This window comes from Bradyrhizobium sp. th-b2 (assembly GCF_000426785.1).
In the GTDB taxonomy this organism is placed as follows: domain Bacteria; phylum Pseudomonadota; class Alphaproteobacteria; order Rhizobiales; family Xanthobacteraceae; genus Bradyrhizobium; species Bradyrhizobium septentrionale.
The window spans coordinates 1-57,671 of sequence record NZ_AUGA01000014.1 but is presented as its reverse complement, the minus strand read 5'-3'; the positions used below and the strand labels follow the sequence as shown (position 1 = coordinate 57,671).

Below are 57,671 nucleotides of genomic sequence, written 5' to 3'. Positions count from 1 at the left end.
AGGACATCGCGATGATTTCGGGGCGTGTAGTCGGAATAGCTTTGCTTGGTGCCGTGATGGCGACGGCAGCAATAGGTAGCGCCCGTGCGGCCGAGCCGCCGTTGAAGATCGGCTTGCTGGAGGACGTCTCCGGCGACCTCGCATTCATGGGTATGCCCAAGCTGCACGGATCGCAGCTGGCGGTCGAGGAGATCAACAAGAGCGGCGGCATTCTCGGGCGGCAGATCGAGTTGATCCATCTCGACCCGCAGGGCGACAATGCCCGCTACCAGGAATTCGGCCGCCGCCTGCTCAATCGCGACAAGGTCGACGTCTTGATCGGCGGCATCACCTCCGCCTCGCGCGAGGCATTGCGTCCGATCGTCGATCGCACCACGACGCCGTACTTCTATACCAACCAGTATGAAGGCGGGGTCTGCGATGCCAGCATGATCAGCATGGGCGCGGTGCCGGAGCAGCAGTTCTCGACCCTGATCCCCTGGATGGTCCAGAAGTTCGGCAAGAAGGTCTACGTCATCGCCGCGGACTACAATTTCGGTCAGATCTCCGCGGAGTGGAACCGCAAGATCATGAAGGATCTCGGCGGCGAGGTCGTGGGCGAGGAATTCATCCCGCTCGGCGTGTCGCAGTTCGCGCAGACGATCCAGAACATCCAGAAGGCGAAGCCGGACTGGTTGCTGACGATCAATGTCGGCGCCGCGCAGGATTCGTTCTTCGAGCAGGCGGCTGCTGCCAACCTCAATCTGCCGATGGGGTCTTCGATCAAGGTCATGCTCGGCTTCGAGCACAAGCGGTTCAAGCCGCCGGCGCTCAACAACATGCATGCGACCGCCAACTGGTTCGAGGAGATCGACACCCCCGAAGCCAACGACTTCAAAAAACGCTGGCACGCCAAGTTCCCCGATGAGCTCTACATCAACGACATGGGCTACAACGCCTACAATGCGCTCTACATGTACAAGACGCTGGTCGAGAAGGCGAAGTCGACCAAGCTCGAGGATATGCGCAAGGTGATCGCAAGCGGAGATGCCTGCATCGATGCTCCCGAGGGCAAGGTCTGCATCGATCCGAAGAGCCAGCATACGTCGCACCGCATGCGCCTGATCTCGGTCGGGCCCAAGCATGAGGTGACCGTCGAGAAGGACTACGGGACGATCCAGCCGTACTGGTTGGGCGAGATCGGCTGCGATCTCACCAAGAAGAACGACAAGGACCAGTACACGCCGAGTCATCTTCCCAACAAATCGTGACGCGAACGGGCATGATTCTTGCTCGTGTTGTGCATCACGACTTCGAACCGAGCCGGCGCCGCAATGATGCGGCGCCGTGATCACGGAGACCGGAATGTCGGCTGAACTCTTCTCGTTATTCTATCAGTTCGCCGACGTCTTCGCGTTCCTGATCCTGTCGGCGGCGGGGCTTGCCATTGTGTTCGGCATGATGGGCGTCATCAATATGGCGCATGGCGAATTCATCATGTGCGGCGCCTATGTGACGGTGGGGCTCGTGAATCTTGGCGTGCCGCTTCCGATCGCCCAGATCCTGGCTGCGCTGACCGCTGGGATTATCGGCATGATCGTCGAGTTCCTGATCGTCCGGCGCTTCTACAAGCGTCCGCTCGATTCCCTGCTTGCCACCTGGGGTCTCAGCCTGATCGTGACGCAGTCGATGCTGCTGATCGTTGGATCCGCGGTGCGCGGCATCGGCACGCCGGAAGGAGCCTTTGCGATCGGAGGCTACACGTTCTCGACCTACCGTCTTGTGCTGTTCGGTTGTGCAGTGGCGGTGCTGGCCGGCCTCTACATCATCTTCATGAAGACCCGCTTCGGTGTGATCGCGCGCGCGACGATGCAGAACGCGGCCATGGCGAAGGCGCTCGGCGCGCGCACGGGGCGCATCTATTCCATCAGCTTCGGGATCGGCACGGCGCTCGCCGGACTCTGCGGCGCGCTTTACGCGCCCACCATGACGCTGATCCCGACCATGGGCGCGACCTTCGTGGTCGAGAGTTTTGTCACCGTCGTGATCGGCGGCGCCAATGTCCTGCTCGGAACCGCGCCGGCCGCGGTGTTCCTGGCGATAATCAGGATGGCGTTGAATGCAAGTTATGGCCAGATCATCGGGCAGATCGGCATGCTGTTTGCCGTCATCCTGATCATACGTGTCCTACCTGAGGGACTATCCAGCGTGCTGGTTCGCCGTGGCCGCTAGACGGGAATTTTGGATGTTCAAGCTGCTCGACGGTCCGCAGACTCTCGGACGAGGCAAGATCTTCTGGTCCTGTTTCCTGGCCGTGCTGGCCGGCGCGCTGATCTATCCGCTGTTTGCCGATTCCTATGATGTCGGCAACTTCGCCTACTTCCTGATCTGGATTTTCATGGCGCTCGGCCTCTGTCTGATGTGGGGGTACGGCGGCATGCTGTCGTTCGGCCAGACCTTCTTCTTCGGCATCGCCGGCTACGGCTACGGCGTACTTGCCATCAACATGGGCGGAGGAACGGCGACGATCGCCGCGCTCGTTCTCTCCGTTCTGATCGCGATGATCGCGGCCGGGATCCTCGGCTATTTCATGATCTGGGGCGGCATCAGCGGGATCTTCTTCGGCATCGTGACGCTGTCGGCGACGCTGGTGCTTGCGTTCTTCCTTGGGCAGACGGCCGGACCGGAATGGCATATCGGTCCGGCCCGGCTGAACGGCTTCAACGGCATGAAGGGAATGGACCCGCTCACCGTCCGTGACTTCACCATCGAAGGATCGGCGCTCTATTACGTCATGATCGCGCTGATCGTGGTCGTCTATATCGCACTGCGCATGCTGGTGAACTCGAGCATCGGCAACGTGATCGTGGCGACGCGGGAAAATCCGCAGCGCGCCGAGATGCTCGGTTACGACGTCCGCAAGTATCAGCTGCTGACATTCGTGATCGGCAGCGGCCTCGCAGGCCTGAGCGGCGCGCTGTACACGTCCTGGGGGCAGTTCATCACGCCGTCCAGCATCGGCCTGCCGGCGGCCGCGATGCCGATCGTGTGGGTGGCGTTCTCCGGGCGCAACGATTTGACCGCGACCCTGGTTGGTTCGTTCCTGCTGCTGTTCGGTTTCCAGACCATCACGGTCTACAGTCAGCAAGCGGCGCTGGTGCTGATGGGCGTGCTCCTGCTCGCCACCGTGATGTTGGCGCCGCAGGGATTTGTGCTCGGTATCGGTAAGCTCGTCGTCGATTGGTGGTCGCGCCGCCGGCGGCGCGACGAAGGCCCCGCGCTGGCGGACGCCGGCCGTCTGCAATCGGATGAGACCTGAATCATGGCACTGGTCGATGTGAAAGGCGTATCCAAGCGGTTCGGTGGATTGACCGCCGTCTCCGACGTCGACCTGACGGTCAATGTCGGCGAGGTCCATTGCCTGATCGGGCCCAACGGGGCCGGGAAGAGCACGCTGTTCAAGCTGATCGTCGGCCTCTACCCGCCGACCGCGGGCAGCATCTTCTTCGACTCCATCGATATCACCAATGAGCGTCCCTACGCGCGGGTGCAACGTGGCATGAGCATCAAGATGCAGGCGCCGAGCGTGTTCAAGGAGCTGCCAGTGCGACAGAACATCCAGATCGCGCTTCAGGAACGGCTGTCGGGCGCTGAACGCAGCGCCGAGGAGGAACGGCTGCTGTCGCTGCTCAATCTGGCTGATGATAGCGGCAAGCTCGCCGGCGCGCTGTCGCATGGCCAGCAGCAATGGCTCGACATCGGCATGGCGCTGGCGTTGCAGCCGCAACTCCTGCTGCTCGACGAGCCGACCGCCGGCATGTCGCCGGAGGAGACCTACAAGACGGGCGAACTGATCAAGTCGTTCAATGCCGAGGGCATGACGGTGCTGGTCGTCGAGCACGACATGGCGTTCGTGCGTCAGGTCGCGCAACGTGTCACTGTTCTGCATCTTGGCAAGATCTTTGCGCGCGGCAGTCTGGAAGCCATCCTCGAAGACGAGAAGGTCGCGGAAATCTATTTGGGTAAGACCCATGCCCACTGATCGCATTCTGGACGTGTCGGGACTTTGGGCGGGCTACGGCGCGACGCCGATCCTGCAGGGTGTCAGCATGTCGGTCTCGCGTGGCGAGATCGTTGGCGTGATCGGCCGCAACGGCGTCGGCAAGTCGACCCTGATGCGATGCCTGATCGGCCTGCTGCAGACCTGGCGTGGCACTATCACCTTCATGGATCAGGACGTGACGCAGCTCGAGGCCGACGCGCGGGCGCGCGCCGGCTTCGGCTACATCCCGCAGGGCCGCGACGTCTTTCCGCAGATGAGCGTCGAGGAGAATTTGCAGGTCGGTGAGCTGATCGGCGGACCCGACGGCAAGAAGCTGCCGGAGCTCGTCTATACGTATTTTCCGCGCCTGAAGGAGCGCCGGCGGCAGATCGCAGGCACCATGTCGGGCGGCGAGCAGCAGCAGCTTGCGATTGGCCGCGCGCTGATCGGCAATCCGTCGCTGATGATTCTCGACGAGCCCTCCGAGGGCGTCCAGCCGTCGATCGTGCAGCACATTTGCGAGGCTTTGAAGTCGTTCAGGGACGAGCTTGGGACGACGATCATCTTCGTCGAGCAGAATCTCGACACCATCCTGGCCATCGCCCAGCGCTGCTACATCATGGAAAAGGGCAAGATCACCCGATCGCTGGCCGGCGAGGAGGTCAATGCCGACAACGTTCGCGCGCAGCTGTTGCTTTGATCGGCCGGCTACGCGGCAAGAAAATGCGTTAGATAATCGATAATAAATGGAGGGAATGAACATGGATCTGGGACTCAAGGGAGCAAAGGTTCTCGTCACCGGCAGCACCAAGGGCATCGGCAGGGCGATCGCCGACACGTTCGCGGCCGAAGGCGCCAATGTTGGAATCTGCGCGCGCAACCAGGGTGACGTCGACGCCGCGGTCACTGCGATCAAGGCCAAGGGCGTTGCCGCGTTCGGCAGCGCTGTCGACGTCTCGAACGGGCCGGCGCTGAAGGCCTGGGTCGCCGACATGGCCTCCAAGCTCGGCGGCATCGATGTCGTGGTCGCCAATGTCAGCGCGCTGTCGATCGGGCAGGACGAGGAGAGCTGGGAGAAGGAATTCTCCACCGACATGATGGGGACGGTGCGGCTCGTCAACGCCGCGATGCCGTATCTTGAGAAGAGCGGCGCCGCCGCGATCGTCACGATCGCCAGCGTGTCGGGGCGCGAGGTCGATTTTGCCAGCGGTCCTTACGGGACCTTCAAGGCCGCGATCATCCACTACACGCAGGGCCTCGCCTACCAGCTTGCCGCGAAGGGCATCCGGGCCAATTCGGTGTCGCCTGGCAACACCTATTTCGAGGGCGGCGTCTGGAACATGATCAAGGACGGTAATCCCGAACTGTACAAGACCGCGCTGGCGCTCAACCCGACCGGCCGGATGGGCACGCCGCAGGAGATGGCGAACGCCGCCGTGTTCCTGGCGAGCAAGGCGGCGAGCTTCATCACCGGGACCAACCTCGTCGTGGATGGTGCCTTGACGCGCGGTGTCCAGTTCTAGCCGGGGCCACAACGACATGTCAGCGGATCCATTGTACTACAAGTCCATCACCGAGATCTCCGAGCTGTTCCGCCGCAAGGAGGCGAAGCCCTCGGAGGTCACGGAGGCGATCCTGGGCCGGATCGCGAAGCTGGATGGCCAGTTTCATGGCTTCGCGCTCGTGCTTGCGGAGCGGGCGATGGCCCAGGCCAAGCAATACGATGCGGAGGTCGCCAAGGGCATCTGGCGCGGCCCGCTGCATGGCGTTCCGATCGGTTTGAAGGACCTCTGCTACACGAAGTTTGCGCCGACGGCGGCCGGCACGACGATCCACGCCAGGTTCGTGCCGTCCTTCAATGCCACGATCGTCGACCGGCTCGAACTTGCCGGCGCGGTGACGCTCGGCAAGCTCAAGATGACGGAGGGCGCCTATACCAGCCACCATCCCGCCGACCAGGCGCCGCTCAATCCGTGGAACGTGAACTATTGGGTCGGCTCTTCGTCGACCGGATCCGGTGTCGCGACGTCGGCGGGCCTCTGCTACGGCTCGATCGGCAGCGATACCGGCGGCTCGATCAGGTTTCCGTCGGCAACCTGCGGCCTGACCGGGATCAAGCCGACCTGGGGCCGCGTCAGCCGGCACGGCATCTTCCCCTTGGCTGACTCGCTCGATCACGTCGGACCGATGTGCCGCAGCGCTGCGGATGCCGGGGCGATGCTCGGCGTCATCGCGGGGGCAGATGCGAACGATCCGACCGCCTTGCGGGCGCCGGTGCCGAACTATCTGGCCGGCGCAGGCGACGGCATCCGGGGCTTGAGGATCGGCGTCGATCGCAGGTACACCCAGGAAGGCATCGATCGGCAGGTCGTGGTCGCGTTGCTGGAAGCCGAGCGCACGCTCGCCGCTCTCGGTGCCGACATCCGTGAGGTGCATTTCCCGCCTTATCAGAGGCTCGTCAGCCAGTGGATCCCGATGTGCTCGGTGGAGACGGCTGAGGCGCATCTGGACACCTACCCGTCGCGCAAGTCGGAATACGGACCGGATCTTGCGCAAGTGATCGAGCAGGGCAGGTCGGTGAGTGGGGTCGATATTGCCGCGATCCATCACGAGCGGCTCAAATTCAGCGGCAGCCTCGCTGCGATGTTCGAGGACATCGATCTGCTGCTGATCCCAACGATGCCGGTGCCGATCCCGACGCTCACCAAGATGAGCGAATACGGCGCCGACCCGACCGTGCTGCTGAGCATTCTGCGCTTCACGGCCGTGTTCGACTTTTCGGGCAGCCCGACCATCACGCTGCCGATGGGCATGGCGTCGGACAAGATGCCGCTCAGCATGCAGCTGGTCGGCCCGCATCTCTCCGAAGATTTGCTGGTCCGCGCCGGTTGCGCGTTCCAGTCGGTGACGGATTGGCATACCCGGCGGCCGCCTATCGAATAGAGCCTCGTCAACCGGTCTTGTCGACGTTCCAGAACAACGGCACCGGCGCGCGGACGATGTCCTTCAGCGCCTTCCGCGTCGCAGCCGGCTGATTGTACTGACCGGTCGGCACGTGGGTGACCACCTCATAGGCGCGCGCCTGGATATTGTCGGCCAGCGCCTTCTGGTCCGGCGGCGCCGCGGTGCGGGCAAAGCCGTCGCGCAGCCGCTCGAGCTCGGCATCCTCGACCCAGCCGAAGAAGCCGCCGTTCTTGCCCTTGCCGTTGACGCAGGCATTGCCGATCGGATTGATCAGATCGGCGCTGGCCCAGGTCGAGTGGTAGAGCGACCAGCCGCCCTCAGCCGGCATCGACTGCTTGGCGCGCCGCGCCACCACCGAACCCCAGTCCATCGCGAGCAGGTTGACGTTCATACCGATCGCGCGCAGCGCTTCGGCGGTGACCGTGCCGAGCGCGGTGATGATCGGCGCATCGGTGGCGTGCAGGATCGTGATCGGCTCGCCCTTGTAGCCGCCTTGCTTCAGCAGCTCCTTCGCCTTGGCCGTATCGGCTTTGGTCGACCAGCCGACCGCGCTTTCGAACGGCGTGCCGGCGATGAAGATTTGCGGGCGTGATCTTGTAATAGTCGGGATTGCCGATCTGGGTGTCGAGCCAGTCCTTCTGGTTCACGGCGTGCAGCACCGCCTGGCGGATCTCCGGCCGGTCGAACGGCGGCACCAGCCAGTTCATTCGGCACATGCCTGAAAAACCAAGCGTGTTGTAATCGGTCAGCTCGACATTCGCGGCGCGCGCCAGCATCGCATGATGGTCGTGTGGCGGAACTTCGAAGTAATCGATCTCGTCGTTCATCAGCGCGTTGGTCGCGATCTGGAAGTCCGGCACGCTGATCCATTCGTAGCGGCCGATCTTCACGACCTTGCCGCCGGTCCCGTCAGATGGCTCGTCGCGCGAAATGTAGTCGGGATTCTTCTCGTAGGCGGCCTTGACGCCAGGCTGGAATTCCGCCGTCACGAAGCGGAATGGCCCGGAGCCGAGATGATCCGTGATGGCCGGGTCGGCGGGCGTTGCGGCAATCCGCGCCGGCACGATGAAGGGCACGTTGGCGGTTGGCTTGCCGAGCGCCGCCAGTACGAAGCCGCAGGGCTCCTTCAGCACCATGCGGAATGTCCGCTCGTCGGCGGCCTTCAGTTCGGCGATGAATTCGAACAGCTTTTGGCCCATCGTGTCGCGCCTCGCCCAGCGCTGCAGTGAGGGGATCACGTCGGCCGACGTCACGGCGCTGCCGTCATGGAATTTGAGGCCGGGGCGCAGACGGAACGTGTAGGTCAGATTGTCTGCCGAGACCTCCCAGGCCTCGACCATCTGCGGCTGGATCTCGAATTTCGAGTTGGTCGAGAACAGCGTGTCGTAGATCATGTAGCCGTGGTTGCGCGCCGTCCACGCGGTCGTCATGATCGGATCGGTGGCGCGCAGCGGCGCGTGCATCACCGCAGTAATGGTCTTCGAGCTGGCCCGCGCGATGCGCGGCATCGCAATGCCGAGGCTCGCGCCGGCGCCGATCTGCAAGAGGGTGCGCCGGTTGATCGATGGTCCCATGATGTCCCCCTGTCGCAAACCTGTCAGGCCTGGCCGCTGAGCCTGGCTGCGATCGCGCGGTAGCCGCGCATCCACATGTGATCGAGATCGAGAGGAGACGCGCGCGATCACGGTTTCATTGACCGGATCGATGTAGATCCACTGGCCGTGGATGCCGACTGCGGCAAACGGGGCTTCGCGCCGGTCGAGCGTGTACCACTTGTTGCGGTAGTTGCCGTTTGGAAACACCTTTGTCAGGTCGCCGCGCGACCACGCCTCGGCATTGCCGTTGTGCCTGATGTCGTCGATCCACCAGCTAGGCACGACCTGTCGGCCGTTACTGATGCCGTGATTGCGCATCATCTCGCCGAAGCGCGCAAGATCGCGCAGAGTCGCGCAGACGCCGCCGGCGACGCGCGCCGCGCCGCGGGAATCGACCGTGATGTAGGCGTCGTGCTCGGCGCCCATCGGCTGCCACAGATAGTGCGAAAGGATTTTCGCATAGGACAGGCCGCAGGCGCGCTCATAGACCCAGCCGAGCACGTCGGTGTTGGTCGAGACGTAGTGGAAGGTCTGGCCGTGCGGCGTGCCGTTCGGCCGCAGCGTGCGCAGATAGTCGCGCAGGTTGCTCGGCGGAATGGCCGGATCCGGCGGCTCCCAGCCGGTCGAGCGGCGGTAATTGATGACGTCGCCGTCGCGCGCCATGTAGTCCTCGTCGAAGCGGATGCCGACGCTCATGTCGAGCAGATGCCGCACCGTGCAGCCGTCGCCATAGACCGATCCCTCCATCTCCGGGATGTAGCGCGTCACCGGCGAGTCGGGGTCGAGCTTGCCGCGGTCGGCCAGGATGCCGCCAAGTGTGCCGGCGACCGACTTGCTGACCGAAAAGATCAAATGCGGGGTGTCGGGCGTCAGGCCGTGGGCATACCATTCGAAGGCGATCTCGCCGCGATGCGACACCACGATGCCGTCGGTGTGGCTCGCGCGCAGCGCCTGGCCGACGCCGACCGTCTCGCCGCGCGGGTTTGCGAAGCTGACGTCGTCGAGATGGCGCGGCGCAAAGGAGAGCGGCGCCAGTGCGGAGGCGCGCGCGATGTTCGCGGTCGGCAAGAGCTCGCGCACGTTGCGGAACGCCCATTCGCTGTAGGGATGCTGACGCCAATTGGCCAGCGTGACTTGTTCGTCGGCCGCCGCGGGGAAGGCGGCCATGATGCGACGTGAATTCATTCTTGATCCAGCAATGCCATTGGAAGTTTCACGAAAGTTCCGCATGCGCCGCGCCGCTCGCAATCAACCGGATGGTGGAGGTGGCCGCCGGGTTACCCCGGTGTAACCGTTTCAAGGATGTGCGTGGCGCGGGCTTGGCCCGCAAATTGCTTGACTAAGCCCTGCGTCTGTCCCAGCGTGCCGAGCACGCGACGCGCAGACGTCCGCCATCGGGAAACATCGGGAGGTAGGTCATGATCGCGCTTCTGGGCCGACCGGATCCGGCGACCACGCAGGCCATTCAGTTCGCGCGCGGCATTCTCGAGGGGTCCGCGACCGCCTTCTACGAGGTCGACGGCAACCTGACCCTCAACCGCTTCGTGCTCAGCAGCAACGTACCGCCGAGCTTTCACGACCGGTACCTTGCCGGCATGAACCGGCTCGATCCGCTGCATCCGCGTTCCGCGAGCAATCGGCCGATTGCGCGGCTGAGCACAGCCCTCGACCAATGCGCCACCCAGGAGGCGGCGACCTACCGCGCCTTCGCCGGCCAATGCGGCGTCGCCGACATGATCGAATTCTTCTTCCGCCGCAACGACCGGATCGTGGCCGGAATGAGCGTGCTCTGGGCGCCGGGCTGCGCCATTCCGGACGGCAGCATGCACATCGCGGAGAAGATCCACGACTATCTCGAGTTCAACCTGACCAGCCGGCTGTCGTCGAATGCCGACGAGCCGCCGCGCTACGGACTGACCTCGCGCGAGATGGAGGTCGTCGAGCTGTTGTGTTGCGGCCGGACCAACCGCGAGATCGGCGAGTGCCTGAGCATTGGTCTTGCGACGGTGAAGACGCACCTGATCCACATCTTCGAGAAGCTCGGCGTCGAGACGCGCTCGGCCGTCGTCGCGCTGATGTCGCGGCCGCACTGAGGCGGGCTGTGACGGTCGCGGTCGCGTTTCGAATTGGGCGCGGAGTCCGGCATGTTCAGTATGGCGGGATGAAATTCGCATCGAGCTGTTCCAGAGCAACGCTGCCTGTCGTTGACATTTGGTGGCGCCCCGTCCGCCGTCGTCCCGGCGCAGGCCGGGACCCATACGCCGCAGCGGGTGTTGTGAACGGGTCTCGTCGTTCGAGCGGTGCATAACGATCGGCATTTGTGGTTATGGGTCCCGGCCTGCGCCGGGACGACGCTGAGTTCGTGGCGCCGCTTGTGAGACAAACTTCCGCATTCTCGCGACATGATTTGTCCGAGCTTTGCTCTTCGTTCCGCCCTCTCTTGAAGAGGGCGCAGGGAAAGCCGGGTGCCGATCGCACCCATGGGCCCCGAGCAAAAGGTAGAAAGCTCGGGGGTAGGACCACAGGTGTAACCGGAGCAATCCGGCTTTCCCTGCGCGATGGCTTACGGCTTATTTCGTGCTCTCCCCGGCGAGACTTGGCTTGTTTGTCACCGCCTTCGCAAGACGCAATTGCGTCTTACAAGGGGACACCGGCCACTAGGGCGTCAGGACCACACGACTTCACCGTCCGCTTCGCGTGCTCTCGTCAGCTCCACGCTCGGCGTCCACCGCATCTCACACCGCGTTCGTGACGATCGCGAAGCGCCCCTCGATCGGGTGAGACGGGCAAATCTATACACTGCGTTGGGTCTGCCGATAAACCGAAATATTTTCGAATGCGGTGATTGACCGGTTTTGCTGAGTTGCCCGTCGTGTCGAATTGGCAACACCGGTTGCCATCATGAAGCGCGTCGTAGAATGGGTAGAGCGCAGCGAAACCCATCATCTCACCGCGCCGATAAAAGGGATGGACAAGTCGCTCCGCCCATTCGATCAGCTGACTTGTCCGTCGCAAGCGGCAAGCATGCAACGGCGGGTCGGCCTCGTCCGCGTCACCCGATCCACCGTACGGTTGATTGCTGCACCCGCCCGCGCAGGCCGAAAGTTTCCGAAGGACCGGTGTCGTTTTCGACAATGTTGGCGAGCGGCTGCCGCTCGTAGCGTCAGAGGATTCGACATGCGTGATTTCATGGCCATCGGTCGCTCGGTGGCGGTTGCCGAGCGTGGCATGGCCGCAACCTCGCACCCGCAGGCGACGCTTGCCGCGGTCGAGATGCTGAAGGCCGGCGGCAACGCCGTCGATGCCGCGGTCGCTGCGGTGGCAGTGCAGGGCGTGGTCGAGCCGCAGATGACCGGCATCGGCGGCGATTGCTTTGCGCTGTATTCGCCTGGGGATGGCGAGCCGATCGCGCTGAACGGCTCGGGCCGCACGCCTGCTGGTACCGATGCAGAGAAATTTGCCACGGGCGGTGCGCGCGACATTCCGCCGACCGCGCCGGAGGCGGTGACGATACCTGGCGCGATCGATGCATGGTGCCGGCTGGTCGCCGACCACGGCAGCAGGTCACTGGAAGAAATCTTCCGGCCGGCGATCACAGCCGCCGAGCAGGGCTTTTGCGTGACGCCGCGCGTCGCCGAGGACTGGCGCCGCTTCCGGGCCCGGATCGAGATCGACGCCAATGCGGCGGCGCAGTTTCTTCCCGGCGGTAGGGCACCGGAGGTTGGCGACATCCGTACGCAACCGGCGCTCGGCCTTACCCTGCGCCGGATCGCGCAACACGGACGCGACGCCTTCTACGCGTGCGAGGCCGCCGACGAGATGGCCGGCATCTTGCGCAGGCTCGGCGGGGCGCACAGCACTGCGGATTTTGTTGCACAGACCTCGGACTATGTGCGCCCGATCTCGGCGCGCTATCACGATCACGACGTGGTCGAGTGTCCGCCGAACGGGCAGGGGCTCGCGGCGCTGATGATCCTGCGGACGCTCGCGGGCTTCGACGTCACAGCACTGGCGCAGGCCGATTGCATCCATCTGCTCGCTGAAGCCACCAAGGCCGCCTACCGGGCGCGCGACGCCTTCTTCTGCGACCCCGCCGTCAGCAACGTCGATCCGGCTGCATTTCTTGCTGAAGATTACATCGGGGCGATCCGCAGCAAGATCGACATGCGCCATGCCTCGGCGCCGGCCACCTGGGATGACATCGAGCACCGCGACACCGTCTATGTCACGGTGGTCGACCGCGATCTCAACGCCATCTCGCTGATCAACTCGCTGTTCTATCCATTCGGCAGCGGCATCTACGCGCCGAAGTCGGGCGTCCTGCTGCACAACCGCGGCTGGAGCTTTCGCGCCAAACCCGGACACCTCAATTCGCTCGCGCCGCGCAAGCGGCCGATGCACACGATCATCCCCGGCCTGCTCCGCAAGGACGGCAAGACCGTGATGTCGTTCGGCGTGATGGGCGGGCATTACCAGGCGGCGGGCCATGCCAATCTGCTGTTGAACATTTTTGACATGAAGATGGACATCCAGGCGGCGGCCGAGGCGCCGCGCTCCTTTGCCTTCGACGGCGTGCTGTCGCTCGAGACAACGATATCGCCTGCGATCCGCGACGAGCTGCGCGCCCGCGGCCACGATGCGCGTTTCTCCGAGGAGCCGATCGGCGGCTGCCAGGCGATCCGCATCGACCATGCCAGGGGCGTTCTGTTCGGTGCCTCCGACCACCGCAAGGACGGGCTGGCGCTGGGCTATTGAGAGGCTGTGAGGCTTTTCACAGCCGTCATTGCGAGGAGCGATAGCGACGAAGCAATCCATTTCTCCGCTTGCGGAGCGATGGATTGCTTCGCTTCGCTCGCAATGACGTGGATGGAACGATGCGTCCCATGACCGTCATCCTGCGCCGGGCCGCGTGCCCGCATTGCGGCAGGCGACGGAGCATCCACCGGACGGTGGATTGTTCCAGACGCCGACATGCCGAACCTTTGGCCATCATGCCGGCGTCGTGCGCGGTTCAGCCCTCTGCACCGCGCGGCGAAAGGCTGATCGCTCCAGGCTTTCCCAACCGAGAAGTTGATCCGTATGAGCAGGACATTCGCCGACACGGTCTTCCGCAACGGCCGGATTTACACGTCGAACCGCCAGCAGCCTTGGGCGACGTGCGCGGCGGTCAGGGCTGGCCGGTTCATTGCCGTGGGCGAGGAACGCGATGTCGCGGCGCTGGTCGGCGAGGGGACCGCGACGGTCGATCTCCGCGGCCGGATGGCGATGCCGGGAATCATCGACATCCACAATCACATCATGATGGGCGGGCACGCCGATCTCTACGAGCTGCGCTTCTCCTCCGCCGACAGCATTCCAAGGATCGCCGAGACCTTGCACAAGGCGGCGTCGGCGGCGGCGCCGGGCGCCTGGATCGTCGGCGGCCAGTTCGGCAACAATCTGCTGAACGAGATGAACACCGCGGAGTCCTGCGCGCTGCTGGATGCGGCATGCCTCGGGCATCCCGTCGTGCTGCGTGACGACAGCTATCACAATCGCTGGGCGAGCTCCGCGGCGCTGCGGCTTGCCGGCGTGCAGGCCGATTCCCCCAACCCGACCGACGGCGAGATCGGCCGTGACCTCAAGAGCGGGACGCTCACCGGGATCATGATCGAGGCCGCCTCGGGCCTGGTGGAGCGGGCGCTCGCCGCCTCCGGGCACTACACCGCCGAGATGGACCGCGCGGCGGTGGCGCGCTCGATCGGGGTTCTCAACACCTATGGCGTCACCGCCTTCATCGACGCCGCCAGCATGCAGCCGATCATGGCGGCGCTGAAGGGGCTCGACGACCGCGGCGAGCTCACCGCCTGGGCGGTCTGCGCGATGCCGGTGGTCGAGCCGGGCTTCATGTTCGGCAAGGCCGGCGAGGAGCTGTTTGCGCTGCGCGAACAATATCGCGGCGCGCATGTGAAGCCGGACTACGTGAAGGTGTTCCTCGACGGCGTGCCCGGTGCCAAGACTGCCGCCTTCCACGAGCCTTATGTGGCCGATCCTGTACGCGGCTGCTGCTTCCGTGGATCGACCATGCTGACGGTGCCGGACCTGATCCGCTGGCTCGGGCGCTGCGAGAAGCTGGGGCTCGCCGCAAAGATCCACTGCGCTGGCGATGCCGCGGTGACGCAGGCGCTCGATGCCATCGACGTCGTGCGCAGCTTCAACGGGGCGACCCATCTGGTGCACCAGATCGCGCATGCGAGCTACATCGCGCCCGACGACATCCCGCGCTTCGCCGAGCTCGGCGTCGCCGCCGATCTGTCGCCGATCATCTGGTATCCGACTATCTTCCTCGAGGCGCACAAGGCCGCGATGGGCGAGGAGCGTGCGCAGCGCTTCTGGCCGAACAAGGATTTGAAGCAGGCCGGGGCGCTGATGGCCGGCGGCTCGGACTGGCCGGTGATCCCGATCCCCGATCCCTGGCAGGGCATCGAAGGCATGGTGACCCGGCAGAATCCGACTGGGGATTTTCCCGGCAAGTCGCTGTGGGCCGAGCAGGCGCTCGATCTCGCCACCGTGATCGACATCTACACCATCGACGCCGCGCGCGCGGCCGGGCTCGGCCAGTCGATCGGCTCGATCGAGGTGGGCAAATCCGCCGACCTGATCGTGCTCGACCAGATGATCTTCGACATCCCGCCGGACCAGCTCGCCGATACGCGGGTCGAGATGACCGTCTTCGAGGGCCGCAAGGTCTATGAGCGGGGTGCGTGATGATTGCTGTGGATCAAATCCCGGTCACGGTGCTGACCGGCTTCCTCGGCAGCGGCAAGACCACGGTGCTGAACCATTTGCTGCGCCAGCCGGAGCTCAATGGCGTCGTCGCCATCATCAACGAGTTCGGCGAGGTGGCGCTCGATCATCTGCTGGTCGAGAGCAGCGAGGATCGCCTGGCGCTGCTCGACAATGGCTGCATCTGCTGTTCGGTGCGCGAGGATCTGATCGAGACGCTGGCCGATCTCGCTGCCCGCCGCGCCGCCGGCACCATCCCGTCGTTCCACCGCGTGCTGGTCGAGACCACCGGGCTCGCCGATCCCGTGCCCGTGTTGCACACGCTGATGACGGCGCCAGATGTCATTGGCCACTACCGGATCGACGGGGTGGTCGCGACCATCGATGCGGTCAATGGCGCGCACACGCTCGGGTCGCACAGCGAGGCCGTCAGGCAGATCGCGGTTGCCGACCGGCTGCTGGTCACCAAGACCGATCTCGCTGCCGATGATGCGCTGGCGCGGCTCGATGCGCTGATCGCGGCGATCAACCCGGTAGCGGCGCGCCATTGCGTCCGGAACGGGATGGTCGATCCGGCAAGAGCCCTCGATGCCGGGCTGTTCGATCCGTCGGCCCGGTCGGCCGATGTCGTGCGCTGGTTCGATCTGGCCTCGCAGGCGGCGAACGCGCCGCGCGACCATGCCGATCACCTTTGCGACGGCGATGAATGCGGCCACCATAGCCACCACGCGCACGATGCAGGCGTGTCGTCCTACAGCCTTGTTATCGACGAGCCGATCCAGCGCGACGCGTTCGCGCGCTGGCTCGATTACGTCGCGGCGCTCAAAGGCGAGGACCTGCTGCGCTTCAAGGCGATCGTGCATGTCGCCGAACAGCCCGATGCGCCTGTTGTGGTGCATGGCGTGCAGCACGTCTTCCATCCGCCGATCACGCTTGCTGGCTGGCCATCAACGGACCGGCGCTCGCGGCTGGTCTTCATCGTGCACGGCATCCCGCGCCAGATCATCGAAAACACATTGTGCAAATTCGCATCCGTGAGCCGCGCGGCGATCCAGCGATCGGCGGCCTAGAGCATGATCCGGAAAAGTGTGAAGCGGTTTTTCGAAAAGATCATGCTCAAAGAAAGCCCGCTTGCTTCAGAGTTTGTTTCAGGGAGAGGGACATGACCGAGAATTCAAAGACGAACTCGTCCGGCCGGCTCAACCGGCGGACACTGTTGAAGGCGGCCGGCGCCACCGGACTTGCCTCCGCCATGAACGTGCCGCTGGTCAACATCGCGCGCGCCGCGAGCAATACGATCAAGATCGGGTGGGTCGGATGCCTGTCCGGCGTCCGCGCGCCATTTGCAGAGCCCGACACCTGGATCCACGAGCGGATCAAGGCGCGCGTCAAGGACGGCCTGAAGATCGGCGGCAAGACCTACCAGATCGAATTCGTGTTCAAGGACAACCAGTCCGATCCGAACCGCTCGTCGGTGGTCGCGAGCGAGCTGGTGCTGCGCGAAAAATGCGACCTCATCCTGGTCGAGGACGGCGACGCCCAGGCGCCGGTGCAGGAGCTGTCGGACGCCCGGTCGATCCCGTCGATCTCGACCATGGTGCCGTGGCAGGGCTGGATGTTCCCGCGCAAGTCGACGCCGGACAAGGGCTTCCCCTACAGCTTCCATTTCTTCTGGGGCGCTGACGACGTCGTCAAGAATTTCCTCGGCATGTGGCAATCGGTCGACACCAACAAGAAGGTCGGCACGCTCTATATCGACAATCCGGCCGGACAGGCGTTCTCCGATCCGAAGGTCGGATTGCCCGGCGGCATCGCGCAGGCCGGCTATCAGGAATTCTCTGCCGGCAAATTCCAGATCGCGACCGACGACTTCACCAATCAGGTCTCGGCGTTCAAGAACAACGGCGTCGATATCGTCTCCGGCTTCACCTACGGCAATCACTGGGTGACGCTGTGGAATCAGGCGGCCCAGGCCGGCTTCAAGCCGCAGATCTGCACGGTGGCGGCGGCATTTTTGTTCCCGAGCGCGGTGAATGCGCTCGGCGATCGCGGCGACGGCATGTCGACCGAAGTGTGGTGGACGCCGGCCTATCCGTTCAAGTCGTCGCTGACCGGGCAGAGCGCCGGCGATCTCGCCGCGGAGTGGGAGAAGACCACCGGCAAGCAATGGACCCAGCCGATCGGTTACGCCCACGCGCTCTGGGAGGTCGCGCTGGCGGCGCTGCAGAACAGCGATCCCAAGGACAAGAACTCGCTGCGCGATGCGATCGCCGGCCTCGACATGGAAACCGTGGTCGGCCGGGTGAAGTTCAAGGACAGCCCGATCAAGAGCGTCGCGGTGACGTCGCTGTCGGGCGGGCAATGGCGCAAGACCAAGGGCGGCAAGTCGAAATACGAGCTCCTGATCGTGCACAACGGCACGGCGCCGTTCATCCCGAAGCAGGCCGATCTCGCGCTGCTCTCCAAGCTGGCCTGAGATGGCACCGCTTCTGCGCGTCAACGGGCTCTGCAAGCGCTTTGGCGAGATCGTGGTCGCCGACGGCGTCAGCTTCGAGTTGGCGCGCGGCGAATGCCTCGGCGTGATCGGCCCGAACGGCGCCGGCAAGAGCTCGCTGCTGAACCTGATCGTCGGCCTGCTTGCGGCCGACGGCGGCTCAATCATGCTCGACGGCGCTGACATCACCGGCCTGCCGCCGCACCAGAGGGCGCGGATGGGGCTCGGGCGGGCGTTCCAGATCCCGCAGCCGTTTCCGCATCTGTCGGTCTATGAGAACGCGCTGGTGGCTGCGTCCTATGGCGCCGGCCTCACCGGCGACGCAGCCTGCGACCGGACGATGCAGGTGTTGCAGCGGACCGGGCTCGACGCCAAGGCGGACAAGCTTGCGGGCGCGCTGCCGCTGATCGACCGCAAGCGGCTGGAATTTGCCAAGGCGCTGGCCTCGAAGCCGAAGCTGATCCTGCTCGACGAGATCGCGGCCGGGCTGACCGAGCCCGAGGTCGAGCGTCTTGTCGCGATCATCCAGTCGGTCAAAACAGATCATGCCATGATCTGGATCGAGCACATTCCGCACGCGTTGCGCGCGGTCTCAGATCGCATCCTGGTGCTTGATTTCGGCCGCAAGGTGCTGGAGGGACCGCCGGCTGACGTCATGGACAGCGCGGTGGTGCGCGAGATCTACATGGGATTGAAGGCCGATGGCGTTGCTTGACGTGAACGGCCTGCAGATCTTCTACGGCGATCTCCAGGCTGTGTTCGACATGAATTTCACCGTCGCCGACGGCGAGGCGGTGGCGCTGGTCGGCGCCAACGGCGCGGGCAAATCGACGTTCCTGAAAGCGCTGGTCGGGCTCAACGAAGAGCGCAAGGGCACGGTGCATTTCGACGGCGCCGATATCTCGCAGATGCCGGCCGAGGACGTCTCGCGGCTCGGGCTCATCATGGTGCCCGAGGGCCGGCTGCTGTTCGACTCGCTGACCATCGAGGAGAACCTCCTGATGGGCACGGTGAACCGGCGCAAGGGCAGCTGGACCTTGCGGCGGGTGTTCGACCTGTTCCCGATCCTCGAGGAGCGGCGGCGGATGTTTCCCGACCAGCTCTCCGGCGGCCAGCAGCAGATGGCCGCGATCGGCCGCGCGCTGATGTCGAACCCGCGGCTGCTGTTGTGCGACGAGATTTCGCTCGGGCTCGCGCCTGTGATGGTCGAGCAGATCTATCGTTCCTTTGCCGACATTCGCCGCGAGGGCACCGCCGTGGTGCTGGTCGAGCAGGACGTCAATCGCGCGCTGGCGGCGTCGGAACGGATCTATTGCCTGTTGAAGGGGCGGGTGTCGCTGACCGGCCCGGCGCAGGGGTTGCAGCCTGAGCAGCTGACGCATGCCTATTTCGGCAACTAGAAGATTGATGCGACATGATCTGGGTTGAGACATTGATCAATGGAGCCCTGTTGGGCGGGCTCTACGCGCTGCTCGGGATCGGCCTCGCGCTGGTGTTCGGCGTCATGCGCGTCGTCAACATCGCGCATGGCGAGTTCATGGTGCTGAGCGCGTTCTGCGCCGTGCTGCTGGCCAATCTGTTTCCGCAGGTCTCGCCGCTGTTGATGCTGATCCCGGTGATCGCGCTGTCGTTCGGCGTCGGATGGCTCTACCAGGCCGTCATCGTCAACCGGGTCGTGACCTCGCCCGATCCGCTCTCGCCGTTGCTGCTGACGTTCGGCGTGTCGGTGATCCTGCGCAATGTGATGGTCGAAATGTTCGGCGCCGACGTGCGCAGCCTCCAGGTCGGCGAACTCTCCCGCGCCAGCCTCGAGATTGCGGGCCTCAATATCGGCATCATGCCGCTGCTGACGCTGGTGCTGGCCGCATTGCTGTTCATGGCGTTGCAGCTCGTGCTGCGCCATACCGAGTTCGGGCGGATCGTGCGCGCGACCGCCGACCGCCGCGACATCGTCCGGCTGTCCGGCGTGAGGCCCGACCGGGTCTATAATTATGTGATGGGGCTGTCGCTGGCGCTCGGCGCGATCGGCGGCGTGCTGCTCGCGGTGCGCTCGAGTTTCACGCCGTTCTCGGGCGCCGAGCGGCTGTTGATCGCGTTCGAGGTCGTGGTGCTCGGCGGGCTCGGCTCGTTCTGGGGCGCGCTGCTTGGCGGCATCGCGCTCGGCATGGCGCAATTGATCGGGTTGAAGATCGATCCGAATGCGGGGCTGCTATACGCGCATTTGCTGTTCTTTATCATGCTGCTGATCCGGCCGTCGGGCCTGGTGTCGAGCAGGGTGTGACGCCGATGCCGACACGGACCATTCTGCTGGCCAGCGCCGTCGTTCTGATCGCGGTGATCGTGGGTGCGCCCTTCGTGCTGAACGAGGGTTTTCTGCGGCTCGCGACCGAGTGCCTGCTGCTGCTGACCATGGCGCAGATGTGGAACCTGCTGGCGGGCTATGCCGGGCTGGTGTCGCTCGGCCACCAGGTGTTCATCGCCTTCGGCGCCTATGCGCTGTTCCTGACCTCAGGCTGGCTCGGGGTCACGCCGGTCTGGGTCCTGCCGGTGGCGCCGCTGGTGGCCGCCGCCGTCGCCGCGGTCATCGCGTTTCCGCTGTTCCGGCTGCGCGACGCCTATTTCTCGATCGCGATGTGGGTGTTCGCGGAGATCATCGGCGCCTTTACGATGAAATCGCAGGCGGTCGGCGGCACCTCGGGGCTGCCGCTCGCCACCAGCAAGCTGATCGATTTCGACTGGTTCGAGCCGACCATGTTCTGGCTCGCGGGCGGCCTGACGCTTCTGACCATCGCGGCGCTGTACAAATTGATGACCTCGAGCTTCGGGCTCGGGCTGATGAGCGTGCGCGACAATGATCTCGCCGCGATGAGCGTCGGCGTCGACGTACGCCACAACCGCTTCGTCGCCTTCGTGCTGTCGGCGGCGGGATGCGGGCTCGCCGGCGCGCTCAGCTTCATGGGCAACCTGTACATCGCGCCGCTTGCGGCGTTCGACGTCAACTGGTCGGTCTACATGATGTTCATCGTGATCATCGGCGGTATCGGAACCCTGGAAGGCCCGATCCTGGGCGTCATCATCTTCTTCGGCCTGCGCGAACTGATGACCGGGCCGCTCGGCCTGTCCGGTGGCTGGTATCTGGTTGGGCTCGGCATCATCGCCGTTGTTGTGATGATGGTGGCCCCGCGCGGCATCTGGCCGGTCCTGCGCGACCGCTTCGGCATGCGGTTGCTGGACGTGCACCGCACCTCGCCGCGCCCCGCCGGGGCCGCGATCGAGCAGGGGCCGTCGGAGCAGGTGGCCGGATAAGGCTTCACGCCGTCGCCGTTGCTTGTATTCTGACGGCTCCAGTTTTGAGGAGAGGGCGCAATGGCGCTGATATCGCGGGTTGGCGGATGGGCATTGGCCGGTCTGGTTGCGGTGACGCTGGCGGCGCCGCCGCCGTCGCGGGCCGAGCGCCGGATGTGGCCGCAGGTCGCGGCCATGCACCCGATGGACGGTCTTACAACGGACGAGATCCGCTCGATCTCCGACATCCTCCGCGGTGCCGGCAAGTTCGACGAGACCGCGCGGGTCGTCTCGATGACGATCGACGAGGATCCCAAGGACGAGGTGCGGGCGTGGCGGCCCGGACAGCCGTTCGCGCGCCGCGCCGTCGCGACGCTGCTGAGCGGGGGGCATCTCTATGAAGCGCACATCGATCTCGCCGCGCGGAGCCTGGCCGGCTGGGACGAGATCAGGGATCATGAGGCCGCGCTGACGATCGACGAGCTGATGTCGGCCGGCGATCTGCCCAAGCAGGATCCGCGCTGGATCGCCGCGATGGCCAAGCGCGGCATCACCGATTTCCGCAACGTGCTGTGCCTGCCGCTGACGGTCGGTCCGGTGACCGATCCCGCGATGAAAGGCCGCCGCCTGCTCAACGTTCCCTGCGTCGATACGTCGGGCGCCGCCAACAATCTCTGGGGCAAGCCGATCGAGAACCTGTTCGCCCAGGTCGATCTCAAGAGCAAGACCGTGCTGTCGGTGACCGATCTCGGCGTGGTGCCGCCACCGCCGCAGACGCCATCGCACACCTATGCCGAATCGGGAAAATACCGCAAACCGCCGAAGCCGATCGAAATCACCGCGCCCCAGGGCAGCAACGTGAAAGTCGAGAGCGGCCAGGTGCGCTGGGACAACTGGTCGTTCCATGTCCGGCTCGAGCCGCGCGTGGGCGCGGTGCTGTCGCTGATCCGCTACGACGACCACGGCACCTTGCGCGACATCGCGTACCAGATCTCGGCCAGCGAGATGTTCGTGCCTTACATGGATCCGGCCGAGACCTGGTCGTTCCGCGCCTATATGGATATCGGCGAATACGGTTTCGGCGTGCTCTCCAGCGAATTGCAGCCCGGTGCCGACTGCCCCGAAGGCGCGCATTTCCTCGACCTGACGATCTCGGACACCAAGGGCATGCCCGTGGTCTCCAAGGGCGCGGTCTGCATCTTCGAGCGCCCGACCGGCGATCCGATCTGGCGCCACAGCGAGTTGATCAACAACACCGCCGAGGTACGGCCGAACAACGAGCTGGTGGTGCGGATGGCGCCGGTGGTCGGGAACTACGATTATCTCGTGGATTATGTGTTCGACCGCGCCGGCAACATCGACGTGAGGCTCGGCGCCTACGGCATCGATGCGACCAAAGGCGTGGCGAGCCGGACGCTGAGCGACCCGACGGCCGCGCAGGATACCGCCTACGGAACGCTGGTTGACGAGCGCTTGCTTGCGGTCAATCACGATCATTACATGACGTTCCGGATCGACATGGATGTCGACGGCACCGGCAACCGCCTGGTGGAGGATCGCTTCAACGTCCGGCGGCTGGAGCAGGGCCAGCGCAAGAGCCTCTGGCAGGTCGAAACAAAACCGGTGGCGACCGAAGGCCCGATCACGATGCCGTTGAATGCGGCGCAGTTCAGGGTCGAGAGCACGGGCAAGACCAACAAACAGGGATATCGCACCAGCTATCAGCTGATGCCCGGGCATTCCGACGTCTCGCTGCTCGCCAAGGACGATCCGATCCAGCTGCGTGCAGGCTTCAGCGCCTACACGCTGTGGACCTCGGCCTATGCCAAGGACGAGCGCTACGCGGCGGGCATGTATCCCAACGGGAACGCCGAGGTCGATGGCCTGCCGAAATGGACGGCGGCGAAGCGGCCGATCGAGGATCGCGACCTCGTGCTGTGGTACACGGTCGGCTTCCGCCACGTGCCGCGCGCCGAGGATTGGCCCGTGATGCCCGGCCTGTGGCACGGCTTCCGGTTGCGTCCATTCAACTTCTTCGATCGCAATCCGGCGCTCGACGTGCCGCCGGCGGTCGAGGCCAAGGGAACGAAATGAGCGGGCGCGTGCATCGCATCGCTGCGGTTGCCGGCGCGCTGCTGGCGTTGCTGGCGGCACAACCGGCCGCACGCGGTGCGGCGGCCGAAAGCAGCGCTGACGATGCGTCCTTACTCTATCTGAGCAGCAGCGACTGGGAACAGCAATCCGCACCGCGCAAGGTCGCGCTCGCGGCCGACTTCATGCGGATCTTCTGCACCGACCAGAGGATGTCGGCGGCATCGCTGGCCGACTGCCTTGATCGCAACGCGGCGGATGGCGCGGTGTTCGAGCGCGCCATGGCCTGTGTCAGTGCGCGATGATACTTACCCGAAATCGGTCTGGGCTCGGGCTCTTCACCTCTCCCCAACAGGGAGGGGGATAGTGATAGCGCAAATTTAGGCCAGTTTTGACCAAGCCGCCATTGCGTGACAATTCGGATATTCGCAATTTAATCAGGTGCGCTTTCAAGGTGAAGTGGACAAGAGCTGGCAGGTGAAACCGGATGAATCGGTTGAAGATGGACCATCGCGTCCAACCTCAACGCTTGGTGTCTGCTGCTAGGGACAGACCGGACTTCCTCACGGCGTGGCCCAATCGACGCAAATGACACGGACCGGTTAGTAGTCGGTCGTAAGTCTCTCCAGGATCGACCCAACGAAATACCGTGCCAAGCGATTGGCGTAACGTTGCTCCATCGGAAATCGGATGGGACCTATTACTGCCGCGGCTTTGTCCCACTTCCAAGAATGGCAGGCATGGGGACCTGGAAGCGGTCCCCCTTTCGGAATAGCTGATCCATTCCTTCAGCGACGGCGGCGTTGATTGCCGAGAGAGCTGCGCTGTCTTGTGCAAGCAAAAGGGCCCTTATCCTTACTCCTCCCTGCAACACCAGATTGACCAATCCGGTCGCAGTTTTCAGCAGCAGCGTCTGAACCACAGTAGTTGCAGCGACATCGGAGAAGTCCGCTTGCGCAAGCGCGGCCTTCATATCCTCCGGATCGCCGAACTGGAAGAAATCGGGCCCGTGCGGCAGGGGAACGTCAACACGTCCGTGAACTTTCACCGTCCCCAAGAGAAGGCCGAAGCCATTGGCTGGTGAGGGTCGTTCCCAAACGCTGATCGCCACGCGGCCGCCGGGACGAAGAACTCGACGCATTTCCGCCAAAGCGCGGTCCGGTTCGGGCACATGGAGGATGCCGTAGCCGCAAACGACGGCATCGAATGCATTATCGGGATATGGCAGATCTTGCGCGTCCCCTTGGCGGCAATCCATCGACGGAACGTTCCGACGGGCAGCGGCAACCATGGCGTCCGAGAAGTCGACAGCGGATACCTTCGCGCCGCGCTCGGTGGCAGCCAGGGCCAAGACGCCGTGTCCCGTGCAGACATCGAGCACGTCACATCCGCCAATGACCCCAGCTGCATCGAGCGTGACATCAACCGACTGGGCGGTCAGCGGACCAAAGCCAGCTTCGTAACCCTCGGACACCGTGTTCCATCCGGTTCGCTCAAAGTCTCGAAAGGCGTCCGGCTGCTTCGATACCTGAATTGGCATATCCCGCCCCCCATCTTCGTGGCGAATGACCGTTCCTGGCCCATTTCGACGAAATCCGGCGCTCTGCATATGTCCGCTCATCGAGGGTGGCCGGAAGTGGCTGGCATACGCCCAGACCGACGCAAATGACCCTGAGTCGACATTGGTTGGCGAGGCGCGGAGTAACGCAGTGCAATCCATCTAATGGAAAGAAGGCCGCAGGCAATATGTCCGGCGGCCTCTGCGCTTAACGCGTTCGTTAGGCAGCGCCCCGACTAGAGATCGATGCCAACAGCGATGTTACGGCCCTGTAGTTCGGCAATCTTCATCCCCTCGGCCTGCACCTGCGCGAACTCCGGGTCCTTTGCCACGGCCTCCTGCACCTTGCCGTAAACTTCCCAACTGGAGTAGCGCGTCGTAACCAGTAACTCTCCCGCCCACGCGCCAGTGTGGAAACGGGACAGCCGAAGAAATTCAGCACCGTGTTTTTCGAAGATTTTCTTCGCCCGCCTAACAATCTGGGTCATCTCGTCAGGCTTGTCGGTTTTAAAACGAGTAAATTGCACGATCGGCATGGACTACCTCCATAGTAATGTAAAATGACCAAGAGGCATGTATCGAGCGACCTTTGGGGAGCAAACCTCAACGCAATCTCGATAAAGGTTTGTCTTCATCGATTGATTTTGGTTCAGGTTCGCAAGCGACAGCGACACTGCCGTATCTCGGAGGATGGGCTCGCATGCGACGGATTGAAGCTGCGGGTAATGGGTGCAGCCGTCCTTGCGGAAGCAATGCATCCCAATCGTATCACACGCGGTCTCAGCCGGCAGCCGAGAGGCCGGCGTCGATCCCTTCGGCGATCCGCCTCACGTCCGCTGTGGTGAGGATCAGGGGCGGCGACAGGATGAGGTTGTTGCCGGAGACGCGCAGCATCACGCCGGCCTCGTAGGCGCTGTCGGCGACCTTCGCCATTGTCTTCTTGTCCGCGGGCTTCTTGCTGTCGCTATCGGCCACCAGCTCGAGCGCGGCCATCAGGCCCTTGCCTCTGACGTCGCCGACCAGCGGATGTTTGGCCTTGAGCGCTGCAAGCGCCCGTGCAAGGTCCTCGCCGCGCGCGGCGGCATTCTCGTCGAGTCTGAGACGGCGGGTCTCGGCCAGTGCCGCAAGGCCCGCGGCGCAGCCGACCGGATGGCCCGAATAGGTGTAGCCATGGCCGATCGAGCCGAATGTAGTGGTGTCGGCCTCGAAGGTCTCCGCGATCTGCTCGCCGATCAAGGTCGCGCCGAGCGGGAAATAGCCTGAAGTGATCGCCTTGGCCATCGTCATCATGTCAGGCTTCACGCCCCACAGTCGCGAGCCCGACCACGCGCCGGTACGCCCGAAGCCGGTGACGACCTCGTCCGCGATCATCAGGATGCCGTGACGGTCGCAGATCTCGCGCGCCAGCTTCATGAAGCTGTCCGGCGGCACGATCACGCCGCCGGCGCCGAGCACCGGCTCCATGATGAAGGCGGCGATGGTGTCGGCGCCCTGGAATGCGATCTCCTCCTCCATCGCCGCCGCACAGAGCTGCGCGAGTTTGGCAGGATCGGTCTCGTTGAAGGGATTGCGGTAGGTCGACGGCGCGGGAATGTGGAACACGCCCGGCAGCATCGGCTCATAGTTGCGGCGGAAATTGGCATTGCCGTTGACGGAGGCGCCGCCGAAATGGGTGCCGTGATAGCCCTTCTTCAGTGCCAGGAACTTGGTGCGGTCGGCCTGGCCCTTGATCTTCCAGTACTGCCGCGCAAGCCGCAGCGCCGTCTCGACCGAGTCCGATCCACCCGAGGTGAAGAAGGCGCGGACCATGCCCTCCGGTTTGAACCATTCGGTGAGCTCGTAGGCGAGCTCGATCGCGGGACCGCTCGAGGTGCCGCGGAAGCCCGAATAATACGGCAGGGCGCTGAGTTGGTCTGATATCGCCTGCTTGATCGGATCGCAGCTGTAGCCGAGATTGACGTTCCACAGGCCGCCGACCGCATCGATCACGGTCTTGCCGTCGATATCGGTGACCTCGACGCCTTCGCCCTTCATCACGATCCGCGGCGGCTGCGTCCGCATCTCGGCGGGATGGGCCATCGGGTGCCAGATCGGCTTGGCGTTGTTCTCAACCAGGAAGTTTCTGTCGCGCATGATCGCTCTCTGTCCGGCTAGAGCCTTTTTCGTTCCGATGGAATCGGAACGGGGCTCCAGATTCTAGTCTTGACGCGTTTTCTTCACGCGAACCGGTACCCCACTTCGCTCGAAGACGCTTTACTCGAATTGCAGCCCGAAATGCCGCAGCGCCTCGCTGTAGGACGCGGCGGGGCTGCGCACGTCGAACAGCACGGTGCGCATGTTGCACGCGGCGGCGCCCGTGATGTTGCGGCGCTGGTCGTCGACGAAAACGCAATCTTCTGCCGCTAGCGCCAATTCGTCCAGCACGCTTTGGTAGGCGCGCGGGTCGGGTTTCAGGATCCCGGTATGGGTGGCGTCGACGATGGTGTCGAAGCGCTCGAGGATGGAAAGACGGCTGCGAAAATCCTCGCCGTAGAACAGGTCGAGCTCGTTCGAGAGGATGGCGAGCCGGAATCCGGCGCCGGCGGCGATGTCGATCGCACGCGCCGCCTCGGTGCGGATCACGGTGTCGGGATCGGCGCCGCGCGCACGTTTCACGAAGGTTTCCATGTCGCGCCAGTCTTCACCGAGCATGCGGCCGACCTCGCGGCTGCGGGTCAGCCAGTAGTCGCGTTCCGAAATCTCGCCATGCTGCATGGACGTCCAGAGCGGATCGCTGTCGGGCGCGAATGGTCCGAGCCATTTCAGCGTGCAGGGTGCGAGCCCGAGCGCACGCTCGGTCAGGTCATGGGTCTCGAACAGGGTTTTTGAGATCACACCGCCGAAGTCGAGCACCAGCGCCTGGGCGAGCGGCCGGCTCATGCGGCAACCGTGGTGCGGCCGGGTGGGACAATGCCGGCCGCGACCCAGCGGTCGAAGATGCCGAGCACGGTTTCATTGAACGCCGCGCTGTTGATGTGGTCCTTGATCTCGTGCAGCTCGACCGGTGCCGCGACCGCCGAGCGCATCGCATCGACAAAGGCGGCGAGGGCATCCGGATCGTGCAAGGCTTCGCCTTCGCGGTCCCATTGCTGGATGCCGCCGGCCGGCAACACGAAGGCAACCGGTGCGCTGGCGCGGGACAGCTTTTCGGCAATCGCCTGTGCGATGCGGCGGCGATCGGCGGACCCCGACGTCGCCGACGCGAGCAGCCGGTTGTGGGCGTGGAACGGACGATCCGACAGTTCGTCCGGGACGCCAAGCCATGCCGGGAAATCCACCATGTCGATCGCCCCTGGTGCGACGATCTGCGGAATGCCGGCTCTGCCCGCGTTCTCCAGCCTGTCAGCCCCGGAATTGACCACCGAGCCGGTCAGCTGGTTGGCGACCTCCTGCAGACTGAGGTCCAGCACCGCGGCGAAGCCGCGCTGCGCGGCGATCGATTCCATGGCGCGGCCGCCCATGCCGGTGGTGTGGAACACGACCACCTCATAGCCGCGCCGTTCGAGCTGCGGCTTGAGCTCGACCATGTAGCGCAGGCAGCTCTTGCCAAGCGATGTGATCGCAACGACCGGCCGGTCCCGGCGCGGTCTGATCGCGCTTTTCGCCGCGCCGACGATCGCGCCGCAGGCTTGCGACAGCACGGCGGTGCAGGTGCCGTTGAGGCCGTAGAGGCCGCCGGCCCACAGGATCATCATGAGATCGGCGGCGACGCGCTCGGGCGGGATCAGATGCGAGAAGGCGACGGTCGAGACGATCAGTTTCGGCAGGCCGAGCGGCAGCGCCTGCGCGACGTCGAGCGCAAGGTCGGTTCCCATCGTGCCGCCGATTGCGATCACGCCGTCGATGGCGTCGCGGTCTGCGAGCTCGCGGGCCAGATTGGCGGCGCCGACCGCCATCAGGGACATCGCGGAGTTCTCGTCGCCGCTGGAGGCGATCGCCGCGATCGTGGTCTCTGCGGCGGCGGCCACCGCATGCTTGTTATGCGCCACCTGGTACGGCGGATCGCCGAGCACGCTGATGTCCATCATGATGGTTCGGCCACCGGCACGCGCGATGCACTCGCTCATGAACAGCAGTTCGTCGGCCTTGGTGTCTCCAGTACCGATCAGGAGAATGCGGGGCTGCGTAATCTCGGACATGGACCTTCGGCTCGCCGGCAGGCGGTAGGGAGGGTGACAACCGGTTTGCATAGCGCAGGCGGAGCGCTCGGCCATCGTGCGATCACGCTATGGGGACGGCGCCTGCCGTGACATCCACCTATCGGTTGATTGCTGGCAAAGCCTTGATTTGGCGAGGATTGCGTCATGTGAGCAGGTCCGCCGAGGGGCCGCTCCGGTCACCACAAATGAGTAGCATGCAGCAAGCCCAGATCGATCGACTACGGTCGGCCGCCATTCCGGCCCAGCACCTCTTTATCGGCGGCCGGCCGATGCCGGCGCTCAGCGAGGCACGGCTCGATGTCGTGTCGCCGATCGATGGCCAGATGCTGACCACGATCGCCGATGGCGATCCAGCCGATATCGACCGCGCGGTGAAACGCGCCCGGGATGCGTTCGAGCAGGGAGCATGGTCGCGCGCGGCGCCGGCGCAACGCAAGAAAGTGCTGCTGCGCTTCGCCGATCTGATCGAGCAGCACGCGCTCGAGATCGCGGTGCTCGGCGTGCGCGACAACGGTACCGAGATCGGCATGGCCTACAAGGCCGAACCGCTGTCGGCGGCCGGCACCATCCGCTACTACGCCGAGGCGATCGACAAGGTCTATGGCGAGATCGCGCCGACCTCTGCTGACGTCCTCGGGCTGGTGCATCGCGAGCCGCTCGGCGTCGTCGGTGTGATCGTGCCGTGGAATTTCCCGCTGATGATCGGGGCGTGGAAGATCGGCCCGGCGCTCGCCGCCGGAAACTCGGTCGTGGTCAAGCCGCCGGAGCTTGCATCGCTCACGCTGTTGCGGCTTGCCGAGCTCGCGACGGAGGCGGGGTTGCCGGACGGCGTGCTGAACATCGTCACCGGCCGCGGCGCATCGGCCGGCGAGGCGCTCGCGCTGCATATGGATGTCGATGTGCTCGCCTTCACTGGCTCAGGGCCGGTCGGCCGCCGCCTGCTGGAATGCTCGGCGCGCTCGAACCTGAAGCGGGTCCATCTCGAGCTTGGTGGCAAGTCGCCCAACATTGTCTTTGCCGATGTGCCCGACATCAAGCATGCGGCCAAGGTCTCGGCGAACGGCATCTTCCGCAACTCGGGCCAGGTCTGCGTGGCCGGCTCGCGGCTGCTGGTGCAGTCCTCGATCTACGATCGTTTCATGGACGAGCTGCTCGCCGCCACCACGAAGCTCAGGGTCGGCAATCCCCTCGAACTGACCTCGGATATCGGTGCTGTCGCGAGCAAGGTGCAGTTGCGCAAGAACCTGGATGCCGTTGCCCGCGCGGAACAGCAGGGCGCGAAGCGGCTGATTGGCGGCGAGCAGATCCGCGCCGAGAGCGGCGGCAACTTCATGGCGCCTGCGATCCTTGCCGAGGTGACGCCGTCGATGGAGGTCTGGCGCGAGGAGGTGTTCGGTCCGGTGCTATCGGTCACGCGGTTCGACGGCGAGGACGATGCCATCACGCTCGCCAATGCGACGCCCTATGGGCTGGCGTCGGCGGTGTGGACCGGCGCGCTATCAACGGCGCATCGCATGGTGCGCGCCATCAAGGCCGGCGTCGTGCATGTCAACACCTATGGCGGCGCCGACATCACGGTGCCGCTCGGCGGCTTCAAGCAATCCGGCTTCGGACGTGACAAGTCGCTGCACGCGCTCGACGCCTATGCCGACCTCAAGACCGCCTGGATCGCGCTATGACAACTGCAACTACTGAGCGCAGCGGCGTTCTGAACCGATTGCTCGATGCCGAGCAGGAGCGCTTCCGGGCGCTGCATCCGCGATCGGCGGCGGCCTGGCAGCAAGGCAGGCAACACTATCTCTATGGTGGCCCGTCGCACTGGATGCGGCGCTGGGCCGGCGGTTTTCCTGTTTATGCCGACGAGGCGCAGGGCGCGCATGTCAGGGACATCGACGGCCGCGACTACGTCGATTTCTGCCTCGGCGACACCGGCGGCATGTGCGGGCACGCGCCGGAGGCGGTGACCGAGGCCGCGCTGGCTCAGCTCAAGCGTGGCGCAACCATGATGCTGCCGACCGAGGACAGCCTCTGGGTCGGAGAGGAGCTGTCGCGCCGCTTCGGTCCGAAATACTGGACATTGACGACGTCGGCGACCGACGCCAACCGTGCCGCGATCCGCATCGCCCGCATGATCACCGGCCGGCGCAAGGTGCTGGTGTTCTCCGGCTGCTACCATGGTGGCGTCGAAGAGGCGCATGTCGAGATCCGCAACGGCCGCGTCGGCTTGCGCAACATGATCCACCCCAACGGCATCGATCATGACGCCGTGAGCCGGGTCGTCGAGTTCAACGATGTCGCTGCGCTGGAGGCGGCGCTTGCGCAAGGCGATATCGCCTGCGTGCTGACCGAGCCGCTGATGACGAATTTCGGCATGATCCCGGTCGATCCTGGTTTTCACAGCGCATTGCGCGACCTGACCCGCCGCGCCGGCACCATCCTGATCATCGACGAGACGCACACGCTGTCCTGCGGACCGGGCGGCTATACCGAGAGCCACGGGCTCGAGCCCGACATCTTCGTCGCCGGCAAGGCGATCGCGGGGGGCATCCCCGCCGGCGTGTTCGGTCTTAGCCAGGACATCGCCGAACGCCTCTGGAAGATTGTCCCGCACGTCAATCCGCGCGAGCGGCAGTCCGCGCATCTTGGATTCGGCGGCACGCTCGCCGGCAACGCGCTGACGGTTGCGACCATGCGCGCGGTGCTGGAGAAGGTGCTGACGCCTGCGAATTACGAGCGGATGATCGGAACTGCGACCTGGCTTGCGCAGGAAGCCCGCGGGCTGATCGAGGCCGCCGGTCTGCTCTGGCACGTCACCCAGATCGGCGCGCGCGCCGAGATCATGTTCATGCCGCGGCCGCCGCGCAGCGGCGCCGACGTCATTGCAGGTCGGCAGCCCGATCTCGAGACCTTGCTGCATGCGTTCTACATGAACGAAGGCATTCTGGTCACGCCGTTCCACACCATGCTGCTGATGTGTCCGGCGACGTCGGCGCGGGATGTCGACAGGCACACGGCGGCCTTCGCGCGGTTCATCGATCTGCTGCGAGGCACGGGAGCAATCTGATGCAGGCGCTTCCCTTCAATCTCGACGGCCGGGTCGCCATCGTCACCGGTGGCGGCCGCGGGATCGGCGCCGCCATCGTGACGCGGCTCGCGCAGGCCGGTGCGACCGTGGTGATCGCCAACCGGACGATTGAGGTGGCCGAGGCGCTGGCGCGCGAGCTGGCGGCTGCTGGACGGGCGGCGCATTGCGTCCCGTTCGACAGGCTCGACCGGGTTAGCTTGCGCACAATGGTCGACGGCGTCGCGGCCCAGTATGGCCGGCTCGACATCGTCGTGCACAATGCCGGCGGCTGTCCGTGGGCCTCGCTTGAGGAGCTCGATGAAGCGAAGCTCGACGAGACGCTGGCGCTGAATCTGAACGCCAGCATCTGGCTCGCGCAGGCCGCGATTCCGCATATGCGCGCGATCGGATTCGGGCGCATCCTCGTCACATCGTCGGTGTCGGCGCGCGTCGCGATGGGCGGCGGTGCGCATTACTCGGCGGCGAAGGCCGGCGTCAACGCGTTCACCCGCGGTGCTGCGTTCGAGCTGGCGCGCGACGGCATCACGGTCAATGGCGTCGAGGCCGGCTTCATCGAAAAGCCGGGCCGCGGCACCATGAGCGCGCCGGAGAACAAGGCGAAGCTCGAACGCTTCATTCCGATGGGACACATGGGCAGTGCCGACGACATCGCGTGCGCGATGCTCTATCTCGCTTCCGCTGAGGCCAAATATGTCACCGGGCAGACCATCGTCGTCGACGGCGGCTCGACGCTGCCGGAGACCGGATTTGCCGTCGAGCGGCAGTGGGGACTCTAGATGAGCATGATCTTTTCGGAAAACCGGCTTCCACTTTCCCGGATCATGCTCTGATGCCGCGGCTGGAAGGAAAGACGGCGCTGGTGACCGGCGCGGCCACGGGGATCGGCCGGGCCACGGCGGCGCTGCTGGCGTTGAGCGGCGCGCGCGTCGTGTTGTTCGGCCTCGGCGACGCCGAGCTTAAGGCCGCTGCGGCCGAGTGCGGAGGGCAGGCGATCCATGGCGACGTCACCCGGCCGGACGACATTGCCAGGGCCGTCGCCGCCTGCGGCGCGTGGCTCGACATCGTCGTCAATGCCGCGGGCCTGATCGTGCCGGATCAGCCCGCAAGCGTCTCCGACGAGGTCTGGGCCAGGACGCTCGACGTCAACCTCACGGGGACCATGCGGGTCTGTCGCGCATCGCTGCCGCTGCTCCGGCAGCGCGGCGGAGCGATCGTCAACATCGCCTCCGTTGCCGCGTTCAATGCCAGCCCGGATAGCGCAAGTTACGCTGCCAGCAAGGCGGCTGTCGTCGCCTATACGCGCTCGCTGGCCTACGCGCACGGCGCCGACGGCATCCGCGCCAATGCCGTGGCGCCGGGCTGGGTGCGGACGCCGATGAGCGCCTATGAGATGCAGCTGCTTGCGGACCAGAACGGCACCACCGCCGATGCCGAGTTCCGCGGCGTCGAACGGCGCATCGCGCTGGGGCGGATGGCCGAGCCCGCCGAGATCGCCGCGTGCTGCCTGTTCCTCGCCTCCGACGAGGCGTCGTTCGTGACCGGGGCGGTGCTGGTCGCCGATGGCGGCGGCCGCTCGCCGACGCAGAACCGCGCAGTCTAGAACATCGCGCGGCTTGTCGCGGGCAGGCGGCACCTTGCTATGAATCGGCGGATTTGGCAGTCTCGCGCCGTCACGTCATTCGATCGAGGGCGTTATGCAAAAGTCATTTTCCGTGATCATTGCCGCAGCCGCTTCAATGGTCGTTCTGTCGTCGACGGCGGCGCGATCCGGCGACTATCCGTTTGGCGATCCGCCGTACCGGCTGGATTACGTGCAGGACCCTCAGATCGAATCGGGCTGCTGGAAATGGAATTGGCAGCTGTACCAGTGGCAGGATCGCTGCCCGGTCTACATCTATCCCAAGGCTTACATGTTCTCGCGATCGTCGCGCGCCGTGCTTCGCACCAAGGGGTGAGGATCAGCCTCGTTGCGCCGTGAGCTCCGCGTCACGCCATCAGGTGCCACGCGGAGCGCGTGCACTTATGAGTGCGCGATGGTGCAGGCCACCTGGTGGTGCTTGCCGAAGTTGAGCAGCGCGTTTTCCCGGAAGCCGTCCAGCCAGATGCCGCGACCGGCATAGCGATAACCGACCCCCATCGGCACGTGCCGCACATGGACGCCGCCACGGCCGGTGAGCAAGGAGGCCGTGACCACTTCACCCTCGACCGACACGGCGCGCGGGCACAGCGGATATTGATGGCCGTTCTCGCAGGTGAAGACGATCTCCGTGCAGCTGCCGACCGGTGCCTTCGTGATCAGGCCGAGGTCCGCGGCAGCCGCAGGCCCCGAATTGCCCGATAGCGCTGCACTCAAAGCCAAGATGCCTGCGACCGCGTAGCAAAACCGAATACGCATCAGTGCCCCCTCGTCCAGCGATAGGCTAAGTAAATTGAGAAGAATATCTGACGCCAAATGAGCAAAAAAACCCTCAGAGGTCAAACCGGTCCCGCGCTCGTCCAGCCCGTTCTTCGCTCGTCCGTGCGCTTTGCGGCCTGGTGTTGCGCCCGGAACGATGAGGGCAGGCTTGGCGCCGCGGGAGCGAGGCGTCAGGTGTTGCAGGCTTGCTGCAGTGAGTCTGAATTCGGCGAGGGAGCCATCGGACAGCGTTAACGTGCTTTTACTGGCCACAATTGGCTGCAAGTGATGTGACGTATTGAGCCGTGTTCCGGGGACTGCGTCGACGCGCTGACCGGACCGCATCACGAATGCATTCGGACGAACTTCGGGGGTGGGAATGAACTTCCGTGGTGGCATTGCACGTTCGCTCCTCATCGCAATGATCGTCTCGGTGCCGTCCCTGATGGCGCATGCACAGACGCCGTCGCCTCCACCGGCGAACGGCAGGGCAGCGGCGGCGCAGCCCGGCGAGGGCGATCAATCCTTTTCCGGCCCGAGCTTCCGCAGGGGCCTGTGGCGCTTCGTGCGGACGCTCGATGTCGCCAAGACCGCCAACAAGAACTTCAAGTATCGGGTGGTCAACGCGGAAACCACGCGCTGTGTCGACCCGACCCACGCCATGAAGGCGACCTTTGCGTCAGGACCGGTCGGAAGCTGCGTTTCGGACAAGCCGGAGAAGGTCGGCAATCAATACACCTTCGGGCACCGCTGCGATTACATGGGCACGGTCAGCACCGTCATTACCGTGCGTAGCGACGAGGCCTATACCGAGCTGAACGAGGTCAGCACCGGCGAGCACCCCAGGACCGACATGGTGGTCGCGACGAGGATTGGCGATTGCGACGATGCTAGCGCGGCCAAATCTGAGGCCAAGTCTGATAAGTCTGCCGCGGCGGCTTTGCAGCACTAGCTAGCAATCAGACGGCGGGTAGCGGCTGACGAGACGTCCATTTGTCCACAACCGCGTAGACGCGGCGATTCTTTTCGAGCCGAAGTTGCCTCGGCCTGAAAGCAACCCGGCATTCACCGTGTTTGGTGCAAGAGCGCGGGAGAGCTTTGAGCAAAGGCTAAGGATTTACGGGGTCTTAACACGAAATGCTCCTGGATGATGTGAGGTTGGGCGTGCTTCAAGTGAAGTCACGCGATCCGCATCGTGCGGCCGACAGGGACTCAACAAATGACATCGCGTGAGGGCTTCGGGCCGTCGAAGGTCTTCGCATGCACGCTTGGCGTCGTGACCGCGCTTTCCGTGTTCGTGCTTGCCTCCCCGAGCGCCGTGGCGGAGGAGGGATTCAGCGGGCCGACCTTCCGAAAAGGGATGTGGCGCTTCGTGCGGACGCTGGAGATCGCCACGTCCTCGAACGTCCGGCAAAAGCTGCTCGAGCGCGAGATGACGCGCTGTGTCGATCCAACCCAGGCGATGAAGGCGACCTTCTCATCTCCGTCGGTTGGAAATTGCCACTCGTCGCGGCCGGAGAAGATCAACAACAAATACGTCTTCTCCAACCGATGCGACTATCTGGGGCCGGTCAGCACCGTCATCACGGTTCTCAGCGACGAGGCCTATACCGAGGTCAACAAGACCAACGTTGGTCAGGCGCCGCGGACCGACCGGGTGGTTGCCCGCCGGATCAGCGATTGCCACGAGGACCGGGCGTCGCTTGGCCGGCCGGCCGCCGAGCCGGGCGAGCTGCCGCTGCAGCAGGATGGAGCCGAGGGCGAGCCGCTCTAAGGCGGTCAGCGCGAGCCGGGCATCAGATCGCCCGCTGCACCATCAGATCTTCTGTTGCCCGCCTGGCGCACTGACCTTGACGGTGATCTTCTGAATTTCGGTTCGGCCGCCCTGATACTTGACCTCGATGGTCAGGGCGTCATCGCCGAGGAATTCCGGCGGCGCCTTGTAGAAGGCGACATAGGCGGGCACCTCGAGCGCGAGGCAGGCCTTGTAGTTGGTGGCTTTCGCCTTCGCCGACTTCACCACGACTTTTCCGGCAGCCGGCGGAGTGACCAGGCGGATGGTCGGCAGCGGCCCCGACGTGCAATCAGGCAGCACGTTGAGATAGAGGCCAATCTGGGTGTCGCGGTTGGCCAGGGCCCGAACCTGGCGTTCGACCGTGGTCTCCTGCGGGAACGGTTGTGCGGGGGCTTGCGCGGCCGCCGCGCCGAAACAGCCCCAAATCAAGACAGCGGCACAAGCCTGAAGAAGAATCACCCGCATCGACCGCTCCAAATCGCCGGCAAGGACGAACAGGGCCGGGCAAATACTGCCTTTCGGCCAAGTCAAACCGGCTAAGCCGTTGTTCTTGCAGCTCCGGCATGTCGGATCTTTACCACACTCCAACGGAAAGCATTGATTAACCAAATACATTTCTTGACCGGGGGGAGGGTTAACAATAGCCTAAAACTCAATTTTTCTACAATTTTTCTACTAATCGCATTTTTGCGGGGTTGATAATGCAGGGTTCGTTTCAGGTCGCTCAGGCTACGGGCACCGGCAATTCCACCAATTCGGCTCCCATCCGTATTTACAAGCTGACGAAGCCACTGACCGATCAGGCGGTCGTCATCAATCTTGGATACGACCAGAAGGCGAAGGTCGATTTCACGTCGATCGCCAACGAAAAGATCACGCTGATCCATGTCGGCGAAAAGCTGATCATCCTGTTCGACAACCAGTCGACGGTCACGGTCGAGCCGTTCTTCGACTCCCGTGCCGATGGACAGGGCAACATCACGATCGAGACGGCACCCGGTCGCGACATCTCGGTCCAGGAATTTACGAGTCTGTTTCCGATCAGCACGGACACCTCCGTGTTGCCGGCCGCCGACAATGGCGGCAACTCGAACGGCAACGCGCAGGCGAGCGGTGCGGACTTCAGGCCGTTCGCGGTTGATCCGCTGGCTCCCCCGCCTCTCAATGTATTGGCGCCGCAGGAAGAGTTGCCGCTTTCGGCGCCCGGCGGGCAGCCGACGGGCACGCAGCCGCCCAGCTTCCAGCCCCTGGCCAACGAACCCACTACGCCTTCCACCATTTCGCCTCCCACCATTTCCGGCGGCTCCGTGCCGTCGCTGACCGTCGATGAGAGCTTCCTGACCGCGGCGACCAATCATGGCGTTGCCGGTTCGGGATTGGGCCCCGCAGGGGCAACGGTCGCAACTGTGCAGGTGTCGTTTGACGTCACGACGCCCGGCGGCCAGCAGTCGCTGACCTATGCGCTGTCGGTCACGTCGCCGAACGAGGATTCCGGTCTGATCGATACCGCGACCGGTCAGCACGTCCTGCTGACGGTGAACGCGGCCGGCGTCGTGGAAGGGCGCACGGCGGTCGGTGGCGATCTTGTCCTCACGGTCTCGGTTGACGCCACAGGTCATGTGACGCTGACCGATCTGCGCGCGGTTCACGAGGGAACACCGGGCGACTTCAATGAAGGGATTACGCTGGCGTCGGGCCTGATCGCGCTGACCGCCACCGTGACTGACAACAACAACCAGACGGCAAGCGCGAGCGTCGATATCGGTTCGCATCTGACGATCCTGGACGATGGTCCGGTCAATCCGACGGTGGTTGTGTCTGGCGTCGAGCCGGTGCTGCTGACGTTCGATGGCGGCCTGGCCGGCGGCAACTTCACCGGCACCCAGGACTCGCACGACACCAACGCGTCTCCGACCGTTGCTTCGGTGAGCTTTGCCGGCGCGTTCACGTTCGGCCATCTGAACGAGGCCGGTGCCGACAGCGGCGCAACGACGATCACCTATGCGCTGCAGTTCCATGCCGGGTTCAGCGAAGGCGGCGCTTCCGGCCTGACGTCCGGCGGCCTGGCGATCCATCTGTACGAGAACGGCGGCATCATCACCGGCTCGACGGCGCTCACGGAAGGCGGAATCACGGCGGCCAACACGGTGTTCACGCTGAGCGTGGACGCTGCGGGCGATGTGACGCTGACGCAGACGCATGCGATCGACCATACGCAGACGGACACCTACAGCGGCTCCTACATCAACGACATCAAGCAGCTGGCCGCGAACCTGATCGATCTGAAGGCAAGTGCAGTCACTACCGACGGCGACGGCGATTCGTCCCCCACAGTCACGGCGCTGCTTGATCTGGGTGGCAATATCCAATTCGGCGACGACGGTCCGCGAGCCCCGACGGTGACGGTGACGCCGACGGACTCGGAGTCGATGTCATCGGGAGAACTGCTGACGTTCGACGGCGGCCTGGCCGGCGGCAACTTCACCGGCTTCCAGGACTGGCACGACACTAACCCGTCGGCGACGATCGCGACGGAGGACTTCTCCGGTGTGTTCACCGTCAGCAATACCAATCTGTACGGCGCCGACGGTGCCGGCGCGACCATCGTCAACTACACGCTGGGCTTCCACACCGGCTTTGCCGACGGCAGCGCCAGCGGGCTGACGCATGCCGGCAGCACGATCTTCCTGTACGATGTCGGCGGTGTGATCACGGGCTCGACCTCGGCGACAGCAGGCGGCATCAACGCCGGCAACACGGTGTTCACGCTGAGCGTCGGTCTGACCACCGGCATCGTGACGCTGACGCAGCTCGAGTCGATCGACCACTCGCAGACCGACACCTACAACGGCTCGTATATTTATGACGTCAAGCAGCTGGCTGCGAACCTGATCGACCTGACGGCGAGTGCGTTTACGACCGACAGCGACGGCGACAGGACGGTCCCGGTCTCGGCTTCGATTGACATCGGCCACCAGATCCAGTTCGGCGACGACGGCCCGCAGACCCCGACGGTGACGCTGGCCGCGTTCACCGCACCGGTGCTGCTGACGTTCGACGGCGGCCTTGCCGACGGCAACTTCACCGGCACCCAGGACTCGCACGACGCCAATCCGTCGGCGACGGTCGCGACGGAGGACTTCTCCGGCGCCTTCACGATCGGCAATACCAATCTGTACGGCGCCGACGGTGCCGGTGCGACCACGATCAACTACACGCTGGGCTTCCACTCCGGCGTTGCCGACGGCGTCGACAGCGGGCTGACCCATGCTGGCACCGCGATCTTCCTGTACGATGTCGGCGGTGTGATCACCGGCTCGACGTCGGCGACGGCGGGCGGCATCAACGCCGGCAATACGGTGTTCACGCTGAGCGTCGGTCTGACCACCGGCGTCGTGACCCTGACGCAGCTCGAGTCGATCGATCATTCGCAGACCGATACCTACAACGGCTCGTACATCAACGATGTGAAGCAGCTGGCGGCGAACCTCGTCGACCTCACGGCGAGCGGATTCACCACAGACAGCGAGGGCGACAAGTCTGTCACGGCTTCCGCCACGATCGACGTCGGCCACCAGATCCAGTTCGGCGATGACGGTCCGCAGACCCCGACGGTCACGCTTGCCGCGTTCACCGCACCGGCGCTGCTGACGTTCGACGGCGGCCTGGCCGGCGGCAACTTCACCGGTACCCAGGACTCGCACGACACCAACCCGTCAAAGACGATCGCGACGGAGAACTTCTCTGGCGCGTTCACCATCAGCAATACCAACCTGTACGGTGCCGATGGCGCCGGTGCGACCACGATCAACTACGCGCTCGGCCTGCACGCCGGCGTTGCCAACGGCAGCGCCAGCGGTCTGACCCATGCCGGCAGCACGATCTTCCTGTACGATGTCGGCGGTGTGATCACCGGCTCGACGTCGGCGACGCAGGGGGGCATCAACGCCGGCAACACGGTGTTCACGCTGAGCGTCGGTCTGACCACCGGCATCGTGACGCTGACGCAACTCGAGTCGATCGATCATTCGCAGACCGACACCTACAGCGGCTCGTACATCAACGATGTGAAGCAGCTGGCGGCGAACCTGATCGACCTGAAGGCGAGTGCGGTCACGACGGATCATGAAGGCGACAAGACGGTCACGGCTTCGGCCTCGATCGACGTCGGCCACCAGATCCAGTTCGGTGATGACGGCCCGAAAGCGCCGACGGTGACGCTCTCGGGGTGTCCGGAGCCAGTGCTGCTGACGTTCGACGGCGGCCTGGCCGGCGGCAACTTCACCGGCACCCAGGACTCGCACGACACCAACCCGTCAAAGACGATCGCAACGGAGGACTTCTCCGGCGCGTTCACGATCGGCAATACCAATCTGTACGGTGCCGACGGCGCCGGCGCGACCACGATCAGCTACACTCTGGGGCTGCACAGCGGCGTGGCCAATGGCAGCGCCAGCGGGCTTACCCATGCCGGCAGCACGATCTTCCTGTACGATGTCGGCGGTGTGATCACCGGCTCGACCTCGGCGACGGCAGGCGGCATCAACGCGGGCAACACGGTGTTCACGCTGAGCGTCGGTCTGACCACCGGCATCGTGACGCTGACGCAACTCGAATCGATTGATCATTCGCAGACCAACACCTACAGCGGCTCCTACATCAATGATGTGAAGCAACTGGCGGCGAACCTGATCGACCTGAAGGCGAGTGCGGTCACGACGGATCATGAAGGCGACAAGACGGTCACGGCGTCAGCCTCGATCGACGTCGGCCACCAGATCCAGTTTGGTGATGACGGCCCGAAGGCGCCGACGGTGACGCTCTCGGGGTGTCCGGAGCCAGTGCTGCTGACGTTCGACGGCGGTTTGGCCGGCGGCAACTTCACCGGTACCCAGGACTCGCACGACACCAACCCGTCAAAGACGATCGCGACGGAGAACTTCTCTGGCGCGTTCACCATCAGCAATACCAACCTGTACGGTGCCGATGGCGCCGGTGCGACCACGATCAACTACGCGCTTGGTTTGCACGCCGGCGTGGCCAATGGCAGCGCCAGCGGGCTGACCCATGCCGGCAGCACGATCTTCCTCTATCTCGACAGCGTGACCGGTGTGGTGACCGGCTCGACCTCGGCGACGGTCGGCGGCATCAACGCGGGCAACACGGTGTTCACGCTGAGTGTCGGTCTGACCACCGGCATCGTGACCCTGACGCAACTCGAGTCGATCGACCACTCGCAGACCAACACTTACAGCGGCTCGTACATCAACGATGTGAAGCAGCTGGCGGCGAACCTGATCGACCTGAAGGCGAGTGCGTTCACGACGGACCATGAAGGCGACAAGACGGTCACGGCGTCGGCCTCGATCGACGTCGGCCACCAGATCCAGTTCGGCGACGACGGCCCGCAGACCCCGACGGTGACGCTGGCCGCGTTCACCGCGCCGGTGCTGCTGACGTTCGACGGCGGGCTGGCCGGCGGCAACTTCACCGGCACCCAGGACTCGCACGACACCAACCCGTCAAAGACGATCGCAACGGAGAACTTCTCCGGCGCGTTCACCATCAGCAATACCAATCTGTACGGTGCCGATGGCGCCGGTGCGACCACGATCAACTATGCGCTCGGCCTGCACGCCGGCGTGGCCAATGGCAGCGCCAGCGGGCTGACCCATGCCGGCAGCACCATTTTTCTCTATTTCGACAGCGTGTCCGGCGTGGTGACCGGCTCGACTTCGGCAACGGTCGGCGGCATCAACGCCGGCAATACGGTATTCACGCTGAGCGTCGGTCTGACGACCGGTATCGTGACGCTGACGCAGTTTGAGACGATCGATCACTCGCAAATCGACACCTATAGCGGCTCGTACATCAACGATGTGAAGCAGCTGGCGGCGAACCTGATCGATCTGACGGCGAGTGCGTTCACGACCGATCATGAAGGCGACAAGACGGTCACGGCCTCGGCCAAGATCGACATCGGCCACCAGATCGAGTTCGGCGACGACGGCCCGAAGGCGCCGACGGTAGCGGTGAGCGCAGCGACAGTCGGTGTCGACGAAACGCCCGGCGTTCAGACCACCGGCGGTGCAAGCGACGTCCTTGGCTCGACCGCGATCACGTTCAACGGTGCGGCGAGCACGGTTGCCGGACTGTTTACGACCGTCGCGAGCAAGGGCAATGACACTGATGTGCCGGCGGCTTCGCTGGACAACGGTGCACTCAGTTTTGCCTCCACGGGTGTCAGCAGCATCCTGACGGTGGCCGGAGGCAGCTACGGCGCCGACGGCGCCGGAACGACGACCTACGGGCTGTCCGTGCTCAATGCCGCGTCTGGGCTGACCTTGACGGACGGCACCGCCATCACGCTGTCGCTCGATGGCAGTGGCCGGATTATCGGCACGGTCGGCACCGACATCGCCAACCCGAGCCTGACCGGCATGGTGGCGTTTGCCATCGCCATCGACCCGGCAACCGGTCGGCTCTATGTGGCGGAGTACCTCTCGCTCCACCAGAACGACGCCACCAACCCCAACGACATCGTTTCGCTGGCGGCTGGAAAGGTGGGTGCGACTGTCACGGTGACCGACTCGGATGGTGATCATGCGGTAGCCACCGCCGACATCAGCACGCACATCAGCTTCCTCGATGATGGCCCGAGTTTCGGCACGATCGAGCACGGGGTCGTCGCGGACTACGCGGGACTGTCCGTCGTCGGCATCCTGCCCGTGACCTCCGGCGCCGACGGTTTCGGTGCATATACCTTCACCTTGGCCGGGGACACGGCGCCGGCGGGCCTGACGTTCAATGGCCAGGCCGTGCACTACTCCATCGACGCATCGGGACAGAATTTGACGGCCTATATCGGTGCGGCTCCATCGGCAGCGAATGACATCTTCACGCTGAATCTGGATGCCTCGACCGATCACTACATATTCACGTTGCTGCAGCCGTTCACGCAGACGACGGTCCAGAATGTCGGCGGCTCAACCTCCTTTGGCTCAGGACCCTCGCAAGAGCAGATTCTTTCATCGAGCACCGATCAGTTGGCGGTTATCTCGGGCACGGCCTCCGGCGGCACTCAAGGCAGCGTGAACGGATCGACCAACGGTTGGGGGGTCGGCAACAACAATTTCGATCCCCACGAAAAGCTGCTGTTCGATTTCACGACCGGTGCAAGCGCCAGCCCCTCCGCAAACGCGGGGTTCCATCCTCCGGCGCACGAAACGGTCGCGAACTATACGTTCTCGAACTACAAGGGTGGTGACGACATTCACTACGTCGTCTCCTATTGGGATGGGGTGCACACCGCTTCGATCACAACGGTATCCGGTGATTTTGATCCTTCCACGCACAGCTCGGTCGCCACCGAGTGGTCGACGCCCTCGGCGCCGGCCGGCATGCAGCTCTACACTGTCCAGTTCACCGACGTGACGGGCAGCGGCAAGGTCGACCTGGTTGGCGTCGGAGTTGAGTCGACCACGAACGTCTCCCAGGATCTGAGCTTCAACGTGTCGACGATTGATGGCGACGGCGACACGGCGTCGAGCACCATCAATATCAACATCAATGGCAGCACGACCATCCTCGGAACGGCCGGCAATGATGTCATTGTCGCCGGAACAACCAGTGAAACGCTCACTGGCAATGGTGGGAACGACAAGTTTGTTATCAATTTCAGCGCCCACGACATCATCAGTGATTTCAACAGCGGTGACCTGATCCTTCTCGACGTGGCCGGCCTGAGCCTGCCGACGGGCGCTTCAAACGCCCTTGCGGCCAATCAGTTCACGTCATCGGCAGCCACCGGCGGGACCGAGAACAACGCGAGCGCCTGGAACGAGAGCGGAAGCACGAACAAGTTCTTCTTCAACAATACGACGCATGAGCTCTGGTATTCGGCCAATGGCACGGGCACCGACAAGGTGGATCTTGCTCACGTGAGCACCGGCGTCCCGGCGGCCGCGAACGTTCATATTTTCTAGGCCGGGCTTGCAGCAAAAGCGAAAATCCGCGGAGATCACTCCGCGGATTTTTTCTTTGGGTTTCCTCTTGGGATTTTTTCTTGATTGAACCCGCCTTACTGGCGGGCCATCACATCAGCACGGGCAGGAAGCCTGTGAGGGGGCTCGCCGCATCAAGCGGCTCCACCCCGGTCCACTCGGCGTCCGCCGGATTGGCGGCCGCCGGCGCCGCGTCGGCCTCGCCATCGAGCGGAAGATGCTTGGCGTAGGGCGCCGCGAACAGCTGCACGCCGCGGTCGTTGATCGCAAACATCGGCGTGAAGTTGCCGAGCTCGCCGTCGTCGATCAACTCGGAGCGGCGGCTGTCGAGGATCAGCCAATGGCCATCCAGGCGCGCCGCCAGAACGGCATGATCCTGGCGGATGGCGCGATCGCGGCCCAGCACCAGGCGCAGATCCTCGCGCGGGAAGCCGGCTTCGCTGAGCGCAATCAATTTTGCGATCGCGTAGTCCTCGCAATCGCCCTTGCCGGTCGCAAAGGTGGCGAGCGGAGCGGTCCAGCGGTCGGCCTCGCCGTGCTGGGCGAAGTCGCTGACATAGCGGATCGTCTGGTTGACGGCGTGGTTGGCCTCATCCAGCCGGTCGCGGCCGGACTTGGACTTGACCGCGCCGATCAGGCGGAGGAATTGCGCTGCATGCGACGGGCAGCCGGCGGCGTTCTCGCGGCAATGCTCGAGGGTGGTCCGCTCCCTGGCGAGATCGGATTCGAGGCCGCGCCATTTGCGCCAGAGACTGTTCTCCGGTGCGCGGAAGGTGAACAGGCCGAAGGGTTCGGTGCCTTCGGGCGGAAGCGGCTTCGCCGCCGGCATGGCGTCGGTCGCGGTATCCAGCGGGGTGAGCGAAGCGGTGCGGATCGCGTTCGGACCACGGCCGCGCTGCCGGTCGAGCTTGGCCAGAACGTCGCTGATGGTGAAGAAGGTGGCGGGCGGTCGGTTTGATGCTGCGTCCGAAGCCGGCGCGAGCTCGCCGGCGCCGTTGCCCAGCGTGAGCTCGTCCGCAGCAAACGCTGATGGCGCCGCGCAAAGACCTATCGACAGTGCAGCCACGGCGATGACCGCCGACGCGGCAGACTTCAGCGACTTCATATGACGTCCCCAATATCGGGGACCGTCAACGTCTGTGCGTCGATCTGCGTCCCCGCTGTTATCGGGACGCAGACTGGCGCGCTGGCCGCTTAAGCGGGGTTAAGTGGAGGGGGCCGGTGCCGGGAATGTCGGAAAGGCGGTCAATCCGGGGTTTGCCCGTTCGTTCGAAATTGAACGAACGGAGGTCACGATCGGTTAACCACCCGGGGCCGCAAGGCCGATCAGCGTTCGCGCAGGGCCTCGTCACGCAGCAGGCGCGCGGGCTTCACGATGTAGTCCAGCACCGACTTCTCGCCGGTCAGCACCTCGACCGTGGCCACCATTCCCGGAATGATCGGATGCGGATTCTGCTCGGTGCCGAGATGGTTTTTGTCGGTGCGCACCATGACCCGATAGAAGGTCTCCGGACGTTCGGTCTTTTCCGCCTTGTCGTCGACGATGGTGTCGGCGCTGATGCGTTCAACCTTGCCCTTCAGCGATCCGTAGACCGAGGAATCGTAGGCGCTGATCTTCACGACCGCGTCCTGGTTGGGGCGAATGAACGCGATGTCCTGGGGACGAATCCGCCCCTCGACCAGGAGCGTGTCGTCCAGCGGCACGATATCCATCAGATTGGCGCCCGGCTGCACGACGGCACCGACCGTGCTGACGTTCAGTTTGTTGACGATGCCGTGGACCGGCGCCTTCAGGTCGGTGCGGCGCACCCGGTCCTGGGCGGACTTGATGTTCTCGTCGAGCACGGCGAGATCGCCGCGCGATTTGGCCAGATCCTCGTCGGCCTGCGAGCGGAAGGACGCGGTGATGTTCGCGATCTTCGATTGCGCCTCGGCAAGCTGTCCCTTCATCTCGGTGGCCTGCCGGTCCAGCCGCAGCATCTCGATCTCGGGCACGACCTTCTGCTCATAGAGTTTGCGCGTCAGGCTCTGCTCGCGTTCCAGGAGCTTGAGGGAGCCGGAGAGGCGGGTGACTTGCTGATTGAGGACATCGATGTCCTGCGCGACCTTCTGGGCCCGCATCTTGAACACGCTAGCCTCGGTCGCAACGGCGGCCGGAGCCACCGAGTCGACTTGATCCGGAAAGGTGATCTCGCTTCGCCCGCGCGCCTCGGTTTCGAGCCGAGCCACCCGCGCCGCCATCGCCGCGCGGCGCTCGCGGATTTCGCCGAACTCGGAAGCGAACTTCGTGTCGTCGATGCGCATCAGGGACTGGCCCTGCTGAACGATGTCGCCTTCCCGCACCAGGATATCACCGACGATGCCACCTTCGAGCGACTGAACCACCTGCATCTGCCGCGACGGCACGACGCGCCCGCTGCCGCGCTTGACCTCGTCGAGCACGGCAAAGTGCGCCCAGGTCAGGAACGTCGCAAGCAGCGCGCAGGACGTCCACAGCAGCATGCGGGAGGTGCGGGGCGTGCGCAACAACGCCGCGGATCGGATATCATTTGCAAATGCAAAATCGGAAGACGCCATAATATTTGCTCGTTATGCAGATTTCGGCTGGATCGTATTCTCCGGCGACGGAGCCGCCGACGCGGGCCTTCCCTGCAGCAGGGCGAGCACCTTGTCGCGGGGGCCGTCGGCAACCAAATGGCCATTGTCAAACAGCAGCAGCCGATCGACCATGTTCAGCAATGACAAACGATGGGTCGAGATGATGATGGTCATGCGATCGTCCTGGAGTCCCTTGAGCCGTTCAAGGAATTCCTGTTCGCTGCGGATGTCGAAATGCGCGGTCGGCTCGTCGAGGAAGAGCACGCGGGGCTTGCGGATCAGGACGCGCGCGAGCCCGATGGCCTGCTTCTGGCCGCCTGACAGGCTGCGGCCACCTTCCGAGATCGGCATGTCATAGCCCATCGGATGGCCGGCGATGAAGCTCTCGACGCCGGAGAGCCGCGCGGCAAGCAGGACTTCCTCGTCGGTCGCTTCCGGCTTGCCGAGGGCGATGTTGTCGCGCAGCTTGCCGAAGAACAGGTCGGTATCCTGCATCGCGAAGCCGATTCCGGCGCGCAGGTCCGAAGGATCGTATTGCCGGGAGTCGACGCCGTCGACCAGGATACGGCCTTCCTTCGGCTCGTAAAATCCGAGCAGCAATCTGCCGACCGTGGTCTTGCCCGATCCCACCCGGCCGATGATGCCGATCCGTTCGCCGCCCTCGATCTTGAAGCTGATCTTTTCGAGCGCGTTGCCCGGCGCGTTGGGGTAGGCGAACGACACGTTCTCGAAGGCGACCTTGCCGTCTTCGATCCGTCTCGCGACATAGGATCGGGTCGGCGAACGTTCCCGCTCGATCGACATGATGCGGTCGATCGCCTTGAGGGCCGATATCGTCTGGGTTCCCTTGGTGATCACGGAGGCGATCCCGGCGATCGGCGCCAGGACGCGGGCGGCGAGCATGTTCGCGGCGACCAGCGCGCCGACGCTGAGCTTGCCCTCGAGGATCAGGAAGATGCCGACGATGACGAGCAGCAGGCTGGTGATCTGCTGGGCGGCGCTCGCACTCGTCAGCGACAGCGACGACCAGAAGTGAACGTCCTCACCGGATCGGGCGGTCGCTGCGACCGAACGCTCCCACAGGGTCTGCATGCGTGCCTCGGCGCCGGTCGCGCGGACGGTTTCGAGACCCGACAGCGACTCGACGAGCACGCCGTGACGAGCGGCGGATTCGGCCTGCAGGCGCTTCATGGCGCGATCGAGCGGGCGTTGCAGCAGGAAGCCGATCAGCATGACGAGCGGGAGCATGAGCAGCGGGATCCACGCCAACGGCCCGGCAATGAGGAACAGCACCCCGACAAAGAGCACGGCAAACAGCAGGTCGGTCGCGGAAACCACGCTTCCGGACGTAAAGAATTCGCGCACCGAGTCAAAGTCCCGGAGCTGATTGGCGAGGATGCCGACGGAGGTCGGCCGTTGCGCCATCTTCACCGCCATCACATGCTCGAAGATGTTGGCGGCCAGCACGACGTCGATGGTCTTGCCGGTCACGTCAATCATGCGACTGCGGACCATGCGGAAGATGAAATCGAACAGGATACCGAGCCCCATGCCGATCGACAGCGCGATCAGGGAGGGGATCGCGCCGTTGGGGATGACGCGGTCATAGACGCTCATCGTGAACAGCGGCGTCGCCAGCGCGAGGATGTTGGTCAAAAAGGCGGCGATCGCGATGTGGCCGTAACTGGGCCAATGCGTCTTGACCACCGACCAGAACCAGTGGCTCCTCGGGATGTCTCCGGCGGCGACGGTGCGCGCATCGGCGTGCGCAGCACTTCTCACCATGAACGCGTAGCCGGTGTAGTCGGCGGCGAGCGAGGCGAGTTCGACGGCGCGCGGGCCGTTCGGCGTCTCAGGATCGACGATCTTGATGGTCTTGTTCGCCGTGTCCACGCCCAAAAGGATGAGCGCCGTGCCGTTCTTCATGATGAGGACAGCCGGCAGCACAAGCGCAGGAATATCCGAAATGTCGCGCTTGACGGCCTCGGTCTCCAGGCCCGCGCGTCTGGCCGCACGGTCGTAGAGCGAGACGGACAGGCGTCCGTCCGTGATCGGCAGTCCGCCGAGCAGAGCTTCGCGGCTCACCGCGCGGCCGTGATAGGCCGCAAGATAGGTCAACGACGCGCTGAGGGGATCGTCGCCCAATGCACTCGGCCGACTTGTCGCGGTAGGCTTTGAAGTTGATTCATCCGGCGAGGGGCGGCCGGCGTCAGCCGCCGGGCTGGGAGTTCGCAATAACAATTCGAAACCTCGACAACCAAAATGGAAATGCAGAAATCGCATTCAAAGATCGCGTGCAGGCTACAACAAACGGCGAACGAAATCAGCGAAACTTGCTTTAAGTATTAATACGGAATCGGAAGGGCCCCGTTTGGGGCCCGTCCGGCAGTCCTGATTTCGATTGGCGGGCTTCTATCGAGCGGAGCTCGGGAAGGCCGACAGCAGCCAATGGGGCTTGGTCGAGGCATAGGAACTCGCGTTCGCCGAGACGGTCGGATCCGCGTAAATGACGTTCGGGCCGTCGCTTGCGCTCTTCTGCTGCTGCATCCATTCCGAGGAACCGGGCACGGCCGCGGTCGTCGTCGAGCCGGTCCAGCGGTCGGCAAAGCCGACATCCTTACCGACCTCCTTGGGCTGGGCCGCCGCATAGGTCTTGCCGGGACGGGCTATGGGGGCCGGGACGCCGACATGCAGCGGTTCGGAGCCCGTTTGCGGCACGTTCACGCGTAGGGTGGGGAACGAGTAGCGGGGCAGGCCAATCGAAAGCATGTCCGTGGGAGCAGCGTCGACCGGCGGGGGAGCTTTCAGATACTCGATCAGGGTCCCCATTGCCGCCAGCAGCTGATAGTCGGCGAACACGACGACGCTGCGGGCGGAGGTGAGCGAGACCGATGCGTTGAAGAACTGGTTCTGGGCGTTCAGGAGGTCGATCAGCGAGCGCTGGCCGAGCTCGTATTCCTTCTGGAAGGCCGCGATGGTCTTGCGGTCCGCTTCCAGCTGGCGCGTCAGCGCCGCGATGCGCGTGGCCGTAATCGTACGGGCATTCCACGCCTTGTCGATCGATTCATACGCATCGCGCTGCAAGCGCGCGTGGCGCATGGTGGCTTCGGTAAACCGCTCGGCCTTCTCCGACCTGTTCCAGGCATCCTGGCCGCCGCGGAAGATGTCCCACGACATCACCACCTTGCCACTGTAGTCCTCATGCGTAATGGCGGGAGTCCCGGTGGCCGCCACGTAGGGGTACGAGTTGTCGTAGTGGGTTGCCCGTCCCTCGAGATAAAACTTCGGGCCGAACGTTCCGTCGGTGGCCTTGAACGCATGCTTGGCGGCGTCGGCGTCGGACTGTGCCGCCGCAATCGTCGAATTGAACCGCAGGGTGGTCGCCAGCGCCTCGTCGCGGCTGTTCGGCAATCCCGCGAGAGGGGCGGGGAAGCGAACATTGGTCGGCTCGAGGCCAACCGTCTTGCGGTACTTCGCCCTGGCGTCTTCGAGGCTGCGCTGGAATTCGGCGAGTGCCGCACGGGCGGCTTCGACGCGCTCCCGCGCTTGCTCCAGGTCGCCTTCGCCGGCGCGGCCGCCCGAGAAGCGGGAATTCACGTTTGCAAAGATCTTCTCGTGGTTGGCGACGTTTTGCTGGGCAAGGCTGACCAACCGGATGTAGCGCACCACGTCCATGTAACCTTCGGCGGCGTCGAGGGCCAGCAGCTCGGTTCTTTCCTTGACGCGAGAGGCCGCCGCATTCACGCGCGCGGTCTGGCGCCAGACGTCATAGATCGACGAGAAGCCGTCCCAGAGCAGCTGGCGAACGACCACCGATTCCTGGCTGCCATTGCGCCACGGTCCTGCACCCACAACCGGTGCCGACTGAATGTTCGGGCTGATGAAGTTCGGCGATTGGTCGAACTTTTCCGGACCGTAGCTGGCGTCAATGCGCACCTGCGGCAGCAGCGTGCTCTGGGTTTGCCTCAGTTCGCTTTCGGTCGCCCGCCGGTTCGCCGAAGCCTCGCCAACGCCCGGGTTAGTCTGCATCGCCTGGCGCAATGCATCGTTAATGGAGAAAACCTCGGCACATGCTGGCGTTGCCGCCAGGCAAAGGCACGCGATGACCGTGTATGCCGACCGCATCAATTCCGCCCCCAACTTACAAAAATATTGCGTAGAATCCGCGAAGCGTAACGTACGGCGGTTCCGTAACCTATGACATTTCAGCCACACAATGGCCCTAACTAAGGCGGGTCTTCGGCTGTGGGCGGACCACAATCCGAGATTTTGGTTAAAATTCAACCGTTTGGCTGTGTCGCGGAGTTGCCGAGCAGCAACACCGGATATCCGGAACAGAAAGGTCAGTTAAGTTTGTCTTACGGGCCGCCGGACGGCCCGCAGCTGCTGTTCGCGACAGACCGCCAGATAGGTTGCAACGAATGCGGAGCGTTGGAATCAAAGGCCGTCAAGCGGCTCGTTTACCCGGGTCGCGAGGATCGACGGAACTGTCCCTTCCGGGCCGCAAAGACATCTGCTGTTAGCTCGGTTCTCTTGCCTTTCATCGCCACCGACGTTCCTCCCGTGACCGAGCGGGTCTGGTCATCGATCCGGTCTCGGTAGACGACGTCGGGAGGGGCCGCGACTTCACTCCGGCGCAATCGGATGCGGCGGACGCTCGATCGATGCCCTGAGGCCCTCGAGTTCGACGAAGACATCAGCTTGCCTGCGAAGCTCATCGGCGATCATGGGAGGCTTCGTTCGAATGCTGGAAACGACCGTGACACGCACGCCCATCCGCCTGACAGCTTCGACAACGGCTCGCAAATCACCATCACCGGAGAACAGGAATGCGTGGTCGATGCGGTGCGCAATTTCCATTGCGTCGACCGCAAGATCGATGCCGATGCTGCGCTTCATCCGTCGCCGTCCCTCGCCGTCGTCGTGCTGCTTGGCTGCCTTTCTTCGGACCGAATAGCCGTTGTAGTCGAGCCAATCCACCAGCGGCCGAAGGCTGCTGAACTCGTCATCGTCTCGCACGACGGTGTAGAAATATGCACGGACGAGCTGCCCATGCTTGCTGAATTCCGCAAGCAGTCGCCTGAAATCAATCTCGAAACCGAGGTGCTTGACGGTGGTGTGAAGATTTGCGCCGTCGATGAAAAGTGCAATGCGATCGGTCATCTCAAATCCCCATGACGCCCGGAGCAGCTGCTGCTTCTTTTGGTTCTGGAAATGCTTCGGGTGCGGGCGCCCTGATTTAAATGACCGATCCTAGAGCAATGACTCGGTCGGGAAAAAGCTGAAATTTTCAACATGGCGGGTGTCATGTTGATCGTGCGCTTATTGATAAGATCGCAATCGACGCGACACGGCCGGCCGCAGCGATAAATGAAACGGTCGTCGTTGAAAGCACCCCAACGTTCGCACCCGCGCCTGGACGAAGGCGCTCGGGCAGCGACGAAGAATTGTCAGCTATGGCGCTTCGTTTGTGGCGCTTCGTTGGCATCGGCCGCAATAACTGCGCGCGCAATTCCAATTCCAATCTTGATCCTGATATCCGTGGACTATAATTAAAAATGAGTGCTTACGTCATCGGGCGAGCGCCGCCGTTGACGCCAGCCAATGGTGCAGCGCACCGCGGACCAGCCCGTGTGCACAAGGTGACGATTGCGTCAGATACAAGATTACATCTAAAATTGACCACGTGTAGCGGCGTCGTTTCGCGCCGGCGCGATATTTCGAGATACCACCTTTTTGCAGACACAAGTTTTCTCGCCTCTCGGGGAGAGGACGGTTTTACGTTGCCCAATTGCACTAACAGTTTGTTTTGCTGGCGGTATGGCGGCGGCGTGTCTGCGCCGCCTCGATAAGTCGTTTCGTCCTCACAGCAGCAGCGAGCACCGACGGAGCGGCATGGCTCGACAGGCGCGGAGAGACTTGGCCAAAGCGCGTGAGATGCCTCGTCGTCCTTTCGCTCTGCATCCTGTTGTCCTGTTGCGAGGCCGCGCGCCAGGCCAATCGCGCAGGCGGAGGCGAGGGCGTCCTGCGTGATCAAGGCGACGGAGCTCGCACGGCCGTTGCTTCCGTTCCCCGAATTGCTCGATCGGGAGAACGCCCTGCGCAAGGCGTTGGCAGGGCAGGTTCCGGCAAAGACAATGTCGCTGTTCGAGCGAAACGTGCAGATCGAGAAGCTTCATTCGCAACTCCTCGAGGAAGAGCGCAGCAGGAAATCGGCAGCGCCGGCCGACGCGGGCAAGCCGCCGCTATCGTACTGGCCCATGCCGGCCGGACGCTGGGTGAGGTCCGTTATTCCACAGCGCGGCACCGGTCCCGCTTGGAAGCCCGAGCGCTGCTCTCTGGCCGTTTTTCACCGATGGATGCTTCGACAGAATGACCGTAGTTTCACGGGCGCGCGGTACGACCACCGCTTGTCGGGGCTTCCCCGTAAAGCCACGGATACCGCGTGTGATGCAAAGGAACCCCTTGTCGGATCGACATTAATGTTAACGGAGGGGATCTCGTGCGGCCCTAGACGGCCGCGCAAATTTGCGGCAAATTGCATCTAGATTAGGTTTGGGATGCTTGCTCGCATTTTTTGCGGACACAGGGTGCAAGCCTTTCCCACGACGAAAACAGTTTAAAGACAAAAGAATTTTTAATGCGTGCGGAGTTCAGAGCCGCACCGAAGCGGGCAGGGTAGTGCGTTCGAGGTCTTTCACAGCAAGGCGGACGAGCAAATAACATAAAAAAGCTTGGCAATTGCTTGTCGGTCGAAACGCTCGCAGATTTTTTTAAGCGAGCGTTTGGGTAGTTTGATGAATTGATTTTCGGCTGCAATCACACCTGCTCTGCGTCGGCAGAGTTTTTAGGAGTGTGTGTATTGCGTCGCGCTTATTTCAGTAGGAAGGCCGATACAGCGTCTTCGGCGTCAGCCCATCGTTCGATCGGGCCCTTGCTTACCATCGCAAAAAATCAGGATGCGTCGATTGAGCCGGTCGCGCTGATCGACGCGCCGAAAATCGCCGAACGCGATCCGTTTCAAACGCTGTCGTTGCCTACAGCATTCCATCCAGACCGTCATTTTCAGAACCAGCCGATTGCAGGAGCAGAAGCATGACCACTCGTTCCGAAGTTGCTTCAACCCGTACCAACAATTCGGGTGCCAACGCACGGTTGCGGCTCAATTATTTCCGGTGTGAGGCGTTCATGGGTGTAAGCCACAAGCGCGAGATCGCCTTCATCGACCGCGGCATTGATGACCTCGAAACGCTACTTGCCGGCATCCGGCCGGATGTTGAGGTAATCCTGCTCTCTCATGATGAACCGGCTGTCCGCCAGATGGCGCGGGCGGTCGAAGGCAGGAGCGAACTGGAAGCAATCCACGTCATCGCCCACGGGCAGCCTGGAGCGATAGCTTTTTCGGCTGGGCTGCTCTCGCTTGACACCATGGATCGTGTCGCGCGTGATCTGGCGCATCTGGGCAGCGCGATCACACAAGGCGGCGAACTACGGTTGTGGAGTTGCGCAGTCGCGCAGGGTGAGTACGGCGCGGCGTTCATCGACGCGATCGCGGCCGCAACCGGCGCCAAGGTGGTGGCTTCGGTCGAACGCGTCGGTGCCGCTGCAAGCGGCGGCAGTTGGGCCCTTTCGTCGCTCGACAACTCAACTCTAGCAAAGCCGCCGATCACGGCCGCCGGGCAGGAGGCCTATGCGGGCGTGCTGGACACCAACAACACCACGATCTCCGGCAACAACAGCACCAACACGCTGACTGTGACCGGAAGCAACGACAGGGTCAGCGATGGGAACGGGACCAACTCGGTCACGGTCACCGGAAACAACAACACCGTCTCTGACGGCAACGGCATTAACACCGTCACGGTCTCGGGCAACAACAACACCGTCAGCGACGGCAACGGCTCCAACACCATCATCGTCAGCGGCAGCAACGCGACGATCAGCGATGGCAATGGCGGCAACCTGATCTATGCGGCCAACACCACCGGCACCAACAGCATCAGCGACGGCAACGGCAGCAACGTCATTGTTGGTGGCAGTGGGACCGATACCATCAATGCGGGCAACGGCAGCAACATCATCTATGGTGGCGCCGGAAACGACACCATCAATGTCGGCAACGGCAGCGACGTCATCATGGCGGGGGCCGGGAGCGACACGGTCACCTCTGGCAACGGCAACGACCTGTTTATTTATGCGCTTTCGGACCATTACACGGTCACGGGCAGCGGCGCGACCGCGACGCTGCATAGCATCGCCAACGACGTTGACACCTACGTCGCCGGCGGCGGCACCGATACGCTTCGCGTCGTCGTAACTGTCGATGAATACGCGGTTATACAGTCCCAGCTTACCGCCTATGCCACCTGGCTCTCCACGCACAAGGGGAGCAGTGCGAGCTATTCGTTCAACTTCGCTGCCACAGGCGGCCTATCCGTCAACGGCTTTGAGGCGCTTCAGGTTCAGGTCGTCAACACCGGCACAGTCAACCTGGCGCTGAATGCGACTTCGAGCAGCGGGTCGCTCAACAGCCTCAATCTCTTCAGCAACACGGTCGGCACGAGTTCGACCAACTTCACCGACACGTTCAAAATCGTCGGCCTCGCTGCCGGTAACAGCGGCTCGGGCGGGACGACGGTGGACCCGTCGCTCACTGTCGCGCAGTACCTCGACGGCACTGCGACCCTGCCGACCTCTTATACCGTGACCGGCGCGGACGGAACGCTGACCGTCAATGCCAATGGCACTTACAGCTACACGGTGACGTCTCACGTCTCTCTCACTGACACGTTCACCCTGACGACGCTCGACCAGAACGGCTTCGTTACCACGACGACACTGACCTTTGGGGTGCCCAACCACGCGCCGGTCCTTTCCGGCGTTACCGCAACCGATCCGACCACGGTTGCCGAACTCACCGACGCATCCGCCCAGAACCTTGCGCCCATTCACGGCACGTTGACGGTGACCGATCTGGATGCCGGCAACACGTTGACCGCATCCGTGGTTGGCTCGCCGTCCGTCACGGTAAGCGGCGGTGGCACGGCACCCGCAGCGGTCGTGACCGCCTTGACCTCTGGCGCGCTGTCGCTCGGATCGGTGGTCGCCGACGGCGGTACCAAGACCATCGCCTGGACCTATGACGCCGCAACGGCCAACCTCGATTTCCTGAAAGCGGGCCAGACCCTCACGGTGGACTACACCGTCAAGGTCAATGACGGCTTCGCCGACAGCGGCACGCAGCACATTATTATCACAATCACCGGCACCAACGACCAGACGGTGCTGACCTCCGTGAACAGCGCCTCGGTGTCGACGACGGTTGCAGAATCGGCCGGGAATTCCTCAGCGCAGGATATCGCCGCGATCGCCGGCAGTTTGGCCTTCAGCGACAAGGACGTCGGCGACAGCCTGACGGCGTCGGCGGGCTCGCCCACGATCGCGCTCAATGGCGGAGCGTTGCCGGCAGGAGTTGATGCGACCACGCTCAAGGCGGCGCTCGATCACCTGAGTTTCGGCAGTGGTGTGACCTCGAACGGCGGCGGCAGCCAGAACATCTCCTGGACCTGGGATCCGACCGCGGCCAACCTCGACTTCCTCAAGGCGGGTGACCAACTCACTGTCACCTATGCGGTCAAGGTCGGGGACTCCACGACCCAGAACCTGACCTTCACCATTACCGGCACCAACGACCAGACGACGCTGACGTCAGTGAACAGCACGGCGGTGTCGACGACAATTGCGGAATCGGCCGGTGATTCCTCGGCGCAGGACGTCGCCCCGATCGCCGGCAGCCTGGCGTTCAGCGACAAGGACATCGGCGACAGCCTGACGGCGTCGGCCGTCAGCCCGACCGTGCTGATCAATGGCAATGCGCTGACCACTGAGCTGAGTGCCTCGGTTGCGACCGCGCTGACCACGGCGCTCAACCATCTGAGCTTCGGTGCCGGCGTGACCTCAAATGGAGGCGGAACCCAAAATATCTCCTGGAACTGGGATCCGACCGCGGCCAACCTCGACTTCCTCAAGGCCGGCGACCAGCTCACGGTGACGTATGCGGTCAAGGTAGGGGACTCCGGGCCCCAGAACCTGACCTTCACCATCACCGGCACCAATGACCAGACGATGCTGACGTCAGTGAACAGCACGGCGGTGTCGACGACGGTTGCAGAATCGGCGGGGAATTCCTCGGCGCAGGATATCGCCCCGATCACCGGCAGCCTGGCGTTCAGCGACAAGGATATCGGCGACAGCCTGACGGCGTCCGCCGTCAGCCCGACCGTGCTGATCAATGGCAATGCACTGAGCAGCGAGCTCAGTGCCTCTGCGGCAAGCGCGCTGACGGCGGCACTCGACCACCTGAGCTTCGGCGCGGGCCTGACGTCGAACGGCGGCTCTCAGAACATATCCTGGACCTGGGATCCGACCGCCGCAAACCTCGACTTCCTGAAGGCTGGCGACCAGCTCACTGTCACCTATGCGGTCAAGGTCGGGGATTCCGCCACGCAGGACCTGGTCTTGACCATTACCGGCACCAACGACGTGGCGACGGTGAGCTCGGACTCGAAATCTGTGACCGAAGGGGACACGGCGGCGGCGCTGAACACCAGCGGCCAGCTGACGATCACCGACCCGGACACGGGTGAAGCGCATGTGGTGGCGCAGACCGCGGCGCACGGGACCTATGGCGACTTCTCGATCGACGCCAACGGCGCCTGGACCTACACCGGCAACGGGGCGCACGACGAGCTGACCGCCGGTCAGGTGGTGAGCGACACCTTCACGGTGACGAGCCAGGACGGCACGGCGAGCGGGACGGTGAC

42 protein-coding genes and 1 pseudogene are annotated in these 57,671 nt (G+C 63.9%); 29 read left to right on the top strand and 14 right to left on the bottom strand.

The genetic code is table 11. The features are described 5' to 3' along the window. Window positions 1-11: 11 nt before the first annotated feature. The 7 genes from K359_RS0118085 (at window position 12) to K359_RS0118055 (ending at window position 6,964) form a co-directional block, all read left to right on the top strand. A complete protein-coding gene (locus tag K359_RS0118085) occupies window positions 12-1,250 on the top strand; it encodes an urea ABC transporter substrate-binding protein (protein WP_029080613.1) in 1,239 nt (412 codons plus the stop codon). Between the two features lie 94 nt (window positions 1,251-1,344). Continuing rightward, complete coding sequence (locus K359_RS0118080) at window positions 1,345-2,211, top strand: branched-chain amino acid ABC transporter permease (protein ID WP_029080612.1); 867 nt, start codon at window positions 1,345-1,347, stop codon at window positions 2,209-2,211. A gap of 13 nt (window positions 2,212-2,224) precedes the next feature. Beyond that, window positions 2,225-3,298: a branched-chain amino acid ABC transporter permease gene (locus K359_RS0118075; protein ID WP_029080611.1), complete on the top strand. Its 1,074-nt coding sequence runs from the start codon at window positions 2,225-2,227 to the stop codon at window positions 3,296-3,298. Window positions 3,299-3,301: 3 nt separating this feature from the next. Continuing rightward, window positions 3,302-4,021, top strand: a complete 720-nt coding sequence (locus K359_RS0118070; RefSeq protein ID WP_029080610.1) for an ABC transporter ATP-binding protein — start codon at window positions 3,302-3,304, stop codon at window positions 4,019-4,021. Continuing rightward, window positions 4,011-4,721 (top strand): ABC transporter ATP-binding protein, encoded by a 711-nt coding sequence (locus K359_RS0118065; protein WP_084518436.1) that lies wholly within the window; start codon window positions 4,011-4,013, stop codon window positions 4,719-4,721. The genes K359_RS0118070 and K359_RS0118065 overlap by 11 nt, the downstream gene beginning before the upstream one ends. Window positions 4,722-4,782: 61 nt before the next feature. Beyond that, on the top strand, window positions 4,783-5,544 hold the full coding sequence (locus K359_RS0118060) for an SDR family NAD(P)-dependent oxidoreductase (protein ID WP_029080608.1): 762 nt from the start codon (window positions 4,783-4,785) through the stop codon (window positions 5,542-5,544). A 16-nt stretch (window positions 5,545-5,560) separates the two neighbouring features. Next, window positions 5,561-6,964 (top strand): amidase, encoded by a 1,404-nt coding sequence (locus K359_RS0118055; RefSeq protein ID WP_029080607.1) that lies wholly within the window; start codon window positions 5,561-5,563, stop codon window positions 6,962-6,964. Window positions 6,965-6,971: 7 nt separating this feature from the next. On the opposite strand, the gene K359_RS65805 is transcribed toward K359_RS0118055, so the two are convergent. Next, on the bottom strand, window positions 6,972-7,487 hold the full coding sequence (locus tag K359_RS65805) for a hypothetical protein (RefSeq protein WP_256375164.1): 516 nt from the start codon (window positions 7,485-7,487) through the stop codon (window positions 6,972-6,974). A gap of 178 nt (window positions 7,488-7,665) precedes the next feature. Beyond that, window positions 7,666-9,747, bottom strand: a pseudogene (locus K359_RS64445) (ABC transporter substrate-binding protein); the annotation flags it as partial. A 251-nt stretch (window positions 9,748-9,998) separates the two neighbouring features. Here K359_RS64445 and K359_RS0118040 point away from each other — a divergent pair. The 11 genes from K359_RS0118040 (at window position 9,999) to K359_RS0117990 (ending at window position 23,520) form a co-directional block, all read left to right on the top strand. Further along, complete coding sequence (locus tag K359_RS0118040) at window positions 9,999-10,673, top strand: LuxR C-terminal-related transcriptional regulator (protein WP_029080606.1); 675 nt, start codon at window positions 9,999-10,001, stop codon at window positions 10,671-10,673. Window positions 10,674-11,757: 1,084 nt separating this feature from the next. Next, the gene (locus tag K359_RS0118035) at window positions 11,758-13,335 is read left to right on the top strand and encodes a gamma-glutamyltransferase family protein (protein WP_029080605.1); all 1,578 of its coding nucleotides are present in this window, start codon (window positions 11,758-11,760) and stop codon (window positions 13,333-13,335) included. A gap of 324 nt (window positions 13,336-13,659) precedes the next feature. Continuing rightward, entirely contained in the window at window positions 13,660-15,327 is a 1,668-nt protein-coding gene (locus K359_RS0118030) for an amidohydrolase (RefSeq protein WP_029080604.1), read from the top strand. Further along, on the top strand, window positions 15,327-16,415 hold the full coding sequence (locus K359_RS0118025; protein ID WP_029080603.1) for a GTP-binding protein: 1,089 nt from the start codon (window positions 15,327-15,329) through the stop codon (window positions 16,413-16,415). The genes K359_RS0118030 and K359_RS0118025 overlap by 1 nt, the downstream gene beginning before the upstream one ends. Before the next feature lie 92 nt (window positions 16,416-16,507). Next, entirely contained in the window at window positions 16,508-17,821 is a 1,314-nt protein-coding gene (locus tag K359_RS0118020) for an ABC transporter substrate-binding protein (protein WP_035976736.1), read from the top strand. 1 nt (window position 17,822) lies between these two features. Next, the gene (locus tag K359_RS0118015) at window positions 17,823-18,554 is read left to right on the top strand and encodes an ABC transporter ATP-binding protein (RefSeq protein WP_029080601.1); all 732 of its coding nucleotides are present in this window, start codon (window positions 17,823-17,825) and stop codon (window positions 18,552-18,554) included. After that, entirely contained in the window at window positions 18,541-19,239 is a 699-nt protein-coding gene (locus K359_RS0118010; protein WP_029080600.1) for an ABC transporter ATP-binding protein, read from the top strand. The genes K359_RS0118015 and K359_RS0118010 overlap by 14 nt, the downstream gene beginning before the upstream one ends. A 14-nt stretch (window positions 19,240-19,253) precedes the next feature. Continuing rightward, entirely contained in the window at window positions 19,254-20,120 is an 867-nt protein-coding gene (locus K359_RS0118005; RefSeq protein ID WP_029080599.1) for a branched-chain amino acid ABC transporter permease, read from the top strand. A gap of 5 nt (window positions 20,121-20,125) precedes the next feature. Next, the gene (locus K359_RS0118000) at window positions 20,126-21,145 is read left to right on the top strand and encodes a branched-chain amino acid ABC transporter permease (RefSeq protein WP_035976751.1); all 1,020 of its coding nucleotides are present in this window, start codon (window positions 20,126-20,128) and stop codon (window positions 21,143-21,145) included. A gap of 60 nt (window positions 21,146-21,205) precedes the next feature. Then, a complete protein-coding gene (locus tag K359_RS52285) occupies window positions 21,206-23,218 on the top strand; it encodes a hypothetical protein (RefSeq protein ID WP_051346186.1) in 2,013 nt (670 codons plus the stop codon). After that, entirely contained in the window at window positions 23,215-23,520 is a 306-nt protein-coding gene (locus K359_RS0117990; protein WP_029080597.1) for a hypothetical protein, read from the top strand. The genes K359_RS52285 and K359_RS0117990 overlap by 4 nt, the downstream gene beginning before the upstream one ends. Before the next feature lie 395 nt (window positions 23,521-23,915). Here K359_RS0117990 and K359_RS0117985 read toward each other — a convergent pair whose 3' ends face one another. From K359_RS0117985 to K359_RS0117965, 5 genes are all read right to left on the bottom strand, one after another. Continuing rightward, entirely contained in the window at window positions 23,916-24,755 is an 840-nt protein-coding gene (locus K359_RS0117985; RefSeq protein WP_029080596.1) for a class I SAM-dependent methyltransferase, read from the bottom strand. Between the two features lie 254 nt (window positions 24,756-25,009). After that, the gene (locus tag K359_RS0117980; protein WP_029080595.1) at window positions 25,010-25,309 is read right to left on the bottom strand and encodes a hypothetical protein; all 300 of its coding nucleotides are present in this window, start codon (window positions 25,307-25,309) and stop codon (window positions 25,010-25,012) included. Between the two features lie 244 nt (window positions 25,310-25,553). Beyond that, window positions 25,554-26,906, bottom strand: coding sequence for an aminotransferase class III-fold pyridoxal phosphate-dependent enzyme (locus K359_RS0117975; protein ID WP_029080594.1), 1,353 nt, complete (start codon window positions 26,904-26,906; stop codon window positions 25,554-25,556). 120 nt (window positions 26,907-27,026) lie between these two features. Further along, window positions 27,027-27,692 (bottom strand): HAD family hydrolase, encoded by a 666-nt coding sequence (locus K359_RS0117970; RefSeq protein ID WP_029080593.1) that lies wholly within the window; start codon window positions 27,690-27,692, stop codon window positions 27,027-27,029. Then, the gene (locus tag K359_RS0117965; RefSeq protein WP_029080592.1) at window positions 27,689-28,951 is read right to left on the bottom strand and encodes a Tm-1-like ATP-binding domain-containing protein; all 1,263 of its coding nucleotides are present in this window, start codon (window positions 28,949-28,951) and stop codon (window positions 27,689-27,691) included. The genes K359_RS0117970 and K359_RS0117965 overlap by 4 nt, the downstream gene beginning before the upstream one ends. Before the next feature lie 215 nt (window positions 28,952-29,166). Between K359_RS0117965 and K359_RS0117960 the strand changes: the two genes are divergently transcribed. From K359_RS0117960 to K359_RS0117940, 5 genes are all read left to right on the top strand, one after another. Continuing rightward, window positions 29,167-30,651, top strand: coding sequence for an aldehyde dehydrogenase (locus K359_RS0117960; RefSeq protein WP_084518434.1), 1,485 nt, complete (start codon window positions 29,167-29,169; stop codon window positions 30,649-30,651). Then, the gene (locus K359_RS0117955; protein ID WP_029080590.1) at window positions 30,648-32,036 is read left to right on the top strand and encodes a transaminase; all 1,389 of its coding nucleotides are present in this window, start codon (window positions 30,648-30,650) and stop codon (window positions 32,034-32,036) included. Before K359_RS0117960 ends, K359_RS0117955 begins: the two co-directional genes overlap by 4 nt. After that, entirely contained in the window at window positions 32,036-32,833 is a 798-nt protein-coding gene (locus K359_RS0117950; RefSeq protein ID WP_029080589.1) for an SDR family oxidoreductase, read from the top strand. Before K359_RS0117955 ends, K359_RS0117950 begins: the two co-directional genes overlap by 1 nt. 53 nt (window positions 32,834-32,886) lie before the next feature. Further along, entirely contained in the window at window positions 32,887-33,657 is a 771-nt protein-coding gene (locus K359_RS0117945; RefSeq protein WP_029080588.1) for an SDR family NAD(P)-dependent oxidoreductase, read from the top strand. 94 nt (window positions 33,658-33,751) lie between these two features. Beyond that, complete coding sequence (locus K359_RS0117940; protein WP_029080587.1) at window positions 33,752-34,012, top strand: hypothetical protein; 261 nt, start codon at window positions 33,752-33,754, stop codon at window positions 34,010-34,012. 65 nt (window positions 34,013-34,077) lie between these two features. On the opposite strand, the gene K359_RS64440 is transcribed toward K359_RS0117940, so the two are convergent. Continuing rightward, window positions 34,078-34,851, bottom strand: coding sequence for a hypothetical protein (locus K359_RS64440; protein WP_245284650.1), 774 nt, complete (start codon window positions 34,849-34,851; stop codon window positions 34,078-34,080). On the opposite strand from K359_RS64440, the gene K359_RS52280 reads away from it, so the two are divergent. Next, window positions 34,832-35,404: a DUF3617 family protein gene (locus K359_RS52280; RefSeq protein ID WP_051346184.1), complete on the top strand. Its 573-nt coding sequence runs from the start codon at window positions 34,832-34,834 to the stop codon at window positions 35,402-35,404. The two genes, K359_RS64440 and K359_RS52280, sit on opposite strands and share 20 nt — an antisense overlap. Before the next feature lie 267 nt (window positions 35,405-35,671). Next, on the top strand, window positions 35,672-36,226 hold the full coding sequence (locus tag K359_RS0117925) for a DUF3617 family protein (protein WP_029080585.1): 555 nt from the start codon (window positions 35,672-35,674) through the stop codon (window positions 36,224-36,226). 42 nt (window positions 36,227-36,268) lie between these two features. Here the strand turns inward: K359_RS0117925 and K359_RS64435 are convergent, their stop codons facing one another. After that, a complete protein-coding gene (locus K359_RS64435; RefSeq protein WP_245284649.1) occupies window positions 36,269-36,712 on the bottom strand; it encodes a hypothetical protein in 444 nt (147 codons plus the stop codon). Between the two features lie 236 nt (window positions 36,713-36,948). Here K359_RS64435 and K359_RS0117915 point away from each other — a divergent pair, with 236 nt between their 5' ends. Further along, window positions 36,949-44,232, top strand: coding sequence for a DUF5801 repeats-in-toxin domain-containing protein (locus K359_RS0117915; RefSeq protein ID WP_029080584.1), 7,284 nt, complete (start codon window positions 36,949-36,951; stop codon window positions 44,230-44,232). A gap of 109 nt (window positions 44,233-44,341) precedes the next feature. Here the strand turns inward: K359_RS0117915 and K359_RS0117910 are convergent, their stop codons facing one another. From K359_RS0117910 to K359_RS0117890, 5 genes are all read right to left on the bottom strand, one after another. Further along, window positions 44,342-45,355 (bottom strand): transglutaminase-like cysteine peptidase, encoded by a 1,014-nt coding sequence (locus K359_RS0117910; protein WP_029080583.1) that lies wholly within the window; start codon window positions 45,353-45,355, stop codon window positions 44,342-44,344. A 221-nt stretch (window positions 45,356-45,576) separates the two neighbouring features. Beyond that, window positions 45,577-46,827 carry an HlyD family type I secretion periplasmic adaptor subunit gene (locus K359_RS0117905; protein ID WP_029080582.1) on the bottom strand — a complete coding sequence of 417 codons (1,251 nt, stop codon included), beginning with the start codon at window positions 46,825-46,827 and terminating at the stop codon, window positions 45,577-45,579. A gap of 12 nt (window positions 46,828-46,839) precedes the next feature. Continuing rightward, window positions 46,840-48,966, bottom strand: coding sequence for a type I secretion system permease/ATPase (locus tag K359_RS0117900; protein ID WP_051346200.1), 2,127 nt, complete (start codon window positions 48,964-48,966; stop codon window positions 46,840-46,842). Window positions 48,967-49,260: 294 nt separating this feature from the next. Further along, a complete protein-coding gene (locus K359_RS0117895) occupies window positions 49,261-50,973 on the bottom strand; it encodes a TolC family outer membrane protein (RefSeq protein WP_035976734.1) in 1,713 nt (570 codons plus the stop codon). A gap of 501 nt (window positions 50,974-51,474) precedes the next feature. Further along, window positions 51,475-52,011 (bottom strand): NYN domain-containing protein, encoded by a 537-nt coding sequence (locus tag K359_RS0117890; protein ID WP_029080579.1) that lies wholly within the window; start codon window positions 52,009-52,011, stop codon window positions 51,475-51,477. 866 nt (window positions 52,012-52,877) lie between these two features. Between K359_RS0117890 and K359_RS0117885 the strand changes: the two genes are divergently transcribed. The 3 genes from K359_RS0117885 to K359_RS0117875 all read left to right on the top strand — a co-directional run. After that, window positions 52,878-53,396 (top strand): hypothetical protein, encoded by a 519-nt coding sequence (locus tag K359_RS0117885; RefSeq protein ID WP_029080578.1) that lies wholly within the window; start codon window positions 52,878-52,880, stop codon window positions 53,394-53,396. 386 nt (window positions 53,397-53,782) lie between these two features. After that, window positions 53,783-53,947, top strand: a complete 165-nt coding sequence (locus tag K359_RS61310; protein WP_156928547.1) for a hypothetical protein — start codon at window positions 53,783-53,785, stop codon at window positions 53,945-53,947. After that, window positions 53,944-57,671: VCBS domain-containing protein (locus K359_RS0117875; protein WP_156928546.1), on the top strand; the 3,728-nt coding region annotated here is incomplete at its 3' end. The genes K359_RS61310 and K359_RS0117875, both read left to right, overlap by 4 nt.

Excerpts from the sequence above, each read along its gene's own strand:
- K359_RS0117895 (WP_035976734.1), bottom strand. The coding sequence starts at position 50,973 with ATGCGGTCGGCATACACGGTCATCGCGTGCCTTTGCCTGGCGGCAACG.
- K359_RS0118025 (WP_029080603.1), top strand. The coding sequence starts at position 15,327 with ATGATTGCTGTGGATCAAATCCCGGTCACGGTGCTGACCGGCTTCCTC.
- K359_RS64440 (WP_245284650.1), bottom strand. The coding sequence starts at position 34,851 with ATGCCACCACGGAAGTTCATTCCCACCCCCGAAGTTCGTCCGAATGCA.
- K359_RS0117950 (WP_029080589.1), top strand. The coding sequence starts at position 32,036 with ATGCAGGCGCTTCCCTTCAATCTCGACGGCCGGGTCGCCATCGTCACC.
- K359_RS52285 (WP_051346186.1), top strand. The coding sequence starts at position 21,206 with ATGGCGCTGATATCGCGGGTTGGCGGATGGGCATTGGCCGGTCTGGTT.
- K359_RS0118085 (WP_029080613.1), top strand. The coding sequence starts at position 12 with ATGATTTCGGGGCGTGTAGTCGGAATAGCTTTGCTTGGTGCCGTGATG.
- K359_RS52280 (WP_051346184.1), top strand. The coding sequence starts at position 34,832 with ATGAACTTCCGTGGTGGCATTGCACGTTCGCTCCTCATCGCAATGATC.
- K359_RS0117970 (WP_029080593.1), bottom strand. The coding sequence starts at position 27,692 with ATGAGCCGGCCGCTCGCCCAGGCGCTGGTGCTCGACTTCGGCGGTGTG.
- K359_RS0118035 (WP_029080605.1), top strand. The coding sequence starts at position 11,758 with ATGCGTGATTTCATGGCCATCGGTCGCTCGGTGGCGGTTGCCGAGCGT.
- K359_RS0118000 (WP_035976751.1), top strand. The coding sequence starts at position 20,126 with ATGCCGACACGGACCATTCTGCTGGCCAGCGCCGTCGTTCTGATCGCG.
- K359_RS0118005 (WP_029080599.1), top strand. The coding sequence starts at position 19,254 with ATGATCTGGGTTGAGACATTGATCAATGGAGCCCTGTTGGGCGGGCTC.
- K359_RS0117945 (WP_029080588.1), top strand. The coding sequence starts at position 32,887 with ATGCCGCGGCTGGAAGGAAAGACGGCGCTGGTGACCGGCGCGGCCACG.
- K359_RS0118010 (WP_029080600.1), top strand. The coding sequence starts at position 18,541 with ATGGCGTTGCTTGACGTGAACGGCCTGCAGATCTTCTACGGCGATCTC.
- K359_RS0118065 (WP_084518436.1), top strand. The coding sequence starts at position 4,011 with ATGCCCACTGATCGCATTCTGGACGTGTCGGGACTTTGGGCGGGCTAC.
- K359_RS0117910 (WP_029080583.1), bottom strand. The coding sequence starts at position 45,355 with ATGAAGTCGCTGAAGTCTGCCGCGTCGGCGGTCATCGCCGTGGCTGCA.
- K359_RS0117955 (WP_029080590.1), top strand. The coding sequence starts at position 30,648 with ATGACAACTGCAACTACTGAGCGCAGCGGCGTTCTGAACCGATTGCTC.
- K359_RS0118055 (WP_029080607.1), top strand. The coding sequence starts at position 5,561 with ATGTCAGCGGATCCATTGTACTACAAGTCCATCACCGAGATCTCCGAG.
- K359_RS0117980 (WP_029080595.1), bottom strand. The coding sequence starts at position 25,309 with ATGCCGATCGTGCAATTTACTCGTTTTAAAACCGACAAGCCTGACGAG.
- K359_RS0118015 (WP_029080601.1), top strand. The coding sequence starts at position 17,823 with ATGGCACCGCTTCTGCGCGTCAACGGGCTCTGCAAGCGCTTTGGCGAG.
- K359_RS0118040 (WP_029080606.1), top strand. The coding sequence starts at position 9,999 with ATGATCGCGCTTCTGGGCCGACCGGATCCGGCGACCACGCAGGCCATT.
- K359_RS0118030 (WP_029080604.1), top strand. The coding sequence starts at position 13,660 with ATGAGCAGGACATTCGCCGACACGGTCTTCCGCAACGGCCGGATTTAC.
- K359_RS0118075 (WP_029080611.1), top strand. The coding sequence starts at position 2,225 with ATGTTCAAGCTGCTCGACGGTCCGCAGACTCTCGGACGAGGCAAGATC.
- K359_RS0118070 (WP_029080610.1), top strand. The coding sequence starts at position 3,302 with ATGGCACTGGTCGATGTGAAAGGCGTATCCAAGCGGTTCGGTGGATTG.
- K359_RS0118060 (WP_029080608.1), top strand. The coding sequence starts at position 4,783 with ATGGATCTGGGACTCAAGGGAGCAAAGGTTCTCGTCACCGGCAGCACC.
- K359_RS0117990 (WP_029080597.1), top strand. The coding sequence starts at position 23,215 with ATGAGCGGGCGCGTGCATCGCATCGCTGCGGTTGCCGGCGCGCTGCTG.
- K359_RS0117905 (WP_029080582.1), bottom strand. The coding sequence starts at position 46,827 with ATGGCGTCTTCCGATTTTGCATTTGCAAATGATATCCGATCCGCGGCG.
- K359_RS0118020 (WP_035976736.1), top strand. The coding sequence starts at position 16,508 with ATGACCGAGAATTCAAAGACGAACTCGTCCGGCCGGCTCAACCGGCGG.
- K359_RS0117975 (WP_029080594.1), bottom strand. The coding sequence starts at position 26,906 with ATGCGCGACAGAAACTTCCTGGTTGAGAACAACGCCAAGCCGATCTGG.
- K359_RS0117960 (WP_084518434.1), top strand. The coding sequence starts at position 29,167 with ATGCAGCAAGCCCAGATCGATCGACTACGGTCGGCCGCCATTCCGGCC.
- K359_RS0117965 (WP_029080592.1), bottom strand. The coding sequence starts at position 28,951 with ATGTCCGAGATTACGCAGCCCCGCATTCTCCTGATCGGTACTGGAGAC.
- K359_RS0118080 (WP_029080612.1), top strand. The coding sequence starts at position 1,345 with ATGTCGGCTGAACTCTTCTCGTTATTCTATCAGTTCGCCGACGTCTTC.
- K359_RS0117925 (WP_029080585.1), top strand. The coding sequence starts at position 35,672 with ATGACATCGCGTGAGGGCTTCGGGCCGTCGAAGGTCTTCGCATGCACG.
- K359_RS0117915 (WP_029080584.1), top strand. The coding sequence starts at position 36,949 with ATGCAGGGTTCGTTTCAGGTCGCTCAGGCTACGGGCACCGGCAATTCC.
- K359_RS64435 (WP_245284649.1), bottom strand. The coding sequence starts at position 36,712 with ATGCGGGTGATTCTTCTTCAGGCTTGTGCCGCTGTCTTGATTTGGGGC.
- K359_RS0117890 (WP_029080579.1), bottom strand. The coding sequence starts at position 52,011 with ATGACCGATCGCATTGCACTTTTCATCGACGGCGCAAATCTTCACACC.
- K359_RS0117940 (WP_029080587.1), top strand. The coding sequence starts at position 33,752 with ATGCAAAAGTCATTTTCCGTGATCATTGCCGCAGCCGCTTCAATGGTC.
- K359_RS0117985 (WP_029080596.1), bottom strand. The coding sequence starts at position 24,755 with ATGCCAATTCAGGTATCGAAGCAGCCGGACGCCTTTCGAGACTTTGAG.